49 protein-coding genes and 2 pseudogenes (1 of these 51 only partly in view) are annotated in these 56,964 nt (G+C 71.3%); 26 read left to right on the top strand and 25 right to left on the bottom strand.

All coding sequences use genetic code 11. The features are described 5' to 3' along the window. Positions 1 to 274: the 3' portion of an EamA family transporter gene (locus LZ495_RS00250; RefSeq protein ID WP_235049693.1), read on the top strand. It extends 695 nt beyond the left edge of the window; 274 of the gene's 969 nt are visible here — the last part of the coding sequence; the start codon falls outside the window, past its left edge; the stop codon is at positions 272 to 274. A 103-nt stretch (positions 275 to 377) separates the two neighbouring features. Here the strand turns inward: LZ495_RS00250 and LZ495_RS00245 are convergent, their stop codons facing one another. Further along, entirely contained in the window at positions 378 to 1,592 is a 1,215-nt protein-coding gene (locus LZ495_RS00245) for an amidohydrolase family protein (RefSeq protein ID WP_235049692.1), read from the bottom strand. A gap of 125 nt (positions 1,593 to 1,717) precedes the next feature. Between LZ495_RS00245 and LZ495_RS00240 the strand changes: the two genes are divergently transcribed. From LZ495_RS00240 to LZ495_RS00230, 3 genes are all read left to right on the top strand, one after another. Then, positions 1,718 to 2,623, top strand: coding sequence for a LysR family transcriptional regulator (locus LZ495_RS00240; RefSeq protein ID WP_235049691.1), 906 nt, complete (start codon positions 1,718 to 1,720; stop codon positions 2,621 to 2,623). A 225-nt stretch (positions 2,624 to 2,848) separates the two neighbouring features. After that, positions 2,849 to 3,001 (top strand): hypothetical protein, encoded by a 153-nt coding sequence (locus tag LZ495_RS00235; RefSeq protein WP_235049690.1) that lies wholly within the window; start codon positions 2,849 to 2,851, stop codon positions 2,999 to 3,001. Positions 3,002 to 3,153: 152 nt separating this feature from the next. Next, on the top strand, positions 3,154 to 3,918 hold the full coding sequence (locus LZ495_RS00230) for a hypothetical protein (RefSeq protein WP_235049689.1): 765 nt from the start codon (positions 3,154 to 3,156) through the stop codon (positions 3,916 to 3,918). Here LZ495_RS00230 and LZ495_RS00225 read toward each other — a convergent pair. Together LZ495_RS00225 and LZ495_RS00220 are read right to left on the bottom strand one after the other, a co-directional pair. Then, positions 3,891 to 5,111 (bottom strand): low temperature requirement protein A, encoded by a 1,221-nt coding sequence (locus LZ495_RS00225; protein ID WP_235049688.1) that lies wholly within the window; start codon positions 5,109 to 5,111, stop codon positions 3,891 to 3,893. The two genes, LZ495_RS00230 and LZ495_RS00225, sit on opposite strands and share 28 nt — an antisense overlap. A 249-nt stretch (positions 5,112 to 5,360) precedes the next feature. Further along, positions 5,361 to 6,641 carry a hypothetical protein gene (locus LZ495_RS00220; RefSeq protein ID WP_235049687.1) on the bottom strand — a complete coding sequence of 427 codons (1,281 nt, stop codon included), beginning with the start codon at positions 6,639 to 6,641 and terminating at the stop codon, positions 5,361 to 5,363. Positions 6,642 to 6,780: 139 nt separating this feature from the next. Between LZ495_RS00220 and LZ495_RS00215 the strand changes: the two genes are divergently transcribed. After that, the gene (locus tag LZ495_RS00215; RefSeq protein WP_235049686.1) at positions 6,781 to 8,838 is read left to right on the top strand and encodes an NACHT domain-containing protein; all 2,058 of its coding nucleotides are present in this window, start codon (positions 6,781 to 6,783) and stop codon (positions 8,836 to 8,838) included. A gap of 71 nt (positions 8,839 to 8,909) precedes the next feature. Here LZ495_RS00215 and LZ495_RS00210 read toward each other — a convergent pair whose 3' ends face one another. From LZ495_RS00210 to LZ495_RS00195, 4 genes are all read right to left on the bottom strand, one after another. Further along, positions 8,910 to 9,248 carry a P-II family nitrogen regulator gene (locus LZ495_RS00210; protein WP_235049685.1) on the bottom strand — a complete coding sequence of 113 codons (339 nt, stop codon included), beginning with the start codon at positions 9,246 to 9,248 and terminating at the stop codon, positions 8,910 to 8,912. A gap of 11 nt (positions 9,249 to 9,259) precedes the next feature. Continuing rightward, positions 9,260 to 10,630, bottom strand: coding sequence for an ammonium transporter (locus LZ495_RS00205; RefSeq protein ID WP_235049684.1), 1,371 nt, complete (start codon positions 10,628 to 10,630; stop codon positions 9,260 to 9,262). A 261-nt stretch (positions 10,631 to 10,891) separates the two neighbouring features. Then, entirely contained in the window at positions 10,892 to 11,227 is a 336-nt protein-coding gene (locus LZ495_RS00200) for a hypothetical protein (RefSeq protein WP_235049683.1), read from the bottom strand. Positions 11,228 to 11,328: 101 nt separating this feature from the next. Then, complete coding sequence (locus LZ495_RS00195) at positions 11,329 to 11,706, bottom strand: peptidoglycan-binding domain-containing protein (RefSeq protein ID WP_235049682.1); 378 nt, start codon at positions 11,704 to 11,706, stop codon at positions 11,329 to 11,331. A gap of 288 nt (positions 11,707 to 11,994) precedes the next feature. On the opposite strand from LZ495_RS00195, the gene LZ495_RS00190 reads away from it, so the two are divergent. Beyond that, on the top strand, positions 11,995 to 13,593 hold the full coding sequence (locus tag LZ495_RS00190) for a hypothetical protein (RefSeq protein ID WP_235049681.1): 1,599 nt from the start codon (positions 11,995 to 11,997) through the stop codon (positions 13,591 to 13,593). 105 nt (positions 13,594 to 13,698) lie between these two features. On the opposite strand, the gene LZ495_RS00185 is transcribed toward LZ495_RS00190, so the two are convergent. The 3 genes from LZ495_RS00185 to LZ495_RS00175 form a co-directional block, all read right to left on the bottom strand. Next, the gene (locus tag LZ495_RS00185; RefSeq protein WP_235049680.1) at positions 13,699 to 14,445 is read right to left on the bottom strand and encodes a sigma 54 modulation/S30EA ribosomal C-terminal domain-containing protein; all 747 of its coding nucleotides are present in this window, start codon (positions 14,443 to 14,445) and stop codon (positions 13,699 to 13,701) included. A gap of 207 nt (positions 14,446 to 14,652) precedes the next feature. Then, complete coding sequence (locus tag LZ495_RS00180) at positions 14,653 to 15,372, bottom strand: hypothetical protein (protein ID WP_235049679.1); 720 nt, start codon at positions 15,370 to 15,372, stop codon at positions 14,653 to 14,655. A 46-nt stretch (positions 15,373 to 15,418) separates the two neighbouring features. Further along, positions 15,419 to 16,324: an IclR family transcriptional regulator gene (locus LZ495_RS00175; RefSeq protein WP_235049678.1), complete on the bottom strand. Its 906-nt coding sequence runs from the start codon at positions 16,322 to 16,324 to the stop codon at positions 15,419 to 15,421. A gap of 181 nt (positions 16,325 to 16,505) precedes the next feature. On the opposite strand from LZ495_RS00175, the gene LZ495_RS00170 reads away from it, so the two are divergent. After that, positions 16,506 to 17,633, top strand: coding sequence for an LLM class flavin-dependent oxidoreductase (locus LZ495_RS00170; RefSeq protein ID WP_235049677.1), 1,128 nt, complete (start codon positions 16,506 to 16,508; stop codon positions 17,631 to 17,633). 132 nt (positions 17,634 to 17,765) lie between these two features. Next, entirely contained in the window at positions 17,766 to 18,203 is a 438-nt protein-coding gene (locus tag LZ495_RS00165) for an SRPBCC family protein (RefSeq protein WP_235049676.1), read from the top strand. A gap of 82 nt (positions 18,204 to 18,285) precedes the next feature. On the opposite strand, the pseudogene LZ495_RS00160 reads toward LZ495_RS00165, so the two are convergent. Then, a pseudogene (locus tag LZ495_RS00160) lies at positions 18,286 to 18,954 on the bottom strand (M50 family metallopeptidase); the annotation flags it as partial. Between the two features lie 89 nt (positions 18,955 to 19,043). On the opposite strand from LZ495_RS00160, the gene LZ495_RS00155 reads away from it, so the two are divergent. From LZ495_RS00155 to LZ495_RS00135, 5 genes are all read left to right on the top strand, one after another. Further along, on the top strand, positions 19,044 to 19,985 hold the full coding sequence (locus tag LZ495_RS00155) for a DUF7064 domain-containing protein (protein WP_235049675.1): 942 nt from the start codon (positions 19,044 to 19,046) through the stop codon (positions 19,983 to 19,985). Positions 19,986 to 20,190: 205 nt separating this feature from the next. Further along, positions 20,191 to 21,186 (top strand): heme/hemin ABC transporter substrate-binding protein, encoded by a 996-nt coding sequence (locus tag LZ495_RS00150; RefSeq protein ID WP_235049674.1) that lies wholly within the window; start codon positions 20,191 to 20,193, stop codon positions 21,184 to 21,186. 271 nt (positions 21,187 to 21,457) lie between these two features. Beyond that, positions 21,458 to 22,627 carry a FecCD family ABC transporter permease gene (locus LZ495_RS00145; RefSeq protein WP_372498516.1) on the top strand — a complete coding sequence of 390 codons (1,170 nt, stop codon included), beginning with the start codon at positions 21,458 to 21,460 and terminating at the stop codon, positions 22,625 to 22,627. Next, the gene (locus LZ495_RS00140; RefSeq protein ID WP_235049673.1) at positions 22,624 to 23,484 is read left to right on the top strand and encodes a heme ABC transporter ATP-binding protein; all 861 of its coding nucleotides are present in this window, start codon (positions 22,624 to 22,626) and stop codon (positions 23,482 to 23,484) included. The genes LZ495_RS00145 and LZ495_RS00140 overlap by 4 nt, the downstream gene beginning before the upstream one ends. A 148-nt stretch (positions 23,485 to 23,632) precedes the next feature. Beyond that, entirely contained in the window at positions 23,633 to 24,751 is a 1,119-nt protein-coding gene (locus LZ495_RS00135; protein ID WP_235049672.1) for a PP2C family protein-serine/threonine phosphatase, read from the top strand. Between the two features lie 46 nt (positions 24,752 to 24,797). Here LZ495_RS00135 and LZ495_RS00130 read toward each other — a convergent pair whose 3' ends face one another. Then, a complete protein-coding gene (locus tag LZ495_RS00130) occupies positions 24,798 to 25,724 on the bottom strand; it encodes an alpha/beta hydrolase (RefSeq protein ID WP_235049671.1) in 927 nt (308 codons plus the stop codon). A gap of 257 nt (positions 25,725 to 25,981) precedes the next feature. Here LZ495_RS00130 and LZ495_RS00125 point away from each other — a divergent pair, with 257 nt between their 5' ends. After that, positions 25,982 to 28,309, top strand: a complete 2,328-nt coding sequence (locus tag LZ495_RS00125) for a xanthine dehydrogenase family protein molybdopterin-binding subunit (protein ID WP_235049670.1) — start codon at positions 25,982 to 25,984, stop codon at positions 28,307 to 28,309. Between the two features lie 204 nt (positions 28,310 to 28,513). After that, positions 28,514 to 30,028, top strand: a complete 1,515-nt coding sequence (locus LZ495_RS00120; protein ID WP_235050439.1) for an APC family permease — start codon at positions 28,514 to 28,516, stop codon at positions 30,026 to 30,028. 76 nt (positions 30,029 to 30,104) lie between these two features. Here LZ495_RS00120 and LZ495_RS00115 read toward each other — a convergent pair whose 3' ends face one another. After that, positions 30,105 to 30,710 carry an LURP-one-related family protein gene (locus LZ495_RS00115; RefSeq protein WP_235049669.1) on the bottom strand — a complete coding sequence of 202 codons (606 nt, stop codon included), beginning with the start codon at positions 30,708 to 30,710 and terminating at the stop codon, positions 30,105 to 30,107. Between the two features lie 63 nt (positions 30,711 to 30,773). Between LZ495_RS00115 and LZ495_RS00110 the strand changes: the two genes are divergently transcribed. The 7 genes from LZ495_RS00110 to LZ495_RS00085 all read left to right on the top strand — a co-directional run bounded on the left by LZ495_RS00110 (position 30,774) and on the right by LZ495_RS00085 (position 37,206). Next, positions 30,774 to 31,409: a helix-turn-helix domain-containing protein gene (locus tag LZ495_RS00110; RefSeq protein ID WP_235049668.1), complete on the top strand. Its 636-nt coding sequence runs from the start codon at positions 30,774 to 30,776 to the stop codon at positions 31,407 to 31,409. Positions 31,410 to 31,468: 59 nt separating this feature from the next. After that, complete coding sequence (locus LZ495_RS43680) at positions 31,469 to 31,597, top strand: hypothetical protein (protein WP_268822167.1); 129 nt, start codon at positions 31,469 to 31,471, stop codon at positions 31,595 to 31,597. A 125-nt stretch (positions 31,598 to 31,722) separates the two neighbouring features. Next, positions 31,723 to 32,430, top strand: coding sequence for a nucleotidyltransferase domain-containing protein (locus tag LZ495_RS00105; protein ID WP_235049667.1), 708 nt, complete (start codon positions 31,723 to 31,725; stop codon positions 32,428 to 32,430). Positions 32,431 to 32,504: 74 nt separating this feature from the next. After that, positions 32,505 to 33,383 (top strand): AAA family ATPase, encoded by an 879-nt coding sequence (locus LZ495_RS00100; protein ID WP_372498498.1) that lies wholly within the window; start codon positions 32,505 to 32,507, stop codon positions 33,381 to 33,383. 4 nt (positions 33,384 to 33,387) lie between these two features. After that, on the top strand, positions 33,388 to 34,773 hold the full coding sequence (locus LZ495_RS00095; protein ID WP_235049666.1) for a vWA domain-containing protein: 1,386 nt from the start codon (positions 33,388 to 33,390) through the stop codon (positions 34,771 to 34,773). A gap of 173 nt (positions 34,774 to 34,946) precedes the next feature. Further along, positions 34,947 to 35,549 carry a TetR/AcrR family transcriptional regulator gene (locus LZ495_RS00090; RefSeq protein ID WP_235049665.1) on the top strand — a complete coding sequence of 201 codons (603 nt, stop codon included), beginning with the start codon at positions 34,947 to 34,949 and terminating at the stop codon, positions 35,547 to 35,549. A gap of 142 nt (positions 35,550 to 35,691) precedes the next feature. Continuing rightward, on the top strand, positions 35,692 to 37,206 hold the full coding sequence (locus tag LZ495_RS00085; protein WP_235049664.1) for an MFS transporter: 1,515 nt from the start codon (positions 35,692 to 35,694) through the stop codon (positions 37,204 to 37,206). A gap of 80 nt (positions 37,207 to 37,286) precedes the next feature. Here LZ495_RS00085 and LZ495_RS00080 read toward each other — a convergent pair whose 3' ends face one another. From LZ495_RS00080 to hrpA, 3 genes are all read right to left on the bottom strand, one after another. Next, positions 37,287 to 37,817 carry a low molecular weight protein-tyrosine-phosphatase gene (locus LZ495_RS00080; protein WP_268822166.1) on the bottom strand — a complete coding sequence of 177 codons (531 nt, stop codon included), beginning with the start codon at positions 37,815 to 37,817 and terminating at the stop codon, positions 37,287 to 37,289. Positions 37,818 to 37,859: 42 nt separating this feature from the next. Then, positions 37,860 to 39,746 (bottom strand): alpha/beta hydrolase domain-containing protein, encoded by a 1,887-nt coding sequence (locus LZ495_RS00075; RefSeq protein WP_235049662.1) that lies wholly within the window; start codon positions 39,744 to 39,746, stop codon positions 37,860 to 37,862. Positions 39,747 to 39,832: 86 nt separating this feature from the next. Next, positions 39,833 to 43,747, bottom strand: coding sequence for an ATP-dependent RNA helicase HrpA (hrpA, locus tag LZ495_RS00070; protein WP_235049661.1), 3,915 nt, complete (start codon positions 43,745 to 43,747; stop codon positions 39,833 to 39,835). Positions 43,748 to 43,979: 232 nt separating this feature from the next. On the opposite strand from hrpA, the gene LZ495_RS00065 reads away from it, so the two are divergent. Then, a complete protein-coding gene (locus tag LZ495_RS00065) occupies positions 43,980 to 44,318 on the top strand; it encodes a helix-turn-helix domain-containing protein (RefSeq protein WP_235049660.1) in 339 nt (112 codons plus the stop codon). A 7-nt stretch (positions 44,319 to 44,325) separates the two neighbouring features. Here LZ495_RS00065 and LZ495_RS00060 read toward each other — a convergent pair whose 3' ends face one another. The 4 genes from LZ495_RS00060 to LZ495_RS00045 form a co-directional block, all read right to left on the bottom strand. Continuing rightward, on the bottom strand, positions 44,326 to 44,496 hold the full coding sequence (locus LZ495_RS00060; protein WP_235049659.1) for a FitA-like ribbon-helix-helix domain-containing protein: 171 nt from the start codon (positions 44,494 to 44,496) through the stop codon (positions 44,326 to 44,328). Positions 44,497 to 44,594: 98 nt separating this feature from the next. Continuing rightward, positions 44,595 to 45,608 (bottom strand): TolB-like translocation protein, encoded by a 1,014-nt coding sequence (locus LZ495_RS00055; protein ID WP_235049658.1) that lies wholly within the window; start codon positions 45,606 to 45,608, stop codon positions 44,595 to 44,597. Continuing rightward, positions 45,605 to 47,059 carry an MFS transporter gene (locus LZ495_RS00050; RefSeq protein ID WP_372498497.1) on the bottom strand — a complete coding sequence of 485 codons (1,455 nt, stop codon included), beginning with the start codon at positions 47,057 to 47,059 and terminating at the stop codon, positions 45,605 to 45,607. The genes LZ495_RS00055 and LZ495_RS00050 overlap by 4 nt, the downstream gene beginning before the upstream one ends. A gap of 197 nt (positions 47,060 to 47,256) precedes the next feature. Beyond that, positions 47,257 to 49,200, bottom strand: a complete 1,944-nt coding sequence (locus LZ495_RS00045) for a putative Ig domain-containing protein (protein ID WP_235049657.1) — start codon at positions 49,198 to 49,200, stop codon at positions 47,257 to 47,259. Between the two features lie 403 nt (positions 49,201 to 49,603). On the opposite strand from LZ495_RS00045, the gene LZ495_RS00040 reads away from it, so the two are divergent. Together LZ495_RS00040 and LZ495_RS00035 are read left to right on the top strand one after the other, a co-directional pair. Then, on the top strand, positions 49,604 to 51,562 hold the full coding sequence (locus LZ495_RS00040; protein ID WP_235049656.1) for a putative Ig domain-containing protein: 1,959 nt from the start codon (positions 49,604 to 49,606) through the stop codon (positions 51,560 to 51,562). A 78-nt stretch (positions 51,563 to 51,640) separates the two neighbouring features. Then, on the top strand, positions 51,641 to 52,525 hold the full coding sequence (locus LZ495_RS00035; protein ID WP_235049655.1) for a LysR family transcriptional regulator: 885 nt from the start codon (positions 51,641 to 51,643) through the stop codon (positions 52,523 to 52,525). Between the two features lie 96 nt (positions 52,526 to 52,621). Here LZ495_RS00035 and LZ495_RS00030 read toward each other — a convergent pair whose 3' ends face one another. From LZ495_RS00030 to LZ495_RS00015, 4 genes are all read right to left on the bottom strand, one after another. Then, a complete protein-coding gene (locus LZ495_RS00030; protein WP_235049654.1) occupies positions 52,622 to 53,416 on the bottom strand; it encodes a DUF1775 domain-containing protein in 795 nt (264 codons plus the stop codon). Between the two features lie 55 nt (positions 53,417 to 53,471). Continuing rightward, complete coding sequence (locus tag LZ495_RS00025; RefSeq protein WP_235049653.1) at positions 53,472 to 54,092, bottom strand: hypothetical protein; 621 nt, start codon at positions 54,090 to 54,092, stop codon at positions 53,472 to 53,474. Between the two features lie 114 nt (positions 54,093 to 54,206). After that, positions 54,207 to 54,413, bottom strand: a complete 207-nt coding sequence (locus tag LZ495_RS00020; protein WP_235049652.1) for a DUF397 domain-containing protein — start codon at positions 54,411 to 54,413, stop codon at positions 54,207 to 54,209. Continuing rightward, positions 54,370 to 55,221 carry a helix-turn-helix domain-containing protein gene (locus LZ495_RS00015; protein ID WP_235049651.1) on the bottom strand — a complete coding sequence of 284 codons (852 nt, stop codon included), beginning with the start codon at positions 55,219 to 55,221 and terminating at the stop codon, positions 54,370 to 54,372. Before LZ495_RS00015 ends, LZ495_RS00020 begins: the two co-directional genes overlap by 44 nt. 516 nt (positions 55,222 to 55,737) lie before the next feature. On the opposite strand from LZ495_RS00015, the gene LZ495_RS00010 reads away from it, so the two are divergent. Beyond that, entirely contained in the window at positions 55,738 to 56,838 is a 1,101-nt protein-coding gene (locus tag LZ495_RS00010) for a methyltransferase domain-containing protein (protein ID WP_235049650.1), read from the top strand. 6 nt (positions 56,839 to 56,844) lie between these two features. On the opposite strand, the pseudogene LZ495_RS00005 reads toward LZ495_RS00010, so the two are convergent. Further along, positions 56,845 to 56,964: pseudogene (locus LZ495_RS00005) on the bottom strand (IS5/IS1182 family transposase); the annotation flags it as partial.

Here is a 56,964-nt window from a genome sequence, read left to right as displayed (position 1 = left end):
CAGCCGCTTCCCGGCGAACGTGGTGGCGCCCTACTCGCTCCTCGTGCCGGTCGTCGGCATCGCGGCGGCCGCGCTGGTCCTCGGCGAACGGCCCACCGCGTGGGACTGGGCAGGCGGCGGCGTGGTCATGCTCGGCCTCGCCCTGATGAGCGGCGTCCTGGCGCCCCGCCGCGGAAACGCCCGCGGCCGGGCTCCCGAAGGAAGCCCGGCCACGGGACCGGAGCACGAGTCGGCGGCGGTGGGCGCCGCGGCCGCGACGCCTACGACGGTGTGAAGCCGACGGCGATGCCGGCTGCTGTGTGACGCCGGCTGCTTCGTGAAGGCGAGCGCCTCATGAAGCAGCCGGCATCGTGAGGCCGATTACTTCGTGATGCCGACTACTTCGTGATGCCGAAGCGCTCCAGGCCGAACGCCTTGATCGCGTTGCCGCGGAAGAGCTTGTAGCACTCCTCCTGGGTCAGCCCCGCCTGCGTGGCGATCTCGAAGGCGACCTTGTGGGTGTTCGGGAACGTCGAGTCCGCGTGCGGGTAGTCGACCTCGAAGCAGATCTGGTCGATGCCGATCACGTCGCGGTTCCGCAGGCCGATCTCGTCGTCGAAGATGCAGCCGTAGATGCGGTCCTTGATGTACGACGACGGCTTGTTCTTCAGCGACGAGCCGAAGTCGTTGTCGTCACGCTCGGCCCACAGCTTGTCGGCACGCTCCAGCACGTACGGCATCCAGCCGACCTGGCCCTCGGCGTACGCGATCTTCATCTTCGGGAAGCGGTCCAGCACGCCCGAGAAGATGTAGTCGATCATCGAGCCCATGGCGTTCTGGAACGTCAGCGTCGAGGACACGATGAACGGCGCGTCCGGCGACGTCGAGGGCATCTTCGAGGACGACCCGATGTGCATGCACACGATCGTGTCGGTCTCCTCGCAGGCCCGGAAGAACGGGTCCCAGAAGCGGTTCTTGTCGTGCACCGACGGCAGGCCCAGCGGCACCGGGTTCTCCGAGAACGCCACCGCGAACGAGCCCTTCGACGCGCAGCGGCGCACCTCCTTGGCGGCCAGCTCCGGGTCCCACAGCGGGATCAGCGTCATCGGGAGCAGCTTGCCCTTGCCGTCGCCGGCACACCACTCGTCGATGATCCAGTCGTTGTACGCCTGGACGCAGAGCAGCGCGAGCTCCTTGTCCTGGCGCTCGTAGAACGCCTGGCCGCAGAAGCGCGGCAGGATGTTCGGGAAGCAGATGGACGCGTCGGTGTGGTTCGCCGCCATGTCCTTCAGGCGCTCGGACTGGATCCACGCACCCGGGCGGATGTCGTCGAAGGTGACCGGCGTCACGTCGAGCGTGTCGAAGCCCACCGCGGCCGACAGCTTCGGGAACGGGTAGACCAGGTCGTCGTACAGCCACCAGTCGCACCACTCGCCGTCCTCGGCGCCCTTCTCGTACGAGAAGACGCCGCCGACGAAGTTGAACTTCGCCTTCTCGCGCACCACACGCGGCCCGCGGTCCTTGAACTTGGCCGGAAGCCGGTCCTGCCACAGGTTCGGGGGCTCGACGACGTGGTCGTCCACCGAGATGATGCGGGGAATCTCGAGCGTCATGGCTTCGGCTCCTGGGTCCGTCCGGTACTGCATGCTTTCGACGCCTCAAGCAAAGCCGCTCCGGACGGCCCGGCCAAGCCCCCAGTCCCGGCTAACGTTATGCCGCAGGGGCATATCCTGGACGCATGGAACTGCGCGATCTCAGGAGCTTCATCGCGGTCGCCGAGGAACGCCACTTCGGCCGCGCCGCGGCGCGCCTGTACCTGTCCCAGCCCATGGTCTCCAAGGCGGTACGCCGCCTTGAGCAGCAATTGGGCGCCCGGCTGGTCGACCGCAGCTCCCTCCCGGTCACCCTCACCCCGGCCGGCGAGGCCTTCCGGCGGCAGGTCGACGAAGCCCTCCGGCTGCTCGACGACGCCTGCGCCGACGTCCGCCGCCGCGCCACCCGCGAGGCCGGGCAGGTGCGTGTGGGGTATACCTCAGGGCTCGGCCCCTCGCTGGTCTCCACCGCCATCTCCGCGCTGCACGTGCGGCACCCCGAACTGCGCGTGCAGTGGACCAGCGAGCCCACCGCCCGCCAGGTCGCCGACGTCCGCGAAGGCGTCCTGGACGCCGGCATCGGCTGGCTCCCCGACCTCGGCACCGGCTTCGAATCCGCCCGCGTCGGCACGTTCGCCTTCGTCGCCCTGCTCCCCGCCGACCACGAACTGGCCGCCCGCGACACGATCGACGTCGCCGACCTCGTCCGCGGCGAACCCATCGTCGTCTGGCCGCGCGGCCCCCACCCCCGGCTCTACGCCCGCGTCACCGAAGCCCTCCGGCGCGCCGGCGCCGACGACATCGTCGAGGCCTACGGCAGCGTCGACGACGTCATCGCCCGCGTCGTCGACCGCCAAGGCCTCGGCATCTCGCCGCGCAGCTGGGCTCGGCAGCGCCCCGTCCGCGGCATCGTCCAAGTACCCCTGTCCGGGACACCCGACGTGCCCGTCACCGCCTTCTGGCGCGCCGACACCAGCCACGCGGGCGTCGACCTGCTCGTCCAGTGCCTTCGCGAGGTCGCCCAGGACAGCGACCTCGCCGAACAACTCTGAGCAGCTCGGACTGGCTCTGAGCATCTCGGACTGGCTCTGAACAGCTCTGAACAGCTCTGAACAGCTCGGGACTGCTCGGAGACGGCCGGCCGCAGGCCGGAGGCAGACTGGAAGCAGGTGCCGCGGCAGAGGCCGCGGAAGCGGCGGTGGCAGAGGCCGGCGCTACGCTGCCGACTCCCCGGGTGCCGGGGAAGGGACGGCGAGAGCCGAAGCGAGGAGAGCGCAATGGCGTACCGGGATCCGAGAGATCCGTACCAGGAGAGAGATTCGTGGCGCGACGGCTGGATCCGGCCCACCCGGTTCCAAGCAGTCTTCTACACGGTGATGGCCCTCGGCATCTTGCTCTCCGGCATCCTCTTCTTCGTCCGCAACGGCTGACCGGGAACCGAAACCGGCCGGCCGGATGTCCGGAACTGCCGGACAGCAGTCGCCGTCAGGCAGGGGGAGCAGGGGTGTCGGGAGGGTTCGGCGGGCCGTGGGAGCCGCCGCGGCAGAGCACGCGGCCGGGGCCGATACGGCGGTGGCGGACGGTGCTACGGCCTGACCGCGGCGGATGGGGAGTCCTGGCCGTCGTCCTCGCCGCCGCTTTCGTGGCCGCATTCCTCTACTGGGACGACGACGCCCGCCGCCCGCCGCGCAGCGGGCTCCCCGACCGGAAGTCGCTGCCGGACGCGATGAAGACCCCCCTACCGCTGCCGGCCTCCGCACTCCTCACCGTCGAGGACCTTCCGGCGCAGCCCGGCGCACCGGAAGGCTGGCGCGAGGATCCGGAGTACCGCGGCACCGGCTGCGTGCAACTCCCCTTCACCGCCTCGGACCGGCTGCTCATCCGCGAACGCAGTTTCGCGAACGGCACCGGCGGCCTGCGGCACGTCGTGATACGGCACCCCCTGTTCGAAGGGGTCAAGGACACCGGCGAGCAACTCGTCGACGCCATCCGCGCCTGCGCGGAAGCCTCCCGCGGCGTCCAGGTCCTCGAACCCGCCGCAGCGGCCACCCTCCTGTGGTCCATCGACGAACCCGGCGGGCCGCGGGCCAAACCCACCACCCGCATGCAGGTGGGGCTCCGCTTCGAGGCCGGCACGCTGATCCTGGTCGTCGTGGACCGCGACGGCCCGCAACTCGCCCCGGACCCGGCACTGATGGACACCCTCCTCGACCGGGCCGCGCACCGGGCCGGATTCCCGACGCGCCCGGCCTACCCCACCGGCCCGGACGAGACCGAGGACGGCGGCGACGAGGAAGACGACGGCGGAGACGGCGGCGGTCAGCCGGTGCCGGTCGCCGCCCGGTAGCGCCGGTGTGCGGCCACCGTCTCGACGGTGACCAGCAGCGCGGCCACCCCGCCCGCGAACGCGGTGGCACCGGCCGGCGGCAGGAACACCCCGGCCAGCACGAGCGCCGCCGCCGCGGCCAGCCACTTGCGCAGCCGGTCCGGCCCGCACGGGTCGCCCGGACGCAGCGCGATCAGCGCGACCGCCGTCAGGAACAACGCCAGCGGCACGGTCACCGCGAGCGCCGCCGTCCGCTCCGGGATCGGATGGTCCCCATGCCCGGCCACCGCCGCAGCCGCGGTCGCCAGGCCGCCGCCCACCGCGGCCAGCGCCGCGAACACCACATAGTGGCCGTAGCCCCAGGAGAACGCCCGTACCTGGGTCTCCGGACCGTCCCCGCCCAACGTGTCGAAGTACAGCCACCAGCACGAGAAGGCGACCACCAGGCCACCCGCGGCCACCGTCACGATCGACCCCGTCACACCGCCGTCGGTGGCGTCCTTGACCGCCACCGTCGCGGCCAGCACCGACTCGCCGAGAATGATCAGCGCGAACAGCCCGTACCGCTCGGCGATGTGCTCGGCATGCCACAACTCGCCCGCGCCGGCCCGCTCGGCCCAGATCGGCACCGCGATCTCGCACAGGATCAGCGGCAGGAACAGCGCCTTGAACAGCGTGATGTTGTCCGGGATCACCAGGATCAGCCACGCCACCTGCACCGCACCCACACCGGCTGCGTACCGCCGCGCACGCGTCCTTATCGTCGGCTGGTGCCGCGCCACCCGCAGCCACTGCGCGATCAGCGCCACCCGCATGACCACGTACCCGGCCACCACGACCCGGTACGAATCCCCGTCGAACGCCGCATCCACCCCGGACGCCAGGATCAGCACCCCGGCCATCTGCAGCAGCGTCAGCAGCCGGTACGGGACGTCGTCGCTGTCGTGCGCGGTCGCGAACCACGTGAAGTTCATCCACGCCCACCACACCGCGAACATGACCATCAGGAAGCCCTGGATGCCGTCCGCCAGGTGGCCGGTCGCGTACGCGTGCTCCAGCCGCGCGGTCAACTGCGCCACGGCCACCACGAAGCACAGGTCGAAGAAGAGTTCGAGCGGCGTCGCCGCCCGGTGCGCCTCGTTCGGATCGCGCAGCGCCGCACCGCGGCTCCACGGTTTGCCGGTCATCACGACCAGCCCTTCTTCCCTCGCCATCGCCAGGCCCCTTGCTGCTTGCCGCCGGCCGCCAGTGGCCGGCCGTCATCCGCTGCGCGCACCACCATCCCCCATCCGACCGCCCGCCCACGCCCAATGCCCGGCCCGACGCGCGAAGTGGACAGCCGTACGGCCGATCGGAGGACTGCCAGACGAACCTGGCGGACCAGTCTCTGGCCGTGAGGGAGGCCGGCGCCGGAAATCGTTCCGAGGTGCCGAGGCCAAGCCGTGCTCCGGGAGGGTCCACAGCTAGCCGGGCGACCGACCGGTCCACGGCTTTCTTGAACGCGCGAGCTCGCCGGGGCCGCCGTCTCGGGAGGCAGCCATGACGAGGAGCTCGCGGGCCTTCGCGCGGACGTAGGGGACGGGGTCCTTCGATGCCGCTCCCAGGACTTCCCGGGCCTCGGCATACGGCAGCCACTCGGCGCTGTCCGGGAACTCCTCGGGGTCGTCGTACCCCCGGGTCCGCTGCGCTTCCTCGTATTGGGCACGCAGTTCCTGCGCCTCGCGGGCGGCGCGGTCGCGCGGCAGGAGGTCGAAGATCGCGAGGTGGTGGACGAAGACCCCGCCGCCGTCCTCGGCCTGCATCGCGTCGTAGAACCCGGCGCGGCGCTCCCGGGGGAGCGCGGCGAACAGCTCGCGGACCGGATTGCTCCGGAAGGGCTGGAAGGCCAGCAGGTCGCCGTCGCCGAGCCGGTCCGCGAAGTCCAGCAGCGCCGGGCACAGCCGGCGATACGCCGGACCGCGGCGGTCCTGCGGGCCGACCAGCAGCGGCACGGCCCGGGACGGGTCCGCGGACAGCACCGCGCGCAGGGCCCGCGGGTCGGGAAGGCCGCCGTGCGCCCAGAACCCGAACCGCTCGACCAGCACGCCGACACGCACCGGTTCGAGCGGTGCCAGGGCGTTCAGGACGATGCGGCCGCGGGCGTTCCACCACCGCCATCCGCGTACCCGGTCGGAGCCGAGCTCGGCGCACTCCTGCTCGGCGTGCTCGAGGGCGGCAAGGGGGTGGTGCTTGGCGAGCGTGCCCCAGGCGGTCACGGCATGGGCGAGCCTCGGCAGCCAGGTGCGGACGGTCCCGGCGCCGCAGGCCGGGAGCAGCCGGGCCGCGTCGCGGTCCCCGTGGACGGCGTGCACGTCGGGAAGCAGACGGTCGGCCAGCACGGTCCGGCGGGCGTGCAGCAGCGTGCGGTGGAACGCGGCGCGCAAGTCCTCGGGAGCGTCGTCCAGAACGCGGGCAGCCGCGGCGTCGGTGACGTCGGGCAGTGTGCGGATGCCGCGGAGGGCGGCCCGGCGGAAGGCCATGTCCGGGTCGTGCAGGGCGCGTTCGACGTAGCCGACGGTACGGGCGGCGAGCGCCATGTGGAGCGCGGTGCGGCGGGCGTACGGGCCGAGGCCGTCCAACTCGGCGAGGAGCCGGTCCAACTCGTCTGCCTCGGCGAGGCTGCAGGCGTGGAGGGCCGTCTCCCGCATGCGCTGCGAATACGGCAGGTGGTCGACGGCGCGCAGCAGTTCGGTCGCAGAAGTCATCACACCGATCCTGTCCCGCGCAGTACAGGCGGGGCGAACTTTTTGATTCCGCGGAGCGGCGCGCCGTCCGGACACGATGATGGCCGTCATGAACGGGGGCGGGGGACGCAGAACTGCGACATGGCTTGCGGTCGGTGCCATGCTCGTACTGGCTGCAGGCGCGGCGCTGTTGCTGCCCGACAGCACGAAGGGGGACGTCGACCCGGCCGGCATCCTGGTTGGCAGCGCAGGCCTGGTGGCCGCGATCGGCGCGCTGTGGTTCGCCTGGGTGACGCTCCGGCACGCGGACGCCGACCCGGAGGCGACCGCGGTACGCCTGGCCGGCCAGGTCTTGGCCGCGGAGACCCGAGCCCGCGCGCACCTGCTGGGCGGGGATGCCGCGGTGATCGACGTCCGCTTCGTCTTTCATGCCGAGACTGGGCACAACGCCGAAGGCGCGCTGCCGGACGGCACGTTGGGCGCGGTGGCCGCCTACTACCGCGCGCTGCGACCCGGCCGACTGGTCATCACCGGGGCGCCGGGGGCCGGCAAGACGGTGGCGGCGATCGAACTGATGCTGGCCCTGCTCGACCGGCGAGTGGCAGGCGAGCCGGTCCCCGTGCGCATGTCTTTGGCCTCGTGGTCCGAGATCACCGCGGGAGAGACCGGCGCCAAGGACCCGGAGCTGTTCACGGCTTGGCTGACCCGGACACTGATCGACACCTACCGGCTCCGTCCGGCCGCGGCGGCAGCCCTCGTCAGCGCCGGTCTGGTGCTGCCCGTCCTCGACGGCCTCGACGAGATGGACGCGGCGGACAACGGGAGTTCGGCGTACCACTCGCGTGCCCGCCGCGCGCTCGAAGTACTCAACGCTTACCAACTCGGGGCCGGCCGCGCACCATTGGTCCTGACCTGCCGCAGCGCCCCCTACCGGCACCTCCAAGCCGTGGACGTCTGGGCCCGCGACGCCGCCCGCGTCGAGATCACCGATGTCACACCCGCACAGGCGCGCGACTTCATCCGCCGCAGCGCTGCGAATCCGCAGCGGTGGCAAGCGGTGCTGGACCACCTGGACACCGCCCCCTCCGGCCCGCTGGCACGTGGGCTGGCCACCCCGTGGCGGCTCACCATCGCCGTGGCCGCGCACGAGCAGCGGGACCGCCGTACCGGCGCGTATGCCAACTCGCCGCGCGACCTGCTGGCACCCGGCCTGGACACCGACGGCAAGGTCCGCAGCCACCTCATCCGACTCCTGGTCGCCACGACTGCCGCCGACCGATCACCCCCGGGTGGCGCGGACGCGAGAAGGGTCCGCACCTGGCTCGGTACGCTCGCCGTCTACCTGAACACCAATACGGCCACCCCTCGCGTGATAGCCGGACGGACTCTCTCGGGGACCGACCTCGTACCGCACGAACTCTGGCCGATACCGGGGCGCGTGCGGGCCCGCGTCGTGCACGGGATCGTCTGCCTGGCGGCCGGAGCTGCGGCGCTGACCGGCGCTGTCGGGCTGATCAAGCTGGCGGGCGACGCCACGATCAACCCGTTGTCGATGCTGTGGTCCGCGGTTGTGTTGCCCGGCGTGCTCGTTGGCCCTTCGCTGGCCTGGCCGACGCCGGAGCGCATTGATCCGGACCGACTCCGCACCGCACACGGACGCCGCACGCTGGTCCGCGGGCTCGGCATGGGGGCGGTCATCGGAGCGACGGTCATGGGGTATTTCGGGGTTGCAGAGAGTCCCGGGGTGGGTTTCCTCTTCGCAGTTCCCCTGGGAGTGGCCACCGGGCTGACCTTCGGATTCGCGAGCGAACGTATGTTCACGCCCGCAGACGAGGCTTTGGAGGTCGCCGAGCCGGGCGGGGTCATCAGGGGAGACACCGTCTTCGGACTGTTCTTCTCCGCCGCTTTCGGAGCCGCGTTTGTGGCAGCCACGGTGGGACTAGGGTGGCTCAAGGGGGCCGGTTCCTTCGCGATCCACGTCGGCGCCGCGGTCGGTCTCATGGGTGCGGGTGTCATCGGATGCGTGCTTGCCCGTGTCTCCCTGCGCTACCTGGCCTTGCTCATCTGCACGCGGCGCACCACCCCGCTGCCCTGGCGCCTCGGCCGGTTCCTCGCCTGGGGCGAGCACGTCGGGCTGCTCCGCATCGCCGGCAACGCGTACCAGTTCCGGCACCGGGAACTCCAGGACTGGCTGGCCGATCCCGCCAACCGGCTCTGAACGGCGGACGGGGGGGGGGCCCCCCCCCCCCCCCCGGGGGGGGGGGCGCGGCGCCGTCGACAGGTATCAGCTCAGAGTGCGTCGGGGCCGCGTTCGCCGGTGCGGACCCGGATGATGGTCTCGACCGGGACGCTCCACACCTTGCCGTCGCCGATCTTGCCGGTGTGCGCGGCCTTGGTGATGATCGACATCACGTCCGCGGCATCGTCGTCGTCGACCACGACCTCCAGGCGGATCTTCGGCACCAGGTCCACGCGGTACTCGGCGCCCCGGTACACCTCGGTGTGCCCGTGCTGCCGGCCGAAGCCGCTGGCCTCGGTGACGGTCAGGCCCTGCACGCCGAACGTCTGCAGTGCGGTCTTCACATCGTCCAGGCGGTGCGGCTTGATGACCGCGGTGATCAGTCGCATGGCGTGCCTCGTCAGTCTTCGTCGGCGTCGATACGGTCGGCGGGTTCGGCGCGCGCCGGGCTCGGCCCGGGGTGCGCCTTGGCCGCCGAGGACAGGTGCGAAGCCGCGCCGACCGATCCGAGATCGTAGGCGGTCTCCGCGTGCACGGCCAGATCCAGGCCCCGCATCTCGTCGTCCGCCGAAGCCCGGAACCCGATCGTACGGTCGATCACCTTGGCGATCACATAGGTCGCCGCGAACGAGAACGCCGCCGTGACCAGGACCGCGGCGATCTGCTTGCCGAGCAGGCCCAGGCCGCCGCCGTGCAGCAGGCCGCGCTCGCCCGCCGGAGTCACCGCGTCCCACGCGAAGACGCCGATCAGGACCGTGCCGACCACGCCGCCGACGAAGTGCACGCCCACCACGTCGAGCGAGTCGTCGTAGCCGAACTTGTGCTTCCAGCCCACCGCGTACGAGCACAGCACACCCGCGGCGAGGCCGATCGCCATCGCGCCCGGCATGTCCACCAGGCCGCACGACGGCGTGATCGCCACCAGGCCGGCCACCGCGCCGGACGCCGCACCGAAGGTCGTGGCGTGCCCGTCGCGCTTCCGCTCCACCATGATCCAGCCGAGCAGCGCGGTGCAGGCCGCGGCCTGGGTGTTGACCAGCGACTGCGCGGCCAGGCCGTTCGCGCCCAGCGCCGAACCGGCGTTGAAGCCGAACCAGCCGAACCACAGCAGACCGGCGCCGAGCATCACCAGCGGCAGGTTGTGCGGGCGCATCGGGTCGCGCTTGAAGCCCAGACGCGGACCGAGCACCAGCGCGACGGCCAGACCCGCGGCACCCGAGTTGATCTCCACGACCAGGCCGCCGGCGAAGTCGAGCGCGCCGAGCTCCTCCCGGATCCACCCGTTCGGGCCCCACACCCAGTGCGCGATCGGCACGTACACGAGAGCCACCCACACGGCGCAGAACACCAGCCAGCCGCGGAACTTCGTACGGTCCGCGATGGCGCCGCTGATCAGCGCCACGGTGATGATCGCGAAGGTCAGCTGGAACGCCATGAAGACCAGCGACGGCACGGTGCCGGTCAGCGAGTCCGGCTTCATGCCGTGCAGGAACACCTGCCCGAAGTCGCCGATCAGACCGCCGCCCAGGTCGTCGCCGAACGCCAGCGACCACCCGAACGCGAACCAGACGAGCGAGACCACGGCGATCGCCGAGAAGCTCATCATGATCATGTTGAGTACGCTCTTGGCGCGCACCATGCCGCCGTAGAAGAGCGCGAGACCCGGCGTCATGAGCAGGACCATCGCGGTGGCGACCAGCAGCCATGCGGTGTCCCCGGCGCTCAACTCCGCGGGTGCGGCCAGTTGCGTCGGCAGTGCGGCGGCGTTCATCGGCCCCTCTTCCCGTAGTGGTTCCGGTCGCGAGTACCCCCGCGGCTGCGGAGACTCACGCCAGGGTGGAGAGGGCCCGTTTCGGCCCGTGCACGCGAAAGTTACGCCCGCGTTACGTGGCCCGATGCTGTGTTACTTCGACGTTGCCGTGCAGTATCCGGCACCTCACACCGTGCGTTTTCCCTCATGGGAAGGAAACGTGAGAGCCCTGACGGGACACATTCCGGAAACGTGGTCTCCCCGGTGCCGCGGCGCCCCCGGTCAGGACTTGCCACCGTCGAGCAGGGCGCCGACGGCCTTGGCGACGACCCAGATCACTGTGGCCGGGAAGACGGCCACGACGAAGAAGAACCTGGCGGCGCCGGTCGGGTCGCCTTCCGCGCCGGGGATCACGAGGAACGCCAGCAAGGACAGCAGGCACGACACGATCCAGCCGCCCACGTAGAACACGAACAGGTAGCCCATCGGCTTGACCACGAAGCGCCTGTTGAACCGCCAGGTGAACAGGTGCCCCAGGCCGCTCGGCGGGCGGTCGGTGTAGCCCGCGTGCGCCTCCAGGTACTCGGCGTCGACGGTCCAGTCGCGTTCGCGCAGCATGCCGGCCTCCAAATTTGAACATGTTCAAAACCTGATGATGCGGAGGCTAGCGCAGGGTTGCTGCGCGGCAAAGCAGAAAGTCCCCGGCGCGCGGAGCGGCCCTACCAAAGGGACGGGACCTCGTACCAGCAGCCGATCGTCTTCCACGCCCCCGGCCCGGAGCCGAGGTCGATGACCGCGCCCATGACGCTGCCGACGACCGGGTCGACGATGCCGTCCTGGGGCAGGCCGAGCAGGCGCTCGAAGCGCTTTGTGTCGGCGGTGGTCCGCGGGCCGTAGACCGCGTCCGGATAGAAGTCGCTGAAGCCGGTCGAGTAGTAGAACGCCTGGACGCACTGCGCACCGAAGCCGGTCGCCCCCGGCCCGATGTCCGGCAGACCGGGTGCGGCCTGAGCCGGCGACGGGACGGCGGCGACCGCGAGCGCGGCGACCGCGGCCGCGGTGACGAGCGGACGGCGGATCCGGGGGAACGACGACATGAGCCGTACTCCTCTCCGGGAGCCGAAAGGCCCCACGCCGGGCAGCGTGCGCCGGGTCGGCCGAGAGCGGAAGCAGCTATGCCGGATCGGTCGGTGTCGCGTCGGATGGGCACTGATGCGGGCGTCGATTGCGCGTGGATACCTGGCTTCGCACGGTGCTGCGCCGCGCGGTGCAGAGCGCCCGACTCTTCGTCTTCCGGGGGTAGTTGGCGGGCCCCTAGGGTGGCGATGCGGTGCGGGGTGGGGATTGCGTGCCGGTTGGTGGTGGGCGGATGGGGTGGAGGCGCTGTGGACGAGAAGCAGCTTCAGTGGCTCAAGCGGATCCTGGATCTGCTGCAGGATCTGTCGGGGGACATGGGGGAGGCCGTCCCCTTCGACTCGGTGCAGGCGCAGGGGTTCAGGCAGCGGATCGAGGCGGTCCAGCGGGAAATCGCGGCGCTGGTGGCGGACATGGACGGCAACAAGGCGCTGCGCATGGAGTGTGCGGTGCTCCGGGCCGTCTACCAGATGCTCTTCGGCGGGGTGCAGCAGGTGCTGGCCGCGGTGCCGGCCGGTGGCAAGCCCGGGACGGCCGTGCTGACCGCGCAGGCCGTCAAGGCGATGGTGGCGGTGTGCGACCTGGAAGCGGTCTCGCTGGTGGATGTCGGCAAGCCGCCGGTGGTGGTCGCCGAGGACGACGAACGGCTGCTCACCGCGGACAAGGCGCTGTTCATGATGCCGTGCACGGTGAAGGACGGCCGGGTCTTCGTCGAGGGCGAACAGACCTCTTCGGTAAGGGTGTACGGACTCAGCCGGTCGATGCTGCTGCTGCGTGCGGACGGCATCAAGGCGGTGATGTTCGACAACGCCGACGGGGCGTCGGTGGCCGAGTTGGTGTGGATGTGCAGTGTGGCCCGGAAGATCTTCCGAGGGCACGGGCGGCGCTTCGGACTGGTGATCAATGTGCCGGTGTCCGTGCCGGAGGCCGGCAGCACGATGTTCCTGCACCTGACGTTCCACAAGACCGGCATGCTGCGGATGCGCTTCGAGAGCTACGCGATCGCCCCGAAGTACACCAGCACGCTGACCGTTCCCGAGACCAAGCGGCGGATGAAGGAGCACTTCAAGCTCGGCGACTTCGAGGAGGACGGCGCGGCCTGGTCGCTTGTCGAGCTCGTGCAGCTCCACAACGCGCTGGCCAAGCTGCCCACGGCGGACCGGATCGTGCTCGAAGGCTGCCGGTTCATCCGCAAAAAGATGTCCGACGACCCCGAAGAGGCGGCGGAGCGCGGCGCGTACCGGGTGTTCCAGAACTCCATCACGCTCCTGGACGCGGTCTTCCCCGGTGACGACTACGGGTTTGTCGGCGTGGGCGGCAACATCTGCCCGTACAGCCACTGGGTGGTGCTGCACGAGATCGGCCACGCGGTCGAGTTGCGGCATTGGCACGCGCAGTACAAGAAGTGGGACACGAGCGCGATCGAGAAGGAACTCAAAACGCTGGGCGCGCGGGAGAAGGAGCTGAACGTGTTGCTGGCCCCGGACCGGGCCATGTCGCTCGCCGAGCACAAGAAGCTGACCGACGAGAAAGCGGCGAACCATTCGCGGCAGCTCGTGCTGAGCGAGCAACTCCGGACGTGCCAGATCGAGCAGATCAAGATGAACCAGGCCACCATCGACAACAAGTCGGTGTCCGTGTGCCTGCGCAGCTTCGTGGACTTTGCGGGGAAGCTCGGCATCCAGCCGTTCACGCTGTACGCGCAGAACAAGTGGGCGAGCAACCAGGGCGAGTTCTTCGCCGAGGCGTACACGCTGTTCCTCAACGACCCGGACATCCTGCGGTGGATCTCGCCCGACCTGTTCCAGTGGTTCGCGGACGGGCGCTACCGGGTGTGGGAGCAGCAGTAGGAGCAGTGGACGGGACAGGACGGACGAGGGCCCCGCGGCGGTTCTGCGCCGCGGGGCCCTCGTGCCGCAAGGGGTGTCCGAAGGGGCGTACGGAGTGGGCAGAGGTCAGGCGAACGCGTCGCCGGCCGGGCGGATCAGGCCGAACCCGCCGGTGAACCGGCGGTAGAGGATCCGGCCGCGGCCGGTCTCCGGGTCGGCGTAGAAGAGGTACGGGAGTTCCGCGGCCGCCGCGCGGGCCAGCGCCTGCGCGTCGGTGAGCAGCTCGGCGGCCTTCTCACTGAGCGTCATGGCCACGTTGCGGGAGTGCGGCGGCGGGCCCGCGTCGGTCCGGGCCAGTTGGTAGCCGGTCGGGCCGGCCCGGAAGACCGCGGCGTCGGTTTCGGTGTCCGGATCGGTGAACAGGTGGATGTCGTAGTCCATCGCGTCCATGGTGCGCGCCGCGGTGTCCGGCGAGCACCACACCAGCTCGGGCGACTTGACCCGGTCGATGCGCGGGGCGTCGCCGCTCCGCGGGCCGGGCACCGGGGAGGCGGCGCTGCGCTGCTGGAGCCGCGGGCACCATTCGCCGGTGACCTCGGCGATGCGGGTGCGCAGGGCCTCGGCCAGGCGCTCGCTCGCCGCACCGGGTCCGGTGGCGACCCGCTGGACGCGGATGCGCCGGCCGTCCACCTCGGCGGCGGCCTGCGCCAGGACGGCCGAACGCGGGTCGAGTGCAGTCAGCCTGACCCGTACCGCTTCCACCAGCACGCCGGTGTTCTCCGCGGCAGCTTCCAGGGTGGGGGTGATACGCGCGCGGGCGGCGGCGATGCCCGAGGCAAGGCCGGCGACCTTCACCGTGATGTTGCGACCCACTGTCGAGTTCCTTCGGCAATGTCCGGCGGGCCGGATGCCCGCAGCCTGACCAGTTTTGGGCCGGACCGGGCTTTTGGGTAGTGGGCTTAGGCCCCTATTTGCGGGCGGGGTTTTTGTGGACGCCGACGACGGTAGCCGCTCCGCGCCAGGTCAGCGGACGATGACCGGCTCTCGGCCGCGGTACGGGAGCCCGCGGCGGCCCAGGGTTCACCCGGTCAGCGGACCGTCCGGGTCCTCCGCGGGGGTGCCGACGCTGTAGACGCGTTCGTCCAGGAGCTCTTTTGCCCGCTCCAGCGGTGTCCACAGGTCGAGCCAGGTGCGGTCCTTGCGCTGCTCGGGCCGGTGCAGGTCGACCGCGACCCACGAGAACACGCCCCACAGGATCTCGCGGCGGCGCTCCGGAGCGCGCACGGACAGCGCGAAGGGCACGGCCATCGCCGCGCGGACCACCAGGACGGACCGCCTCGTCGGGTCGGCCTCGCCGCCGTCGGCCTGCGGGATGCCGCCGGTCAGGAACGCCGGGGTACCGGTGACCTTCAGCCAGTCGACGACCGCGCCCGGCGCCTGGGAGGTCAGGCACTCCACGATGCCGTCGAGGACCGCGCGCTCGGGGTCGCCGGGCAGCCAGCCGAGCCAGTGGTCGGGCTCGGTGAGCTTGGTGAAGTCGTCCTGCGGCGGGCCGTGCCGGGGGTTCACCGCGAACTCGCCGGTGAGGGTGCCGTCCTCGGCGACGATCCAGGCGCCCGCGATCGCCTCGGGCGGTACGTAGCCGTCCGGGTCGTCGACGTACGTGCTGTCGATCTGGGCCACCGAGCCGCCGGGGTGCTGCGCGGCGACGGCGGCGAGCTCGGGAGGCGGTGTGCGGCGTATCCGCACCGGTTCGGACGTACTGCCGGTGCTCTCGGTGCTGTCCGTGCTGTCGGTCATCTCGTCCTCGGGTAGGGGTCCGTCGCTTGCCGGCGGGCTCGCCGGCTCAGGGGAACGCCGCGTCGGGGGTGCGGCCGCCGGTCTGCTTGGTGATCAGGCGCGCGGTCGCGGCGAGGCGGTCGCCGTGCGCGGTGGCCTGGCGGCCGGTGATCTGGCTCAGGCCGTTGAGGGTGAGCGCGAGCGCGACCTGCCCCTGGGCGTCGTAGACCGGGGCGACCACGGTGGTGATGTCGTACGTGGCCTCCGGGTCGACCTCGACCAGCTCGTAGTCCTCCTCGCCCAGCGCCGCGGCGAGTTCGGCGAGCCGGTCGCGGAGCCGCGGGGCCTCGCGCGGGCGGTCCGCCAGGCGCTCCAGGGTGGCGCCGATCTCGGTCCGGGTGGGGCTCTCGACGGTGACCGAGTAGCCGCGCTCGCGGACCGCGGCCAGGGTCAGCGGCAGGTGCACGCGGGCGGTGGCCTGCATGCGGCCGTCGAGGCGGCCGAGCCAGGCGTCGATCTCGTGCGGCGGCGACCACGCGAAGAACACCTGGCCCAGCGGCGGCACCAGCGGCATGCGCTGCCCGACCCGCACGTCCGCCGAGGACAGCTGCGGGCGGCCCTCCACGGCCAGGATCACCAGGTCGTCGCCGACCGCCACGCTGATGATCGCCTCGGTGCTGAACTCCTCGGCGAGCAGCCGCATCTCGACCCGGGCGAGGTCGACGGCCCGGTTGCTGCGCAGCGCCGCATCGCCCAGGGCGACCAGCGACGGGCCCAGTTCGTACGTCTTGCGGCGCGGGTGGCGGACCAGGTAGCCGGCGTCCTCCAGGGACTGCAGCACCGAGAGCGCGGACGCCAGGTTGATGCCGAGCGAGGCGGACAGCTCGGAGAGCGTGAAGGTCCCACCGGGGTGCGCGGCGAAGAAATTGAGGATGTCGATCGCGCGCGTGGCGGCGAGCGCGGGCCGGACCATGTGCGGTGCCCCCTTCGGCTGTCGTGTGCCGGACGCATGCCGGCGTGCGCCGACGTGTACCGAGGTGTGCTGACGGGGAGTCAGGCGGCCGGCGCAGGGCCTTGTGACCGGGACTTCATCGCGCCACACTCATTATCGGATTTCGAATCAGTTTTCAGAATATCAAAAAGTGGAGCGGCAGATGAAGCTCGACGTGCTCTATGAGGTCGACGTCCCGCGCCCGTGGCACGGCCCGCACCCGCAGGGCCAGCGCCGCGAGGAACAGCGCGCGTACCGCGAGGCCGTCGAGCAGATCCGGCTGGCCGACAAGATGGGCTTCAACACCATCTGGGCCGTGGAGCACCACTTCCGCGAGGGCCGCTCGCACATGCCCGCGTCCGAGGTCTTCCTCGGCCACCTCGCCGGGATCACCGAGCAGATACGCATGGGCTTCGGCGTCACGCTCACCCCGTTCGGCTTCACGCCGCCGCAGCGCATCGCGGAGAAGGTCGCCACCGTCGACATCCTGTCCGGCGGCCGCGTCGAGTGGGGGACCGGCCGCTCCACGCCGATGGAGCAGACCGCGTTCGGCGTGGACATCGCCAAGTCGCGCGACGACTGGCGCGAGGCCATCGAGATCGTCTGCGGCATGTGGCGCGAGGAGTACTTCGAGTACTCCTCGGAGCGCTTCACGTTCCCGCGCCGCATGGTCACCCCCAAGCCGTTCCAGGACCCGCACCCGCCGGTCTGGATGGCCGCGACGTCGCAGGGCTCGGCCGAGGTCGCCGGGTCCAACGGGCTCGGCATGCTGTCGTTCTCGATCATGCAGCCGCTGGAGGTCATGGCCGCCCAGGTCGCCGCGTACCGCGCGGCCGCCGCGACCGCGGACCCGCTGACCGACGTGACCACGAACAAGGTCGCCGCGTACACCCTCGTGCACACCACCGGCAGCAAGCAGGTGTCGCAGAAAGTCTGGGACTCGGTCGCCTGGTGGTACAAGAACCTCGCGATGTTCACCCTCGAATGGGAGCTGCCGCACCTGAGCAAGGAGGAGCAGGACAAGACCTTCCCGCTGCTCAAGCCGCTCTTCGAGGGCGAGGTGCCGGTCGAGACCTTCGACGCCGCCGACATGATCGTGATCGGCGACGTGGACACCTGCATCGCCAAGATGAAGCGCTACGCGGACCTCGGCGTCGACGAACTCATCTGCTACGTCCAGTGGGGCTACCTGGACCACCAGGACATCCTCAAGACCATCGAGATCCTGGGCAAAGAGGTCATCCCGGAACTCGAGAAGTACGTCCCGAAGGCCGCGCAGCCTGCCGGTTGACGCACGTGCCGCCTCGGAAGCCCTGCCTGGGCGGCTCGGATTCGGAACCGGACCGGCCGAGGTGGTTCGATGGTCACCATCGATTGCCGAGTCAGCCGAGCAAGTCGGGTCAGCCGAGTTCAGGGAGTGGTCATGGGGCAGGTCAACGCCGATGCGTCGCGCGATGTCGCGGGGGAGCCGGAGGCGGTCTTCGCAGCGCTGTCCGACTACGCCACGACCCGTTCGAAGCTGTTGACCGAGCACTTCTCCGGTTACCGGGTCGTCGAGGGCGGCCAGGGCGCCGGCACCGTCGTGCAGTGGACGCTGCAGGCCACCAAGAAGCGTTCCCGCGAGTGCCTCTACGACGTGACCCAGCCCGCCGCGCTGACCCTGGTCGAGACCGACCGGAACTCCAGCATGGTCACCACCTGGACGGTCGCCCCGGCCGGCGCCGGACGCAGCCGCGTCAACGTCAACACCCGCTGGCAGGGCGCGGGCGGCATCGGCGGCTTCTTCGAGAAGACCTTCGCGCCGTCCGGGCTGCGCAAGATCTACGACGGCGTGCTCGCCCGGCTCGACGACGTCGTCTGAGCCGGTCCCGCCGGCCGGGAAGCCGGCCGGGAAACCGGCAGGGAAAGCAGTGACGGCCGGCCGCGGTGCCGAACGCGATCGCGTTCACCAGCCCGAAGAGCCCGACCCACGCGGCCCCCGGGATCTTGGTGAGGGTGGCCAGCTGGTCGGCGTCCGACCACTGGGCCTGCCCGCGGCGGCGCAGCTGCTGCAACTCGAAGACCGGGCGGATGCCCGCCGCCAGCAGGAACCACACCAGCAGGTACGCGAATCCGGCCTGCACCTCGGCCTTCGCCAGCCACGAGACCGCGAAGACGACGCCGCCGACCACCACGAGCGCGAAGGCGCCGTACAGGTTGCGGATCATGATCAGCATCAGCGCCAGCCACACCAGCGTGACCCACAGCGTCATCGTGATGTGCCCGCTCGCCAGCAGCGCCGCGCCGCCCGCGCCCAGCAGCGAGGGCGTCACGTACCCAGCGAACGCGGTGACCACCATGCCGAACCCGGTCGGCTTGCCGACCGACACGGTCACCCCGGACGTGTCCGAGTGCAGCCGGATGCCGGTCAGCCGGCGCCCGGTCAGCAGCGCGGCGAGCGCGTGGCCGCCCTCGTGCGCGATGGTGACCACGGTCCGCAGCGGCCGCCAGACCGGGCGGTAGAGCACCGCGAGGACCGCCGCGAGGCCGGTCGCGAGGATCAGCCAGCGCGGCGGATCGGGCTGGGTGCCCACCACGCGGTCCCAGAGTTCCTGCAGCGACACCGTCTCCACGCCTGCTCCGCCCGCGTTGTTCCGTCCGGCGCTGCGTGTGCACAGCGCTTTTGGTTGACCTTGACAAGTACTCGTAGTACTCAGAGCGCATGACGACGCACCCTGACGACGAGTTCCATCCGCCGACCACCGATGACCCGTACTGGACCGAGACGTGCTGGTTCACCTTCACGGTTCCCGAGCGCAAATTGTCGGGCCAGCTCTATCCGTTCTTCCGCATGAACCAGAAGGTTGCCGCGGGCGGGGCGTACTTCTGGGACGATTCCGGCCGGTTCATGCACGACGCGCTGTACGCCAAGAACTTCTGGCACCTGCCGATCCCGGACCAGCCGCTCAGCGACATCCAGCTGCCCAACGGCATCAGCTACCGCTGCACCGAGCCGCAGAAGGTCTACGAGGTCAAGTACGCCGACCCCGACGGCGGCGACGAGATCGCCGTCGACGTCACTTTCACCGGCGTGCTCCCGCCGCACTACCTGGGCGACAAGCACCTCGACCAGCCGTGCAAGGTCGAGGGCACGATCGTGCTGCGCGGCGAGGTGATCCCGGTCGACGCGTACGGCTTCCGGGATCGCTCGTGGGGCGTGCGCTCGCAGTTCGGCCAGGGGCTCATGACCTCGCCGGCCAAGCGCGGCGGCTACAGCTACGCGACCGCCTCGGAGCGCGACGCGTTCCATGCGATCACGATGGACTTCGGCACCGGCTGCGTGGCGATCCACGGGTACGTGCTGCGCGATGGCGTGTGGGCCAAGCTCGCCAAGGGCCGCCGCGAGGTCGTGGAGCGGGACGACGTGACGGGATGGGCGACACGTGTCGTCATCGAGGGCGTCGACGAGCTCGGCCGCGAGCTGCACGCCGACGGGCGCATGGAGAACCGCCTCGGCTTCTTCCTCAACCCGAACCTGTTCACGGTCAACTGCCTCGCCGAGTGGACGTTCGACGGGGTGACCGCGTACGGCGAGGACCACGAGAACTTCAGCGCGGCCGAAATGCGCAGGTTCAGTAGGGAGTTCCGCGGCGACAAGGCATGACGCGCGGGCGCGGCCGCCCCCGCGCCTGTTCGCCAGGGCCTCGGAAGGGCGTCGGCAGGGAGTTGGTGACGAAGGGATGACGATTCGTCAGTTGTGAAGTTCTGCACCCCGGGAGGACTTGAAGTTAGGGAAGCCTTACTTCTATCGTCGGGCTGCGGCAAGGAAAGGCTTGCCTAAGTTCCGGTCTCGAAGGGGTCGACCTCTCATGCGCATGCGCAACTCCCTGCGTCTGGCGGCAGCCGTGCTGTCCGTCACCGCCTTCGCGACCGCATGCGGCAGCGACTCCGACAAGAAGTCCGACGCCAAGGCCGACAACGCGGCCGCCACCGGCGCGTCGACGCCGGGCGCCGCAGCCCCCGCGAAGCCGGAACTGCCCGTCACCGTCGACTCGGTCGGCGGCGGCAAGGTCACCGTCAAGGACGTCAGCCGGATCATCCCGCTCAACGGGGACGTCGCCGAGATCGTCTTCGCTCTCGGCCTCGCCGACAACGTCGCGGCCGTGGACAGCTCGGGCGGCATCCTCCCCGAGGCCAAGGGCAAGCCGCAGATCGGCTACCAGCGCTCCCTCAACGCCGAGGGCATCGTCGCGCTGCGCCCGAGCGTCATCGTGGCCACCCCGGACGCCGGGCCCAAGACGGTCATCGACCAGCTCCAGGCCACCGGCACCCCCGTCGTGATCATCCCGAAGGGCGACAAGCTCGCGGACGCCGCGGTCCGGATCGAGGCGGTCGCCAAGGCGCTCGGCGTCCCGGCCAAGGGCAAGGAGATCGCCGACAAGACGAACACCGAGATCGCCGCCGCCAAGCTCAAGGCCGAGAAGTCCACCGGCAAGCCGCGCGTCGCGTTCCTCTACATGCGCGGCAGCGAGATCCCGCCGCAGCTCGGCGGCCGCGGCTCGCGCGGCGACATCATGATCGAGGCCGCCAACGCGGTCGACGCGGGCGTCGAGGCCGGCGTCAACGGCTTCAAGCCGCTCACCCCGGAGGCCGCGGTCACCGCGAAGCCGGACTTCATCCTGGCCTTCACCAAGGGCGTCGAGTCGGTCGGCGGCCCCGAGGGCGTCTTCAAGCTCCCCGGCCTGGCCCAGACCCCGGCCGGCGCGAACAAGAAGCTGGTCATCATGGACGACTCCGAGCTGGGCAACCTGGGCCCGCGCACCGGCCAGGCGCTCGACAAGCTCGTCACCGCACTGCACGGCTGACGGACGGGACGAGACGGGTCGGGACGACGCGGCGAGGGCGGGGGAGGGCAGGCAGATGGGCAGCCTCCAGCAGACCGGACGCAATGGGCAGGACGAGCGGGGCGACACCGAGCCGCGCACGCCGACGGCGAACGCGTCGGGAACGGGGAGCCCGGCGGGGGCCGCAGCCGACCCCGCCCGCGCCGCGGACCCCGTGGATGGTGACACCGCTGCTCCTGGTGCAGCGCCGGGGAGCGGCCTGCTGCCCGGCACCGGCGGGGCGACGGCCGGCATGCGGCCAGGGGCCGGATCGGCCGTCCCATCCGCTCGCGCCGCGGACCCCGCGGGGGGCGGGGGCCACGCAGCGGGGGCAGTCGTGGGGAAGGGGACGGAGTCCGGCGGTGTCGAGGGCGGCGCGGCTGCGGCGCCTGCCGTGCGGCGGCATGGGCGGTGGCTTGTGCCCGTTCTCGCGCTCGGGCTGCTCGCGGTGTGCATCCTCGCGGCCGGCATCGGCGCGGTGCGGATCCCGCCCTCCGAGGTCGTCGCCTCGCTGCTGCACAAGGCCGGGCTCGACGTCGGGTACGTCTCCGAGCAGAACCACGCCGTCCTCTGGGCGATCCGCTTCCCGCGCGTGGTGCTCGGCATCCTGGTCGGCGTGTGCCTCGGCTGCGCCGGGGCGGCGATGCAGGGCGTGTTCGGCAACCCGCTCGCCGAGCCCGCGGTCATCGGCGTCTCGTCCGGTGCGGCCATCGGCGCGGTCGCCGCGATCGTGCTGGGCATCACCTCCTTCGGCTCCTGGACGGTCACCGCATTCGCCTTCCTGGGCGGCCTGGTGACGACCCTGACCGTCTACCTGCTGTCCCGGTCCAACGGGCGCACCGAAGTGGTCACCCTGATCCTCACCGGCGTCGCGGTCAACGCGCTGGCCGGTGCCGGGATCGGCATGCTCACCTTCATCGCCGACGACGCCGAGCTGCGCAGCATCACGTTCTGGAACCTGGGCAGCCTCGGCGGCGCGAACTGGGACGTCATCTGGGCGCTGCTGCCGTTCGCGCTGATCGCCCTGTTCGTCCTCCCCTTCTACGCCCGCTCGCTCGACCTGCTCGCGCTCGGCGAGCGCGGCGCCCGGCACCTGGGCGTCGACACCGAGCGGGTGCGGCTCGGCATCGTCGTCCTCACCGCGCTGCTGGTCGGCGCGGCCGTCGCCGCGGCCGGCGTGGTCGGCTTCATCGGCCTCGTGGTGCCGCACCTGATCCGCCTGATCGCCGGGCCCAGGCACGCACTCCTGCTGCCCGCCGGCGCGCTGCTCGGTGCGATCGTCACGGTCGCCGCCGACCTCGCCTCGCGGACCGTGGCGCTGCCCGCCGAGGTGCCCCTCGGGGTGCTCACCGCGCTGCTCGGCGCCCCGTTCTTCCTGTGGCTGCTGCGTCGTACCCGTTCCAAGCAAGGGGGTTGGGCATGAGTCTGCTCGTCGAGGTCCGCAACCGGTTCGGTGCGCTGACCCGGAGGTCCTGTCCGGCGGTGGAGATCCTGCCGGGCACCGCGGCGGTCGCGGCCCGCGGCGTGACCTACGCGCTGGAGAACGGCACCCGGCTGGTCGACGGCGTCTCGCTCGAGGTGCACCCGGGCGAACTGGTCGCGATGCTCGGCCCCAACGGCGCCGGCAAGTCCACCCTCCTCGGCCTGCTCACCGGCGACCTCGTCGCGACCGGCGGCGAGGTCCTCGTCGGCGGGCACCCGATCGCCGACCTCGGCGCCCGCGAACTGGCCCGGCACCGCGCGGTCATGCCGCAGAGCACCGCACTGGCGTTCCCGTTCACGGTGGACGAGGTGGTCCGCATGGGCCGCGCCCCGTACCTGGGCATGCCGTGCGACGAGACCGACGACGAGATCGTGGCCCGCTGCCTCGCCGAGACCGACACCGCCCACCTGGCCCGGCGCGCTTTCCCGTCGCTGTCCGGCGGCGAGCAGGCCCGCGCCACGCTCGCCCGGGTGCTCGCACAGCAGGCCCCGATGCTGTTCCTCGACGAGCCGACCGCCGCGCTGGACCTCAAGCACACCGAGGACGTCCTCAAGCTGGCCCGCGACCGGGCCCGCCGCGGCGACGCGGTGCTCGTGGTGCTGCACGACCTCAACCTGGCCGCCGCGTACGCCGACCGCATCGCGCTGCTGGCCGGCGGCCGCATGGTCGCCTGCGGCGCACCGGAGGAGGTCTGCACCGCGCCGACGCTGTCCGAGCTGTACGGCCACCCGGTCGACGTCATGAAGCGGCCCGGCAGCGGGGAACTGCTCGTGCTGCCGCGCCGCGACGCCGCCTGATCGGACGCCTGCCCGGGGCGACGCGGCTGCTCGTCCCGATCGCTCGTCCGCATCACTCGTCCCCATCGCGTGTCCGCGGCGTCCGGAGTACCCCGGACGGCCGCGACGATAGAGCGATGTACATATTTGTCCCTATATCGTGAAGTGCGTGAGCACCGAGCCGAAGCGCGACCGGAGGGTGGCCGGCCGCCTCGACCGGCCGCCCGGCCCGATCACCGCGGCCTGGGTGCGGTGGGCGCCGTTCGCGGTGATCGCCATCGACTTCGTCGCGGAGATCACCCTGCCGCGCCGGTTCGCCTCCGGCTTCCTGCTCATCGCGGTGCCGGTGCTCGCCGCCATCACGCACCGCGCGCGCACCGTGGCCCTCCTCCTGGTGGTGTCGCTCGGGCTCGAACTGCTCTTCGCCTCCCGCTTCGACCACCTCGACGAGATCCACCACGTCGGGCTCTACATCTCCACCTTGATCCTCGGCCTGGTCAGCATCGAACTGGCCCGCCAGCGCCAACGCGACGCCCACCATCTCGTCGAGGCCAAGTCGGTCGCCGAGGCCCTGCAGCTCCTGCTGCTCAAGCCGATCCCGACCGCCCTCGGGCCGGTGCGCGCGGCCGGCTACTACGAGGCCGCGGACCGGCGCGCGCTCATCGGCGGGGACCTGTACGACCTGGTCGAGACGCCGTTCGGGGTCCGCGTCGTGATCGGCGACGTACGCGGCAAGGGGCTCACCGCCATCCAGCACGTCGGCACGGTGCTCAGCAGCTTCCGGGACGCCGCATTCGACATCCCGGACCTGCCCGACCTCGCCGCGCACATGGAACGCCGCCTGGTGCGCGACTCCGGCGCGAACGGCGATGCCGAACTCTTCGTCACAGCGCTGTTCCTGGAGTTCCCGCCGGACCGGCCCGAGGTCCGCATCGCGGACCGCGGGCACCCCGCGCCCGTCCTGGTGACCTACGGCCGGGCCGCCCGGCTCGCCACCCGGCCCGGCGTGCCGCTCGGCCTCGGTCCGCTGGCCGCCGCCCCCGTCGAGGTGACCACGCACCCGCTCGGCCCGGGCGAGGTGCTGATGCTGCACACCGACGGGGTCAGCGAGGCGCGCGACAAGGACGGCGCCTTCTATGCCGCCGAGGACCGCCTGTCGCTGCGCTTCGGCGGACGCAGCGCCGTCGACCCGGCCGCGGTCGCCGCCTTCGTGCGCGACGACCTGGCCGCGTTCACCGGCGACCCGGGCGACGACGTCGCGGTCATCGCGCTGGCCCGCGCCGACTGACTGCCGCGGACCAGTGCGAACCGGTGCCGCCCGGGCACGCCCGCGCTCAGGCCGTGCCGAAGGCCGCCCGCAGCGCCGCGTACGAGCCCTCGGTCGCCTTCGCGGCCGGCGGCACGAAGTCCGCGAAGCTCACGAAGCCGTGCGACATGTCCTCGTAGTCCTCCAGCACGGCCGGCACGCCCGCCTCGGCCAGCCGCGCGGCGTACGCCACGCCCTGGTCGTGCAGCGGGTCCACGCCGGCCACCACGATCAGCGCGGGCGCCAGCCCGGACAGGTCCTCGGCGAGCCCGACCGACGCGTACGGCACCAGGTCGGCCTCGTCGATCTTCGAGAAGAAATGCTCGGTGAACCAGTCCATCGCGGTCTGCGGCAGCAGCGGGTCCTCGCTGTCCGCCTGGTGCGACTCGGCGCTCAGGTCGGTGGCCGGGTACCAGAGCAGCTGGAACTCCGGCTGCGGCACGCCGCGGTCGCGGGCCATCAGGCACACCGCCGCGGACAGCGAGCCGCCCGCGCTGTCCCCGGCCACCGCCACGCGCGCCGGGTCGCCGCCCAGCTCGGCGGCGTGCGCGCGCACCCAGGCGTACGCCGCGTACGCGTCCTCGTGCGCGGCCGGGAACGGGTGCTCCGGCGCAAGCCGGTAGTCCACCGACACCACCAGGCAGCCGACCTGCTCGGCCATCTTGCGGGCCACCGGGTCGTGGCTGTCGATCCCGCCGATGCAGAACCCGCCGCCGTGGAAGAACACCACGACGGGCAGGCCCGGTTCGGTGCTCGGCGCGTATATCCGCACGGGCAGCGCGGGAGCCCCCTCGGGGCCGGGAATGGTGCGGTCCTCGACGCGCTCCAGCGGCGTGGTCACCGGCCGGTGCTGCATCTGCGCGCTCATCTGGGCGCGGACCGCCACGGGGTCCCCGGTGAACGGGACCAGCGGGACCGCGGCAAGGAGTGCGGCCAGTTCGGCGTTCAGCGGCATCGGCGGGACTCCCTCGGATCGGCGATGTGGCACCCCGTGCCAGTCTCGGAGCGCACTGTACGGCCCATGGCCGGGGAGGTGAAGGGCCGCTGCCCCGGGCCGGTTCGGGAGCCCCGGCCGCCCGCGCACCGCCACCCGGGTGACGCCCGGCTTCGCTGCGGCGCCTCAGGGGAGTTCACTGGGGAGGCAAGCGGGAAACGGGAACCGCGGCGACCGCGCGGCGGCGACCGCGGCACCGGACCGACGAGGGGGCAGGCATGGACAACCCGGGCACTTCCGAGCAGACCTCGGGCCGCGAGACCGCGGTCGCCACCCGGCCGCCCGCGGACAGCGGCATCGGCGGCAGTCCGCTGCGCCCCGACGGGATCCTCAAGGCCAAGGGCGCCTTCGCGTACGCCTCCGACCTGTGGGCCGACGACATGTTGTGGGGTGCCACACTCCGCAGCCCGCACCCGCGCGCCCGCATCGTCTCCGTGGACCTCGGCGAGGCGCTCGCCACGCCCGGCGTCGAAGCGGTCCTCACCCACGAGGACATCCCGGGCCGCAACCTGTACGGCCTGGAGACCGCGGACACCCCCGTGCTGGCCGCCGGCGAGGTCCGTTACCACGGCGAACCGGTCGCGATCGTGGCCGCCGACCACCCCGAGACCGCCCGCCGCGCCGCCGCCCGCATCAAGGTCGCCTACGAAGTCCTGGACCCGGTGGTCACCGAGGAGCAGGCCCTGGCCGCAGGCGCCCCCGTGGTGAACCCGCACTGGCCCGACAACATCGTCTCGCGCCAGCCGGTGCGGCGCGGCGACCCCGACCGGGCGACCGCCGACGTGGTGGTCCGCGGCCGGTACACCGTCGGCATGCAGGACCAGGCGCCGCTCGGCCCCGAGGCCGCGCTCGCCGTCCCGGCCGAGGACGGCGGCGTCGACCTGTTCGTCGCCACCCAGTTCCTGCACGTGGACCGGCAGCAGCTCGCCCCCGTGCTCGGCCTGCCCGAGGAGAAGGTCCGGCTGACGCTCGGCGGCGTGGGCGGCGCGTTCGGGGCCCGCGAGGACCTCACGCTGCAGGCCCACGCATGCCTGCTGGCGCTGCACACCGGCAAGCCGGTCAAGATGGTCTACTCGCGCGAGGAGTCCTTCCTCGGCCACGTGCACCGGCACCCCGCGGTCATGGACTACGAGCACGGCGCGGACCGCGACGGCAGGCTGGTCTACGTGAAGGCCCGCGTGGTCCTGGACGGCGGCGCGTACGCGTCCACCACCGCCGCCGTGGTCGGCAACGCGGCCGGCCTCGGGATCGGCCCGTACCACGTCCCGCACATCGCGACCGAGGCGATCGGGCTGGTCACCAACAACCCGCCCTGCGGCGCGATGCGCGGCTTCGGCGCGGTCCAGGCGTGCTTCGCATACGAGAGCCAGATGGACCGGCTGGCCGCCGAACTCGGCCTGCACCCGGTCGAGTTCCGGCAGCGCAACGCCCTCGCGGAAGGCGGTGTCACGGCCATCGGGCAGGTGCTCGACTCGCCCGCGCCGGTGGCCGAGCTGCTCGGCATGGTCCGCGCGATGCCGCTGCCCGGGGAGGCCAGTGGCACCGGCGGCCGCCCCGACCCGCGCGAACTGCCGGGCGGCTACTCGTGGTCCACGCGCGGCGAAGGCGTGCGGCGCGGCATCGGCTACTCGGTCGGCGTCAAGAACGTCGCCTTCTCGCAGGGCCACGACGACTACTCGACGGCGCGCGTACGCCTCGAAGCGGTGGCCGGGGAGCCGGTCGCGACCGTGCACACCGCGGCCGCCGAGGTGGGCCAGGGCGGCGTCGCCGTGTGGACCCAGATCGCCCGCACCGAGCTCGGTGTCGAACGTGTGGTCCTGGAGACCCCGGACACGCAGGTGGGCTCGGCGGGCTCGACGTCCGCGTCCCGGCAGACGTACGTCACCGGCGGCGCGGTGCGCGACGCGTGCCGGCTGGTGCGCGAGGAGGTCCTCCGGCTGGCCGGGCGGCCGGGGAACTGCCTGCTGCGCGGCGGCAAGGTGACCGCCGCCGACGGCCTGGCGCTCGACGACCTGGCCGATGTCCTGGACGGGCACACGGTGGAGCACACCGCCGAGTACCGCCACCGGGCGACCTCGGCGCTCGACCCGGAGACCGGGCAGGGCGATGCGTTCGTGCAGTACACCTTCTGCGCGCACCGCGCGGTGGTGGACGTCGACGTCGAGCTGGGCCTGGTCAAGGTGGTCGAACTGGCCGCCGCCCAGGACGTGGGCCGCGCGATGAACCCGCAGGCGGTGGCCGGCCAGATCCAGGGCGGCGGGATGCAGGGCATGGGCCTGGCGCTCACCGAGGAGATCGTGGTGCGCGGCGGCGTGGTGGTGAACGGCTCGTTCACCGACTACCTGATCCCGACCATCGCGGACGCCCCCGCGATGCCGGTGCAGATCCTGGAACTGGCGGACCCGCACGCGCCGTACGGCCTGCGCGGGGTGGGCGAGGCGCCCACGGTGTCGGCCGCGCCCGCGGTCGTCGCGGCGATCCGGGACGCCACCGGGAAGGCGCTGGCCCGGATCCCGATCCGGCCCGAGGACCTGCTGGGGGACTGACGGTTTCCGCAGCGCAGTTCCGGCTAAACGGGCCAATCGTGCGGAACATGACCAAGGCAAAACGGGGCCATGGTACCTGTACCGTTTTGTCCTTCGAACCCCAGGCGTGGCGGTCGTTCGTCCCAGGATCCTGACCTAGTCTGGTCGCTTGTGAGTATCGAGAACACGCGCCGCCCAGGCGATGGGCACCAGTCCCCGGGGGAGCTGCGCTACGAGCCCGAACCGGACATCAAGGACAAGGGACTCAGCCGCAACGCGATCGGCCTCTTCGGCAGCGTCATCGTGGCGATCTCCACGGTCGCCCCGGTCTACACCCTCACCGGCGCGCTGGGCCCCACAGTCCGCGAGGTCGGCGTGCACCTGCCCGCGATCTTCCTCATCGGGTTCATCCCGATGCTGCTGGTCGCGTTCGCCTACCGCGAGCTGAACAAGGTCGTGCCGGACGCCGGCACCTCGTTCACCTGGACCGTCAAGGCGTTCGGCCCGCGGGTCGGCTGGATGGCCGGCTGGGGCCTGGTGATGGCGACCATCATCGTGCTGTCCAATCTGGCCGGCATCGGGACGTCGTTCTTCTACCTGACGCTCGGCGAGCTGTTCAACAGCGACTGGATCGCCTCGTGGGACGAGAACAAGGCGATCCACATCCCCACCTGCATGCTGTTCATCGCCGTCGCCACCGCGATCAGCTACCGCGGCATGACGGTGACCAAGCGCGTGCAGTACTTCCTGGTCTTCCTGCAGCTGGCCGTGCTCGCGCTGTTCATCGTGATGGCCATCTACAAGGCCCAGGACGGCCAGTTCGACACCTCGCTGTCGTTCTCGTTCGAGTGGCTCAACCCGTTCGGCATCGAGAACTTCGCCGCGCTGACCGCCGGCCTGTCGCTCTCGATCTTCATGTACTGGGGCTGGGACGCCGCCCTGACCATGAACGAGGAGACCGCGGGCGGCCCCAAGGTGCCCGGCCGCGCGGCCATGACCACGCTGCTCGTCATCGTCTGCGCGTACCTCATGACCGGCATCGCCTGCCTCATGGTCGGCGGCGTCGGCGACACCGGACTCGGCCTCAACACCGACGACGCGAACATCTTCGCCAAGCTCGCCGACCCCGTGCTCGGGTCCGGCCTCGGCATCCTGCTCTTCATCGCGGTGCTGGCCAGTTCGGTCGCCAGCCTGCAGACCACCTTCATCCCGGTGGCCCGCACCGCACTGGCGATGGCCACCTACGAGGCGTTCCCGCCGGCCTTCGCCCGCGTGCACCCCAAGTACAAGACCCCCGGCTTCGCGACCATCGTCGCGGGCGTCGTCACCGGCGTCTTCTACACCGTGATGACGCTGGTCAGCACCTCGGTCCTCGAGGACACCATCGCCGCGCTCGGCCTGATGATCTGCTTCTACTACGCGCTCACCGCGTTCTCGTCGGTCTGGTACTTCCGCCACGACCTCACGCGCAGCGCCCGCGACATGCTGATCAAGGGCATCATGCCGCTGGTCGGCGGCCTCATGCTCGGCGCGATCTTCGTCAAGACGCTGGTCGACGCGTGGAGCCCGGACTACGGCAGCGGCAGCTCGGTGCTGGGCGTGGGCAGCGTCTTCGTCATCGGCGTCGGCGTCCTGCTGCTCGGCGTGGTCTTCATGGAGGCCACCCGGCTGCGCAGCCCGCGCTTCTTCCGCGGCGAGGTGCTCAAGGTCGACACGCCGGTGCTCGTCCCCGAGGACTGAGCCGGCCCGCAGCGGTACGCGAAAGGCCCCCGGTGCTCGCCGGGGGCCTTTCCCGTACCTGCCTGCTCCGGGCCGGTCAGCGGTTCTGGATCGCGTCCATCGCGACCGCGACGCACAGCCCGAGGCGGCGGTCGACGGTCGGCTCGGTAAACGAGACGATGTACTGGTCGCGCAGCTTCATCTGGCGCTCGATGGAGACCACCGGGGCCTGCGAGCTGTCGCCCGCGAAGTCGAAGTGGTACGTCGGGGCCGGCAGGAAGGCGCCCACGTACGGGATGAGACCCCAGAGCCGGCGGATGATCGCGCCGGCCATGCTGCGCTCCTTGCCCGTCGCGGGCTCGAGGCCGGGGCGCTGCAGCGTCCAGGTCGAGCGGAGCAGCGAGGGCCAGAACTTCTTGGTGAAGGTGCCCAGCTCGGTCCCGTCCGCCGCGGTCACCACGTGCGCGGCCCGCACGTCCAGGATCTGCTTCGCCTTGAAGCGGGCCAGCTCGTACTGCTTGCTCTCGTCGGTGTAGAGGATGACCTCTTCCTTGAGCTTGCCGCGCTTCTGCTGGGCGTAGGCGACGACCTGGCCGTGCGAACCGTCCGGGTTCACCAGATGCACGACGTACTGGTTCACGATCAGCCGGAAGTTCTGCCGGATGATCAGCTGCGACTGCGCCTGCAGCAGGGCTATGTCCATGCGCTTTTGCCTCCTGGGCAAGAAAATTGCCACGTCGCCGAACGGCTGGTTAGCGTGGCAGTTATGCCCGAAGGAACCCTCGGAGCGCAACCCCAATCGGACCGGTCCGCCGCGCCCAGCGCGGCTCCCGGCCTCGGCGAGCGCCTCAAGCAGGCCCGGCTCGGCCACGGCCTGACCCTCGAGGAGGCGGCCGGGGTGACCGGCCTGTCCGTCGCCTATCTGTCCCGGCTGGAGAACGAGCACCGGCAGCCCTCGCTGCCCGCGCTGCTGACCCTGGCCCGGGTGTACGCCACGACAGTATCGACTCTCCTCGGCGAGCGGGGCGCGGGGGAGGAGACCATCATCCGCGCCAAGCGCGCGGAGCCCTTCCACGCGCACGGCTGGACGTACTGGAGAGCCGGCAGCCCGCGGCGCGGCATGCAGGCGCTGCGCGTCCGCGTCCCCCCTGCGCCGGCCACCGGCCCGGCCCGGGTGCACCCCGGCGAGGAATGGCTCTACGTCACCGCGGGACAGCTGCGGCTGACCCTGGACGGCACCGTGCACCTGCTCGGGCCCGGCGACGTCGCGCACTTCGACTCCGGGCTGCCGCACGTCATGGAGTCCGCCGACGACCACGTGCCGGTCGAGTTCCTGATGGTCCACGCGGCGCCCGCGATGGTCGCGTTCAGCGCCTGCCTGCCGGCCCCTCCGGGGCACTGAACACTCCTTTGCTCTTTGCCTTTGCCTTTGCCCCCGCCCCAGTCATGTCAGGAGGAGCCATGGCCCACCCCGAGACCGAGTCCGAGAAGAGCCGCGAGAACGGCATGTGGATCCGGCTGTCCATCTACGTCCTGGGCTTCGCGGTGATCTTCGGCGCGCTCATGATCGTGGCCGCGTCCAAGCGCTGACCCCGACCGCGGACCCGGACCCGGATCGGGGACCCGGGGATATCCCGTGGTCGGCGGCCCGCTGCGTACCCGATACTCGGGCGATCCCGCACCGGACCGCGGGCCCGCAGAAAGAGGTGCGCGACGTGGCGACGACGCTGCTCATGGGCGTGGTGGGCTCCACCGCCTACGGCCTGGCCACCGAGGGCTCCGACCAGGACATGCTCGGCATCTACCTCGCCGACCCGGCCGAGGTCTGCGGCCTGCGCGGGCCCGACGTCCTCAACGGCTCCACGGTGCGCACCGATCCCGATGTGACGCTGCACGAGCTGTACAAGTTCGCCACTCTCGCCCTCAAGGGCAACCCGACCGTCAGCGAACTGCTCTGGCTCGACGCGTACACCGTCGCGACCGAGGCGGGCCGGGCCCTGGTCGAGGCGCGCGAGGCGTTCCTCTCCACCCCGTGCGTCCGGTCCGCGTACGGCGGCTACGCGATGCAGCAGGCCCGCAAGCTGGCCGCGCGGCACGACGGCAGCGCGGGTGACGCCGTATCGCTGCCGCGCCGCACCGCCAAGCACGGCCGGCACTGCCTGCGGCTGCTCCGGCAGGCCCGGACGCTGCTGGCCACCGGGCACCTGGTGATCGACATGACCGCGCAGCGCGAGGAATTGTTCGCGGTCGGCGAGCTGGCCGCGGCCGACCCGCAGGCCTTCGCCGAGCTTTTCGAGAAGGAGATGGCCGCACTCGACGCGGTCGACTCCGTGCTGCCCGAGGCGCCGGACCGGGCACGCGTCGAAGGGCTGCTCGTCGAACTGCGGCTGGCCGACCTCCGCGCGGCGCGCACGCCCGGGTAGCATTTGATTCAGTCAATTGACTACTCGGGCGCGCGCAGCCGCCGGGCCCCTGCAGAGCCGAGGGAGCTGCCGCCGTGACGTCCTTGTTCAGCTCGCCGGAGGATGTCCGGACCCGGCTCGCGGCCGGCGACTACCTCTCCGACGGCCACATCGCCACCACCGTCTTCCTCGCCGACGCCCTCGGCAAGCCGCTGCTGGTCGAGGGCCCGGCCGGGGTCGGCAAGACCGAGCTGGCCAAGGCGGTGGCCGCCGCGACCGGCGCCGAACTGGTCCGGCTGCAGTGCTACGAAGGCCTCGACGAGGGCCGCGCGCTGTACGAGTGGAACTACCGCAAGCAGCTCCTGCGCATCCAGGCCGCGCCCGAGGGCCAGGAGTGGTCGGACACCCACGACGACATCTTCGGCGAGGAGTTCCTGCTCTCCCGGCCGCTGCTCACCGCGATCCGCCGCACCGAGCCGACCGTGCTGCTCATCGACGAGACCGACAAGACCGACGTCGAGGTCGAGGGCCTGCTCCTGGAGGTGCTCTCCGACTTCCAGGTCACCATCCCGGAGCTGGGCACCGTCACCGCGGCCCGGCGGCCGTTCGTGGTGCTCACCTCCAACGCGACCCGCGAGCTGTCCGAGGCGCTCAAGCGCCGCTGCCTGTACCTCTACCTCGACTACCCGACCCCCGAGCGGGAGCGCGAGATCGTGCTCGCCCAGGTCCCGGAGATCACCGAGGCGCTCGCCGAGCAACTGGTCCGCACCGTCGCGACGCTGCGCGCCCTGGACCTGAAGAAGTCGCCGTCCATCGCCGAGACGCTGGACTGGGCCCGCACGCTGCTCGCCCTGGAGGCCGACGCGCTCGACGAGGACGCCATCGCGCGCACCCTCGGCGTGGTCCTCAAGCACGTCTCCGACCAGACCCGTGCGGCCAAGGAACTGGGGCTCCCCACCGCCGAGTCGGTGTGACGCGATGGCCCTCCTCGACCGGCACGTCGGCTTCCTGGACGCGCTGCGCGGCGCCGGACTCGCCGTCTCGCTCGCCGAAGGGCTGGACGCGGCCCGCGCGCTGACCGTGCTCGACCTGGTCGACCGCGAGGCCATGCGGGCGGCGTACGCGGCCACGCTGGTCAAGCGGCCCACCCACCGGGCCACCTTCGACACGCTCTTCGACCTGTGGTTCCCGGCCGCGGTCGGGGACGGCGCCGGCGGGCCGCCCGCCGAGCGCCCCGACCCGCCGCGGCCCAACCTGCGCGAACCGGACCCGGTCGCCGACGGGATGCGCGCCAGGCTGTTCGACCTGCTCCTCGACGGCGACGAGGCGGGCCTGCGGCAGCTCGTGCGCGACGCGGTGGCGACGTACGGCCGGTCCCCGGCGAGTGCGCCGCGGCAGACCTGGTCGGCGTACGCGGTCGGGGCCGCCCTCGACCCGCGCACCCTGATGGCCGGGCTGCTGCGCGCGGTCCTGGCCGGGCAGGACCGCGGGGGACTGGCCGAGCGCACCGCGCGCCGCACCCTCGAGGACCGCATCGCGGCACTCCAGGACATGATCACCGCCGAGGTCCGGCGCCGGCTCGCCGAGGACACCTCGGCCGAGCGGGTCGCCAAGGTCGCGGTCCGCCCGCCGCTCGAACAGCTCGACATCCTCCGCGCCACCCGCAAGGACCTGGCCGAACTGCGCCGCGCCGTGCACCCGTTGGCGCGCCGGCTGGCCACCCGGCTGGCGGTCAAGCACAAGGCCGGGCGGCGCGGTCGGCTGGACTTCAGGCGCACCGTGCGCGCCTCGCTGTCCACCGGCGGCGTCCCGGTGCGGACGTTCCACCGCCCGCGCCGCCCGCACAAGCCCGAGCTCGTGGTGCTGTGCGACGTGAGCGACTCGGTGTCGTCGTTCGCGCACTTCACCCTGCTGCTGGCCTATGCGCTGCGCGAACAGTTCAGCAAGGTCCGGGTGTTCGCCTTCGTCGACAACCTCGACGAGGTCACCGCGCACTTCGCGCCCGGCGTGGACGTCGGCGACGCGATGCGCGACCTGACCTCCAAGGCCGACGTGGTGTGGGTGACCGGCCGCACCAACTACGGCCGTGCCTTCGAGCTCTTCGCGGACCGGTACCCCGAGGTCATCGGGCCCAAGACGGCCCTGCTGATCCTCGGCGACGCCCGCTCCAACTACGGGCCGCTCGCGCTGCCCGCGCTGGCCAAGATGGCGGACGCCGCCCGCCGCGCGCACTGGCTGAACCCGGAGCCGCACCGCGACTGGGACACCGGCGACTCCGCGGCGTCCACGTACGACCGCGTCGTACCGATGGTCGAATGCCGCAACCTGGCCCAACTGGCCGCCTTCATCGAGGACTTGGCCTGACCCGCAGCCGACCGGAAGGTCGGCCCGGGGGTCGCGGAATATCCGGCGGGTACGAAACGGTTCCGTTTCGATAGTGCTATTGTCTGGTGAGCGGGTACGAAACCGTTTCGTTCCCACGTTCGACCGGTCCGTAGAATCCCCCGAACCCATCGAGTCCACCGAAGGAGCCCCGGGTGTCCCCCGACGAGGTCAGGGCCGCGGATGCCGAACGGCGCAGCAGGCTGACCCCCGAGCGCCAAGGCGAACTCTTCGGTGCGGTGGTCGAACTGCTCCGCGAGGTCGGCTACGAAGCGCTCACCATGGACGCCGTCGCGGCCCGGGCCCGGATCAGCAAGGCCACCCTCTACCGGCAGTGGCAGGGCAAGCCCCGCCTGGTCATCCACGCCATGAGCACGCTGCGTCCGATGTACCCGGACGTGGACACCGGCAGCCTGGCCGGCGACCTGTACGCGGTCGCCGCGCACATGGCCGAAGTGGCCACCGAGGACGCCCCGCTGATGGCCTCGATGAGCCACTCCGTGATCGCCAACCCGGAGCTGGGGGAGATGCTCCGGGAAGTGGTCATCCGCCCCGAACGCGCGTCCTTCGAAGCGCTCGTGCAGCGCGCCGTGGACCGCGGCGAACTCGGCAGCCTCCCGGCCGCCGTCGAATTCTGCGTCCCGATCCTCGTGCAGGCCGTCCTCAACCGCCCGCTGTGCGACGGCATCGATGCCGACGAGGCACACCTCCTCGGCATCGTCGACCACGTGATCCTGCCCGCTCTGCGCCACAGCTGAGCCGTCCGCGGGAGCCCGAAACCCCGGGCCCCCGCCACCATCCGGACCGGCCGCCCACCACGGCGGCGGCCCGGCATGAACGACCTCGCCGACCCGGCACGTCCGCGTCGGAAGCCACGAAACCCGTACCGGGGGTACCGCCATGTCCCAAACCGTCCTCGACAAGCCCACACCCGCGTCATCCGAGGCCTCCTCGAAGCGCTGGTGGGTGCTCGTCATCGTCTCGATAGCCCAGCTGATGGTCGTGCTCGACGCGACCATCGTCACCGTCGCCCTGCCCGACGCCCAGGCCGACCTCGACATGTCGGACGCCAACAAGCAGTGGGTGGTGACCGCCTACGCCCTGACGTTCGGCGCCCTCCTCCTGCTCGGCGGCCGCATCGCCGACTTCTGGGGCCGCAAGAAGGCCTTCATGGCCGGCATGGTCGGCTTCGCGCTGGCCTCCGCCCTCGGCGGCGTGGCCCAGAACGAGGCCATGCTCTTCGGGGCCCGCGCCCTCCAGGGCGTCTTCGCCGCGCTGCTCGCCCCCGCAGCACTCGCGGTCCTCACCGTCACCTTCACCGACGCCAAGGAGCGCGCCAAGGCGTTCGCGGTCTACGGCGGCATCTCGGCCGGCGGCGCGGCCATCGGCCTGCTGCTCGGCGGCGTGCTCACCGAGTACGTCGACTGGCGCTGGTGCCTCCTGGTGAACGTCCCGATCGCCGTCGTCGCGATCGTCGCCGCGCTGCCCGTCCTCCAGGAGAGCCGCGCCGAAGGCGACACCCGCTACGACATCCCGGGCGCGGTCACCGTCACGCTCGGCCTCGCCGCCCTCGTCTACGGCTTCACCCGCGCCGCCGAGGAGAGCTGGACCGACACCCTCACCCTGGTGATGCTGGCGGCCGGCGCCATCCTGCTGGTGGCCTTCACGCTGATCGAGCAGCGCACCGCGCACGCCCTGCTGCCGCTGCGCATCGTCGCGGACCGCAACCGCGGCGGCGCCCTGCTGGCCATGCTGCTGGTCGGCGCGGCCTTCATCGGCTCCACGATGTTCATGATCTTCTACATGCGCGGCGTGCTGGGCTATGGCGCGGTCAAGGCCGGTGCGGGCGCCCTCGGCATCACCGTGGGCGTGTTCATCACGGCCGGCGCGTCCGCCGCGCTGCTCCCGAAGATCGGCCCGCGCATCCCGCTCATCCTCGGCTCGCTGCTGGCCGCGGGCGGCACCTTCTGGCTCACCTTCGTGACCGTGGAAAAGCAGTACCTCACCCACGTGTTCCCGGGCATGGTCATGATCGGCCTGGGCCTCGGCCTGGTCTTCACCGCGGTGGCCAGCACCGCGCTCATCGGCGTCGCCGAGCACGACGCGGGCGCCGCGAGCGCCTCGATCAACGCCGTCCAGCAGGTCGGCGGCGCGCTCGGCACCGCACTGCTCAACAGCATCGCGATCGCCGCGAGCAAGGACGCCATGGCCGACAAGACCGCCGAGCTCGGTGATCGGATGGGCAACCCCGAGGTCGCCATGCAGGCCGGTATCCAGGCCCAACTCGACGGCTACACCCAGGCGTTCGGCTGGGCCGCGGCGATCATGGTGGTCGGCGCGATCGTCGCCGCCCTCCTGGTCAACGCCGGCAAGGACTCGCTGCCCTCCGAAGGCGGCGCCGTGCACATGGGCTGACCCGCCCACCGCCCACCGCACCAAAAAGCGCGGCCCGCCCCGGAACACCTCCGGGGCGGGCCGCGCCGTTGCGTACCGGGTCAGCGGGCGGCGAGGCCGCGGCGTACTTCGTCGAGGAGGTCTGCGGAGGCCGCCTCGATCAGGGACAGGACGTGCTCGAAGGCCTCGATGCCGTCGTAGTACGGGTCCGGCACGTCCAGGTCGCCGTCCGCGTCGGGATCGAACTCGCGGAGCAGCCGGACCTTTTCGCGGGATGCGTCGTCGGGCGCGCGGCGCCGCAGCTCGCGCCAGTGGTCCTGGTCCAGGGCGATCACCAGGTCGTACGCGGGGAACCAGCGGGCGTCGAAGGGACGTGCCGCGTGGCCGCTGCCGTAGCCGAACTTGGCCAGCGTCGCATCGGTGCGCTCGTCGGCGGGCTTGCCGCGGTGCCAGCCCTCGGTACCCGAACTGTCGACCACGACCTCGCCGTCCAGTCCTGCGTCGGCCACCTGGCGGCGGAACACCCACTCGGCCATCGGCGACCGGCAGATGTTGCCCGTACAGACAAAGGTGATCCGGTACGGCTCGCCCACTGATCCTCCGAATGCCGCGGTTCCCGACTCCTGGCCCATGATCCCAAGAGGGCCTCCGGACCTGTGGCGCGGGTGTGCGGGCTACACCAGGGACAAGGTGAGCGTCGCGGTGTACCGGCCGGCCAGCGTGTACGCGGGTACCTCCAGGGAGACCCGGGCGTCGGCCGCGAAGAAGCCGCCGGAGACGGTCTTCGGGGGATTCTCCGGCTGGCGGCACAGCAGGGCGCCGGCCGCGACCGGCCCGGGGCTGCCGGCCACGGCGATGCTCGGCGAGTCCGGGAAGGTCACCGTGCAGGACGGGGTCCAGGTGAACTTCGCGGCCGGGATGACGCCGCCGGTGTCGGAGACGAAGTCGGTGGTGCGCCCGGTGAGGGACCAGCCCAGGGTGCCGCCGCGGAGGTCCGCGACGGCGACGGTGTTGATGCGGCCGGTCGCCTGCTGCGTACGGCCGTTGATGGTGACCGGGGCCAGTTCGACACCGGACGCCTGCTGGGACATGGACAGGCTGCCGGGCTGGACCTCCGCCTGCACGTCGAAGGTGCTCTGGCTGCCGCCGGCCGAGGTGCCGGGCGGGACCGGTGCCGCGTCGGCTTCGGCGTGCAGGGCGGCGAGGTCGTCGGCGAGGAAGGCGCCGGCGTCCGCGGTGCGCTGCGCGGCCGCGTCGAAGGCCGCGACGTACGAGGCGTGGTCGGCGTACATCGCGTCGAGCTTCGCGGCCGGGAACGGGACGGTGGTGCCGGTCAGGAAGCAGAACTCACCCGCGCCGGTGTTGCCGTCGCCGGTCAACGTCGCGATGGGGACGTCGAGTTGCGGGATGCGGATACCGCCCAGGGCGTTGCCGTGCTGGTCGCGCACGACACCGCCGGCCGCATCCGTGGTGATGCGCGGCATGGACGGCGGCGCGGCCGCCCCCGCGACCCAGCCGGACAGGCTGCGCAGCGCGGCGCGCATCAAGTACGTCTGCGGCCCGGAGTTGACCCGCTTGTCGCAGCCCAGCGCGGCCGCGCCGGTGAACTCGTCGGCGTGCGAGGTACCGGGCATCTCCCACAGCCGGTAGGCGGCGGAGTCCGGCTGCCGGGCCGGGAAGTGGTACGGGACGTCGGTCTCGGACTCGGTGACCAGGACGGGGGCGGCCTGGTCGGTGCGCAGCCGGGTGACCGGCAGCAGCGGGTCGAACATGCCGGCGCCCAGCGGCGCGGTGTTCGGGAAGCGGCTGTGGATCAGGAATCCGTCGTAGGCCCGGGTGAGCGGCTGCACCGCGTTGTAGTACGTCGTCATCCGGAGCGCCGACTGCGACTCGCCGTCCGCGATCAGCCGGCGCGGGCCGAGGCCGGCCAGCAGGTCGGCCGGGCCGGTGGTGCGCAGCGCCGCCGCGACCTGGGTGTAGATGTCGTACGAATAGGCGTCGCCGGGGTGCACGAGCGAGTCGTAGCGTGCGGGGTTGAAGACCTTGAGCCCGCCGAAGCCGATCGGGCTGCGCGGCCCGTCGATGCCCAGGGCCTGGGCGGAGACCCCGACCCAGGCGTAGCCGCGGCGCAGCATCTCGGCGCGCGCGTACAGGTAGTCGGGGGCGGTCTCGAAGCCCGCGCTGACGTTCAGCCACTCGACCACGACCGTGCCGTTGAACTTCGCGGCGTCGTTCGGGGTGCGCACCAGCACGCGCGTCTTGTAGGCGGCGGTGGTGTCCGGCTCGACGGCCCACACACCGGACGCGTCCCACGTGCCCGCCTTGCGGTACGCGGTCGCGGTGCCGGACAGGAAGTACTCGCGTTCGCCGTAGCCCGCGGCGGCGGCCTCGCCGGAGTCGGTGATGCCGGTCCACGGCGAGCCGGGCCCGGTCACCGGCCCCTGCACCGCGGGCGTCGGCCAGGGCACCGGGTCGGCCTGCGCCGCCGGAGCGGCGGTGAGGGCGGCCACGGCCGCGAGGATGGTGCCGAGGGCGGCGAAGGTGCGGCGAGTGTGTCCCACGATCGCGGACCGTAGAGCGAACCCCGCGCACTTTCAAGAGTGTGCACGGGGTTCACTTTCTGCGGTGTGCGGCCGGGTCGAGCGGCTCAGGACTCCAGGGCCTTGAGGATCCGCTTGTCCGACACCGGATACGGCGTGCCCAGCGACTGGGCGAAGTAGCTGACCCGCAACTCCTCGATCATCCAGCGCACTTGCCGGACCTCGTCGGGCAGCGGACGGCCCTTCGGCTGCGCCGCGAGCCGCCGTTCGTACGCCTCCTGCAGGTCCGCGACCTTGAGCAGGCGGTGCCGGTCGCCGTGCGGATCGTTCGGCAGCTTCGCCAACCGGCGTTCCACACCGCGCAGATAGCGCAGCAGGTCCGGCAGCCGCCGCCATCCGGTGTCCGCGATGAAGCCCCGGTACACCAGCCCGGCGAGCTGCGCGCGGATGTCGGTCAGCGCCGGGACCAGCGCCAGGCTGGTGGTGCCCTTCAGCCGTACCTCGAGCGCGTGGTGCACGGTCAGCACGCGCTCCACCTTGACCACCGTGTCCTCGGTGGTGGCCGGCAGGTCGGCCCGCACCTTGGCGAGCAGCTTCGCGAAGCCGTCGGCGTCCCAGGCCGGGCCGCCGGCATCCGTCATGATCTTGTCGACCGCAGCCGCGACGCAGTCCTCGAACATGTCCGCGATATTGGTGTGCGGGTTGTGGCTCAGCGCCAGCTTCGCGCGGTTCGGCAGGCGCCCCGCGATGGCCTTGACCGGCGAGTTGACGCCCAGCATCAGCAGTCGCCGGGTGCCCTTCCACATCGCCGCCTGCTGCTCGGCTTCCGTCTCGAACACTCGTACCGCGACGCTGTCGCCCTCGTCGACCAGCGCCGGATAGCCCTTGACCGGGTGCCCGTCGCGCGTCGACTCGAACGTGCGGCGCAGCGTGCCGAGGCCGCCCCACTCCTTGATCCCCGCGCGCTCCACGGTGTCCGCCGCGCGCGACAGCTTGGCCTGCGACTTCGGCTTGAGCCGGATCTTCAGCTCGGCCAGGTCCTTGCCCTCGGCCAGCGCCTTGCCGCGGTCGTCCTCGACCCGGAAGGTGATCCGCAGATGTTCCGGTATCCGCGACAGGTCCCAGCTCTCCGGCGGCACCGGGACCGCCTTCAAGCGCTGCAACTCGCGGGCCAGCGCCTGCGCGAGCGGCTCGGTGCGCGGCTTCAGGTTGGCCAGTGCGGCGCGCGCCACGTCCGGGGCCGGGATGAAGTTGCGGCGCAGCGTCTTGGGCAGCGACCGGATCAGCTCGGTGGCCAACTCCTCGCGCAGGCCCGCGATCTGCCAGTCGAAACCGTCCTGCACCACCTGGCCGAGCACCGCCAGCGGGATGTGCACGGTCACGCCGTCCGCCGCATTGCCGGGCTCGAACTGGTACGTCAGCGGCAGCCGCAGCTCGCCCTGCGTCCAGAAGTCCGGGTAGTCGGCCTCGTCGATGCCGCCCGCCCGCTCGTTGATGAGCATGGACTTCTCGAAGCTGAGCAGATCCGGCTGCTTCTGCCGGGTCTTCTTCCACCACGTGTCGAAATGCCGGCCGGACACCACGTCCGGACCGAGCCGCTGGTCGTAGAAGTCGAACAGCGTCTCGTCGTCCACCAGGATGTCCCGGCGCCGCGCCCGGTGTTCGAGCTCCTCGACCTCCTCGAGGAGTGCCCGGTTCTCCTTCAGGAACGCATGATGGGTACGCCAGTCGCCCTCCACCAGCGCATGCCGGATGAACAGCTCGCGGGCCACTTCGGGGTCGATCTTCCCGTAGTTGACCTTGCGCTGCGCCACGATCGGCACGCCGTACAGCGTCACCTTCTCGAACGCCATCACCGCGCCCGCCCGCTGCTCCCAGTGCGGCTCGCTGTAGTTGCGCTTCACCAGGTGCCCGGCCAGCGGCTCGATCCACTCCGGCTCGATCCGCGCGTTCACCCGCGCCCACAGCCGGGTGGTCTCCACCAGCTCGGCGGACATCACCCAGCGCGGCGACTTCTTGAACAGCGACGACCCCGGGAAGACCGCGAACCGCGTGCCGCGCGCACCGCCGTACTCGCGCTTGGCCGCGTCGTACAGCCCGATATGGCTCAGCAGGCCGATCAGGATCGAGGTGTGGATACGCTGCGGGTCACCCGGCTGGTCGCCGATCGAGATCCCCATCTGCCTTACCGTCTGCCGGAGTTGGCTGTAGACGTCCTGCCATTCGCGGATCCGCAGGTAGTTCAGGAACTCCTGCTTGCACATCCGCCGGAACCCCGACGACGAGCGCTCCTTCTGCTGCTCCTGCAGGTAGTCCCACAGCTTCAGGTACGTCAGGAAGTCCGAGCCGGCCTCCTTGTCGACGAACCGCGCGTGCTGCTGCTGGGCCTGCTCCTTCTTCTCCGCCGGCCGCTCGCGCGGGTCCTGGATGGACAGCGCGGCGGCGATCACCATGACCTCGCGCACGCAGTTGTTGCGGTCCGCCTCCAGCACCATGCGCGCCATCCGCGGGTCGACGGGCAGCTGCGCGAGCTGCCGGCCGATCGGCGTGAGGCGCTTCTTGACGTCCGTCTGGGCCGGGTCGATCGCCCCCAGCTCCTGCAGCAGGTCGACGCCGTCCTTGACGTTGCGCCGGTCCGGCGGGTCGATGAACGGGAACGCCGCGATGTCGCCCAGCCCGATCGCGGTCATCTGCAGGATGACCGACGCCAGGTTGGTGCGCAGGATCTCCGGATCGGTGAACTCCGGGCGCGCGAGGAAGTCCTCCTCGGCGTACAGCCGGATGCAGATACCGTCCGAGGTACGCCCGCAGCGGCCCTTGCGCTGGTTCGCGGACGCCTGCGACACCGCCTCGATCGGCAGCCGCTGCACCTTCGTGCGGTGGCTGTACCGGGAGATGCGCGCGGTGCCCGGGTCCACCACGTACTTGATGCCCGGCACCGTCAGCGACGTCTCCGCGACGTTGGTGGCGAGCACCACGCGGCGCCCGGAATGCGCCTGGAAGACCCGGTGCTGCTCCGCCGACGACAGCCGCGCGTACAGCGGCAGGATCTCGGTGTTCCTGAGATCCGCCTTGCCGAGCGCCTCCGCGGTGTCCCGGATCTCGCGCTCGCCGGACAGGAACACCAGGATGTCGCCGGGCCCTTCGGCCTGGAGCTCCTGGCAGGCGTCGATGATGCCCTGCACTTGGTCGCGGTCGTCCCCGCCGTCCTCGTGCGCGTCGTCCGCGACCAGCGGCCGGTAGCGCACCTCGACCGGATAGGTCCGGCCCGACACCTCGATGATCGGCGCATCCCCGAAGTGCCGGGAGAACCGCTCGGGGTCGATGGTCGCCGAGGTGATGACGACCTTGAGATCGGGCCGCCGCGGCAGCAGCTGCTTCACGTACCCGAGGATGAAGTCGATGTTGAGGCTGCGCTCGTGCGCCTCGTCGATGATGAGCGTGTCGTACTGCAGCAGGTCCCGGTCGGTCTGCAGCTCGGCCAGCAGGATGCCGTCCGTCATGAGCTTGACCAGCGACGCGTCCGACACCTGGTCGTTGAACCGCACCTTGTAGCCGACGGTCTCGCCCAGCGAGGTCTTGAGCTCCTCGGCGATCCGGTCCGCGACGGTCCGCGCGGCGAGCCGCCGCGGCTGCGTATGCCCGACCAGGCCGCGCACCCCGCGGCCCAGCTCCAGGCAGATCTTCGGCAGCTGGGTGGTCTTGCCCGAGCCGGTCTCACCGGCCACGATCACGACCTGGTGGTCCCGGATCGCGGCGAGGATCTCGTCCTTCTTCTGCGCGACGGGCAACTGCTCGGGGTACGTGATCTCCGGACACGAGGCCCGGCGCAGCTCCGCCTTCACCTCGGCGGTCTCGACCAGCCCCGCCAACTCGGCGGCAAGCGCCTGCCGTGCTTCGGGGTCGCGGACCCGGCGTGCCCCGTCGATCCGCCGCGCCAGCCGACGCTCGTCACGCAGGGTCACACCGGAAAGACGGGCCCGCAGATCGGCGAGCGGGGAGGAGGCAGGCGGCGTATCCATAACGTGCCCAAGGATAGGCATTGAGGGGCAGCGGATGACCAGCGGATATTGCCGCCGCGCCCGCCGGCCCGCGCGATGCTGCCACGCAGCGTCGCCGCCGGATCGACAATATGACTAGTCCGGAACGCCGCGCGTCGTCCGGGACCCGCCTCGACACTGTCCCCGTGTCGGAGCGATACGTGATCGAAGTCGAACCCGAGGTGCGCGCATGGCTCGAGTCGTGCCTGAAAATATGGACGCCCGTACTGCGGTGGAGCGGCGGCATGCCGCCTGGCGTATCGACCCGCTCGAGGCGCTCGACCCGGAATCCCGGCGGCAGCGTGCGGACGCCGCCGCGGCGATGGCTTTCGCCAAGGTCGTGTACGACGCCCGCACGGCCGCCGGTCTGGACGAGGCCGGTCTGGCCGCGCTGGCGGGGCTGACCGAGGACGACATCGTGTGCATCGAGGAGAGCGGCACAGTGCCGACGCCCGAGCTGGCCGACCGCCTGGCCCGGGCGCTCGACTGCGACGTCACGCTGACGTGGTCAGGGCACGGCGTGACCGCGGGATTCACCCCGCACGCGGCCTGACCCGCCCTCAGCGCGGAGGCAGGGTGGCCTCACGCTCCAGCAGGTCGCGCACGTACGCGGGGAGCGACTGGCCCCGTGCATGAGCGCGCTCTCTGAGCGTGGCGACTGTCTCGTCGGACAGATTGCGGATGACGAGCAGCGTTGCCGGGGCCATCCGGACGGCGAGCAGTCGGTGCATGGTGGCCGCCTCTCTCAGGGGGTCGAAGCCTCCACGATGGGCCGAAAGGCATGCTCGGCGGGCCGAGACAGCCGAGGATCACCCCTTGGATGGACGAGTCAAGGCCGCAGGACTGTTGGGGAGAGGGCGTGGCGGACTACCAGGGTCGGTTTTCCGGTGCCGTCCGCGGGGACTGACCAGACGTCGGCGCGGAGGTCGCCCGGCAGGTTGTAGAGGAGTGTCCGGTCGTCCAGCCACTCGGCCTGGTCGTCCAGGGGGCGGGTCTCGGTGGTCAGGGTTTCGGTGCCGGTGGCCAGGTCGAGGGTGAAGAGCTTCCAGGGGCGGTCGGGGTCGGCACCCTCGACGCGCTTCTTGTAGGCGAGCTTGGTGCCGTCGGGGGAAAGCGACGGGCACTCGACGTTGTCGCGGATCGTGCGCAGCGTGCGCGCGGCCAGGTCGCCCTCGGCCAGGTAGCGGTGGCCGTCGGTGGCGACGGTGGCGTAGAAGCGGTTGTCGTCCGCGGCGAAGGTGACACCCCAGATGTTGATGTCCGCAGCCTTGTACGGCTTGCCGTCGCGGATGACGGCGAAGTCCTCGAGGTTGTCGTGCAGAGTGCCGCTGCGGCGGTCGAGGATCGCGGTGCGCGTGGAGAAGTCCAGGCCCGCATACGACTCGCCGCCCACGAACGACGTCCACGCCGCCAGGTTGCCGCTCGGCGAGACCCGCGTGCGGGACGGGGTGCCGGCCATTTCGCGGCTGTCCACGGGCATCAGGCGGCGGTCGAGGATCACCGCGTTGTAGGTGTGCAGCGCGGCGTTGGCGAGCTTGAGGCACACCGCGGTGCCCTTGGCCGCGTGGAAGACGAGGCAGGACGTCGGCGAGATGCGGCGGGGGTCCTTGCCGTCGTCCGCACCCGTGTCGGCCAGGTCGAGCGCTGCCATGTGGTCGCGCCCGGTGCCGGCCTGCGTGGTGCGGAAGAGGATGCGCCCGGGTTCGTCGAGCGTGACCTCGGTCAGTTCCTGGTCGGGCCCCGCCTCCGACCGCCCGGCCGCGTGCCAGGTGTAGGCGACCGCGATACCGATCAGCAGCGCGGTCACCACGGCGAGCACGGTGGTGCGGGCGGTACGGGTCATCGGGCGTCCTCCGAAGGGGGTTGCGGGGAGTGCGGGCGGTGCTCCGAGTGCTTTGGGTGCTCCGAGCGCTCCGAGTGCGGCGGAGCCGCGGCGCGGCAGCGGTACGCGACCGCGGCGGCGGCCCCGCCGGCCGTCGCGAGTGCCGCGGCCGCGGCGATCAGTGCGGTGTGCGGCCCCCACGCGGTCCACGCCGCACCGAAGCCGATCGCGCCGACCGCACGGCCCGCGGCCTGGCCGGTCTGCACGAGCGCGAGCGACCCGCCGCGCAGCCGGGCCGGGGCCAGCGGCGCGGCGACCGCCATCAGGACCCCGTCGGTGGCTGCGTAGAAGACGCCGAGCAGGAGCAGCGGCGCGCAGATCAGCACCGCGCGGGGGAGCGGCGCCAGCAGCACGGCGTAGCAGCCGAGCAGGACCACGTGGCCGCACAGGAAGACCCGGAGACGGCCGATGCGGTCGGCCGCGAGGCCGACGGGCACCGCGAGCAGCAGGAAGCCCAGCGCCGTGCCGAACGGCAGCAGCGGGAACAGGTGCGGGCGCAGGTCGACTTCGCGCTGGAGGAGCAGGTACACCATGCCGTCGCCGATGGTCACCGCGCCGAGGACCAGGGCGTATCCGCACAGCCGGGCGAAGGCCGGGACGCGCAGCACCGCGAGCGCCTCGCGCAGCCGTGGCCGCGGGGCCGACACCGGTAGTGCACACGGGACTTCGCGTACGTACAGGCACAGCAGGAGCACGCCGAACGCGGCGAGGCAGAAGCTCACCACGAAGACCGCGTCGTACGCCTGCGCGGTGAACCACAGCACGGCCAGCGCCACCGGCGGACCCAGCAGTGCGCCCGCGGTGTCGAACGCGCGGTGCACGCCGAAGGCGCGGCCCTGGCCGCCGGGCGGGCTGGAGAGCGAGATGAGGGCGTCGCGCGGCGCGGTCCGCACGCCCTTGCCCATCCGGTCGGCGGCGATCACCGCCCCGATGACCGGCACCGAACCGGCCGCGGGCAGCGCCAACTTGCAGGCCGCGGACAGGCCGTAGCCGAACCCGGCGACCGGCTTGTGGCGCCGCGTGCGGTCCGCGACATGCCCGCCGGCGATGCGCAGGAACGCGGTGGCGCCGTTGTAGAGGCCGTCGAGCATGCCGAACGCGAGCGGCGACAGCCCGAGGCCGAGCACGAGGTAGACGGGCAGGATCGCGGTCACCATCTCGGACGAGACGTCGGTGACCATCGAGACCATGCCGAGGGCGAGGACGTTGGGCGCGACGATCCGCGCCAGGCGCCCGCGCGGGCGGTCCTGGGCGCGGGGCGCGTCCGGGGCGGACCGGTCGGACGGGACGGCCCGGGCATCCGGGGCGACCGGGCCCTCTGCGCCGTCCGGGCCGTCCGGTTCGGACGCGGGCGCCGGCCCGCCGCGGACTCCCGTGGACACGTCGCCGCTGCGGCTGGAGGACAGGTACAAGGCGTACTCCTGGGCCATCCGGACGAAAAAGGGAGACGAGGAAAGCAAGACGAGAAAGGGAGACGAGCAGAAGGGCCGGACCGGTACGCGGGGCAGTCGTGCCCCCGCGTACCGGCCGGCGAGACACCGGGTGTCAGCTCGGCGGATCCGGCAGCGTCACGCGACGCTGCTGCTGTTCACCGCCGTGCGGCGTGGCGTCAGAACCACGCCACCGTCCACCCGAAGCTCGTGCTCCCGGATGCTCCCGTGCTGTCCTTCGCGGTCGCGTTCACCGTGAACGTCCCCACGGCCCAGGCACTTCCGGAGATCTCGCAGGTCCACGGGTTCAGCCACAGACCGGACGGCAGCCCCGTCGCGGAGCAGGTGTACGGCGCGGTTCCGCCGCTCGCCACCAGCTGGAGCTTGACCTTCTGGTTGAACTTCGAGCTCTGCGCCCCCGGGTTGGCCAGCTGCACACCGGTCGGCTGCGGCGGCGTGACGGTCCACGCGAACGTCGCACTGGCGCTGCCCGCCGCGTTCGTCGCCGTCACCGTGACGTTCGACGAGCCGGCCGTGGTCGGCGTCCCGGTGATCAGGCACCCGGAGTTGATGGCCAGACCGGCCGGCAGACCCGAAGCCGTGCACGTCGGAGCCGGCGTACCGGTCCGCTGCACCTGGAGGTTCACCGCGGTGCCCACCTGGGTGCTCTGCGCCCCCGGACTGGTCACCGTCGGCGCGGTGTTGCCGGGCCCGTCGGTGACCGACCACAGGAACGTCTCGCTGTCGCTGCCCTGGCTGTTGGTCGCGGTGACGGTCGCGCTGGAGTCACCGAGGACCGTCGGCGTACCGGTCACCCGGCAGGCCGCACTGATGCTCAGCCCGGTCGGCAGCCCGCTCGCCGTACAGGTCGGGGTCGGCGACCCGGACACCTGCAGCTGCAGGTCGACCGGCTGGTTCCTGGTGCTGCTCTGGCCGCCCGGGTTCACGATGGACGGCACGGTGTTGCCGCCGCCCGTCACCGTCCAAGTGAAGGACACCGCCGCCGAGTTGGTATTGCTCGCATCCTTGGCGGTGACGCTGACGTTCGAGCTGCCCGCGGTCGTCGGCGTGCCCTGCACGGTGCAGCCGCCGCCCGGGTTGGACAGCCCGGCAGGCAGTCCGGTGAACGTGCACGTGTACGGCGCGGTCCCGCCGGAGACCTGGAGCGGCACGTTCACCGCCTGGCCGACCGAGGACGCCTGCGGTCCGGGGTTCGCGACCACCGGCGGCGTCGGGGTGGTGGTGTTCCACACCTCGGTGATGGCCGGCACGTTGGTCGACTGGCCGGAGGTGCGCAGGCCGTACATGTCCTGCAGGGTGCGGAGCATGTTGTAGTGGTTGTAGTTGGTGCCGTACGTCCCCTGCTTGACGTGGGCGCCGTAGAAGACCGTGGCGATCTGGTTCTGCGAGCGGAACGCGTCTTCGTCAAAGGTGACGATGAGCAGGCTGTTGTTCGACTTGGCCCACTCCGCGTACCCGCTGAGCTTGTTCTTGGTCCAGGTGTCGCCGGTGGTCCGGCAGCCGAAGTCGTGCATGTCGTTGCACAGGTTCGGCACCACGAACGACACGGTGGGCAGCTGGTTGTAGTCGGTCGGGAAGTCGGTCATCTTCTTCGCGGTGCTGGTGGGCACGTTGCTGAAGGCGAACCACGGGTTGTGCTTGCGGGCGTACTTGGCGGTGGTGCAGGTCGCCGGGTTGCCGTCCCAGTCCTCGTTGTAGCTGCCGAACGTCTTGCCCTTGTCGATCAGCTGCTTGGCGAGGTTGTCCGCGCTGTACGGAGAGCCGGGCTCCGGGCAGGCGTCCGACGTCGCGCCCTGGGTGGCGCCGGAGAACATCGCGAAGTAGTTGCCCTGACTGGGGTGGACTTCACCGTGGAAGTTGGTGAACGACGCGCCCCCTGCGATCAACGTGTTGATGTAGGGGACCTCGCGCGTGTTCCCGGCGATGTCCTCGTAGTTGGTGTTCTCGTGGACCACGATGACCACGTGGTCGTAGTTCGGCAGGGTGGCGGCGCCGGCCGAACCGGCGGTGAGCGCCACGATGCCGGCCGTCGCCACCGCGGCGGTGCCGGCCGCGATGGCCGTCGCCTTCGCGAAGATCGAGCGGCGTGCGCGTCTGAGCACGGGGTTGCCTCCTTGGACAATCACAGGCACTGCGAACGGGCAATTGAGGCGTTGCTCGCGCGCCGGACGGAGGCTGCGCCGGGGCATGGCGGAGGGAGGGCCAGGCCACTGCGCGCATGGTCCGGCGGGGGCCGCGAAGGGTCAACGACCGGAATCCGCACGTCCGCCGAGGCCTGGCCGCGACACCGGTTCTGACCTGCGGTTTCCCGTCCTAGGCCGGGAATTCCGTGCCCAGCCGACATGCACCGATGCCGAATCGGTCCGGTTCCGGGCCGCACCACGGCCCGCGGCGGGCACGCACCGGAAGCGGATCCTGACGGTCCGGAACCGATGAACTGCCGTCATGGGTCGATGAGGGACCGGTATTGGACCCGGGCAAGCACCGGCCCCTCTTCTTGGACCCATGAACCGACAACCCAGCCAGCCGAGACGCGGCGGCCGCAGCGCCGGCCGGATGTCCGCAGTCCTGGTCGTCGCGGGGCTCGCCGCCGCGACCCTCGGGGCGACGCCGGCGCAGGCCGCCGACCCGCCGACCACCGTGTGCACCATAGGAGATGCGCGTATCGGCGAGTCCAGCGGACTCGCGCTCAGCGTCAAACACCCGGGGGTCATGTACACCCACAACGACAGCGGCAACACCACCGAGCTCTTCGCCCTCGACATGGCGACGTGCGCGGTACGCGCCGTCTTCAACGTCACCGGCACCAGCAACTCCGACTGGGAGGCGATGAGCGTCGGAAAGGACGAACAAGGCCGCCCGGCCGTGTTCATCGGCGACATCGGCGACAACCTGTCGGCGCGCAGCGACCTGAAGATCCACCGCTTCGCCGAGCCGGATTCGCTCACCAATCAGAACGTCACCCCGACGACGTACGCGGTCGCGTACGCGGACGGCAAGCACGACGCCGAGACGATGATGATCGACCCGCGCGACAACCGGGTCTACATCGCCACCAAGATCCTGTTCGGCACCGGCACGAGCGGCGTCTACCAGGGGCCGGCCACGCTCAGCACGTCCGGCACCAACACCTTCACCAAGGTGGGGAATTCGGTGCTGACCGGCACCGACGGCAGCTTCGCTCCCAACGGCCGCTCCTTCACCGTCCGGGACTACAACAGCGCGTACGTCTACAGCAGCCCGGGCGTGCAGATCGCCACGTTCGCGCTGCCCAGCGTCTCGCAGGGCGAATCGCTGACATACACCCCGGACGGCAAGGCGCTGCTGGTCGGCACCGAGGGCGGCAACAGCCCGGTGTGGAAGGTGCCGCTGCCACCCGAGGCCATCCCGGGCGGCGACGCCCCGATGCTCACGGACCCCGGCGCGCAGACCTCGGATGTCGGGACCGCCGACAATCTGGCGCTTCAGGTCTCCGGCGGGACCGGGCCGTACACATGCACGTTCACCGGACTGCCCGCCGGGCTGTCCAACCCGGGCGGCGGCTGCACCGTGCAGGGCACGCCGACCACCGCCGGGACCTCGAACGCGACCGCGACCGCCAAGGATGCGACCAACACCAACTCCAATACCGTCGCCTTCAGTTGGACGGTCTCCCCGGTCGGCGGCGGCGACCGGCCTCCGGTGCTCACCGCACCGGGCAACCAGACCACCGCACCGGGCACGGCGGTCTCACTGCAACTCCAGGTGACCGGCAGCCCCGCACCCACGTGCACCGCGACCGGGCTCCCGGCCGGGCTGGCGATCAGCCCGTCCTGCCTGGTCACCGGAACGCCGACTACGGCCGGGACGAGCAACGTCGTGGTCACCGCCGCGAACAGGGCGGGCACCGACGCCCGGGCGTTCGTCTGGACGATCGGCACCACCGGCCCGGGACCCGTCGCACCTACGGTGACCAGTCCGGGGGCGCAGAGCACTCAGGTGGGTACTGCGGTGAATCTCCAGGTGCAGCGCACCGGTTCGCCTGTGCCAACGTGCGCGGCCTCGGGGCTGCCGGCTGGTCTGGCGATCAACTCCGGGTGTCTGATCAGTGGGACGCCGACCGCGGCCGGGTCGTCGAACGTCACGGTGACGGCGACGAACACGGCCGGCAGCGCGAGCGCGTCCTTCGCGTGGACCGTCACACCGCCGCAGCCCACCGGCGTCGTGGTCACGAACCCCGGGCAGCAGACCTCGAAGTTCAACCAGAAGGCGAACCTCCAGATCCAGGCCACCCCGTCGGTGCCCGGCTCGGCACTCACGTACAGCGCCACCGGACTGCCGTTCGGCGTCGGCATCAACAGCAGCACCGGGGCGATCACCGGATCGGTCTGGGGCGTCGGGACGTTCCAGGTGACCGTGAAGGCCACGGACGCCACCGGGCAGTCCGGCACCGCCGCATTCACGTGGACGGTGACCTGGTTCTGAGTTGTGAGGGGTCACATCCGGACGCGGCAACCGTTCAGATGTGATGACCGTTCACAAATGCAGGAGTACGGTGCGAACGTGACTCTCCAACAACTGCGTTATCTCATCGCCGTTGTCGAGTACGGGAGCATGACCGCGGCAGCACAGGCCCTCTTCGTCGTCCAGCCTGCGCTGTCGCGGTCGCTCCAGGCCCTGGAACGGGAGCTGCGCGCCGAGCTGTTCGTACGGTCGGGGCGCGGCATGGTGCTGACGCCCGAGGGCGTCCGCGTCGTGCACCTGGCGCGCCGCGTACTGGCCGGAATCCGCGCCATCGAGCAGACCGTGCAGCCGGAACCGGCCGGCTCCGACGAGCGCCTGCTGCTCCTCACCACCCAGACGCTGGCCATCGAGTTCATCAGTTCGCTGCTGCCCGGCTTCAACCTCCGGCACCCGGAGATCCGCGTCGTCGTCGAGCGCCACAACGAACGCGAAGTCCTCTTCACCGCGCTGCGCGAGGGCCGTGCCGATCTGATCCTCGCCGACCTGCCGGTCCCCTCCGACATGCGCGTGCACGCGGTCTGGCACCACGAAGTCGTCCTCGTCTCACCGCCCGACGTGAACCTGCCCGACCCCGTCACCCTGGACGCGCTGCACGGCCTCCCGATGATCCTCCCGCCGGTCGGCACGTCCCGCCGCAAGGACATCGAACTGCTCTTCGACACACGCGGCATCCGCCCCGTGGTCGCGATGGAAACTGACGAACGCGGCGCATGGATGGCCTGTGTGGCCGGCGGATTGGGCTCGGTGCTGTGGTACGCCGCCATGGCGCACCGCTTCCAATCGGCGGTATCCGTAAGGTCTTTCGCGCCCCCGGTCGGCAGAACCATCGGCTTCGCCTGGCTCCGCAAACCGATGACACCAGCGGTCAGGGCCCTGTGCGCCTACGCCCGAGCCCGCGGCGTCGAGGAGACGGAGTACGGCTGAGGCTCGCGGGGCCTCGTGCGGAATCGCTCTGCGGTGCACGCGTTCCAGGGCGGAGCCGGGCCGACCGCGGAGGCCGGCCCGGCGTACGCGCAGAGGTCAGGTTCGCGGGTCGGCGCCCGCGTTGCGGCGGCGCCACCACCAGAAGCCGCCGCCGAGGACCAGCAATACGGCGATCGCGCCCAGCGTCGCGGGCAGCGCCAGGGACGAGTCGTCGTCCTTGTCCGTGCTCTGCGCCGCGCCCGGGGTGACCGTGGTCGTCGGCACCGGGGCGGGAGCGGACGAGGCGGCAGCGGACGGTGCCGGGGCCGCCGACGTTGCGGGTGCGGCGCTGCTCGGCGCTGCGGTCGGGGTCGCCGGGATCGGGGTGGCGCCCGGCGCGGCCTTGCCGAGGGTCAGCGTCGGCGCGGGCTTTGCGGCAGCGTCCGCGTGGTCGTCGGCGCCCTCGGTGCCCTTCGGCGGGTCGATCCAGCGGTCGATGCGGCCGTCCGAGTAGGTCTGCAGGGTCTTGAAGACCAGCAGCGAGGCGTCCGGCAGTTGCCGCACCTTGATCGCGTACTCCGCGTCGGTGCCGACGGCGAGCGCCGTGCCTCCGACGGTGAAGCCGTCCGCTGCGGGGGTGTAGGTCCAGTCCTTGGGCGCCTTGGCGAGCGAGACGTCGGCCGGCGTGATGCCGGGCGGCAGGACGACGCGCAGCGAGGTGATCCCGGCGGTCTTGGACTCGGCCTCGGCGCCGAACGTCAGCGTGACGTCGGTGGCCAGCGCACGGGCGTCGGACGCGTGCACCTCGTTGTGCGCGAAGGCGGGGGCAGCGGTGCCGAGGGCGACGGCCCCGGCGACCACCGCGGCGACGGCAAACCGCCGCGCCGCGGGCAGCACAGAAGAACGCTTCATGAGCAAGGCTCCAGAAGAAGATGAGTGTGGTGTGGAGGGCGGCGCTGCCCAGGCCTTACGGCAGCGCGATCATTCGGCTCGCACACCACACAGGAGGACCTCGCCGCACCACGTCGTACCGCGTCCGCAGGCGACTCCCCGGCGCCGGGACGCTCCCACCCGCGGCCACCACCGCGGGGCCGCTCCCCGGCACGGGCCGGACCAGCAGCCGCAGCAACGCCAGCACACCAGCCCGCAGCCGGTCCTCGACCCGAGCCAGCAACCGGAAGACGGCGGCCTCGCCCACCCGCAACCACACCGCGGCCACCAGCGCCACGGCAAGGTGAGCCGCAGCCATCGCAACCCCGCCATGCGCCGCGACACCGCCCGCAACATGGCCGGTGTGGTCGGCATGGCCCGAATGCCCCGCACTCGCGCCCTGCGCCGCCGCCCACCCGAACCATTCGTGCAGCAGCACCTGCCCGCCGACCACCGCCACGAGCATCCGCAGCAGCCCGCACTCGCGTCCCGCCCCCGACCAGCCCACCCCGAACCCGACCGCAGCCGCCACCGCGACGGCCCACCCCGGCACCGACGCCCCGGAAGCCACCACGTGCCCGCCCACGGACAGCACAACGCCCACCGCGGCAAACAGCCCGGCACGCAGCACCCGAAGCGGAGCAGAGGAGGGAGACATGACCGCCCCATACTCCCAGCCGGACGAATCAATGGAACCGACGCCCCGCGGCAACACAACACACAGCCCCGACCGGAACCATCCGGCCGGGGCTGCTCTGCGTTTCCCGGAACGTCAGTCGGTCGTTCGCAACGCCAACGTCAGCGACGACCAGGACGACGACGTCACGGCGAGCATGCCGCGCCCCGGATCCTTGCTGTCACGCACGGGGACGACGCCAGGGAAGCCGTCGGCAACCTCCACACACTGCCCGCCGTCGGCGTTGCTGTAGCTGCTCTTACGCCACTTCCGGGCGCTCAGGTCGAGGGTGGTGCGAGTCATGGGCGAACTCCTCTGCGGCGGCGCGGATCATGTCGGCTGACGCTTCCGGGGACACGGCGACTGCCCGAAGGACATCGTATGTCCGTTCGTACTCCGCTGCCGTTTCCGGATCTTCAATCAGATCACCCGACTTGATCCCTTCCAAGTAGGCCACCAAGGACCGGTCCGGCAACGTGAGCAGCGTCAACGAACCACCCATGGCCGGATGCGCGCCGACCTCGAACGGGATGACCTGCACGGTAACCGTGCGGTCGGCGACGGCTGCCAAGAGCGCACGGAGTTGGGTGGCCATGACCGCATGCCCACCGATCGGGCGACGGATCACGGCTTCATCGAGCACCGCCCAATAGCGCGGCCGGTCAGCCGCTTTCAGCCGCTCCTGTCGCTCCAGTCGGATGCGCACCCGGGTCTCGACTTCATCCGGCGTTGCATCCGGTGAGCCATTGGTGATCAGTGCGTGGGCGTATTCGGCGGTCTGCAAGAGACCTGGCACGACATGCGCCGCGTACTCCTCCAAGATTTCGGCCTTCGGCTCAAGTTCCATGAACCGCTGGTATCGGTCCGGGTGCATGTCCCGCTTCACCGCCGGATACCAGCGCGTGAAGGTGTCCGTGCCGAAGTACGCGTCCAACTGCTCGGACAGGCCCGGCGGTACGGCGGTCGCCCCGCTCTCGATCTCGGACACGAACGTCTTGCCCCGGTGCAGCTTCGTGGCGAGCGCGTCAAGTGAGAGCTTCGCCGCCAGTCGCAGCCTGCGAAGTTCCGCGCCGTACAAGCCTCGTGGCGACGTCGGGTCGATCTCGCGCATTCGGGCAGCCACCGTATCCCCCTTCCCATGTCCGCATCGGGCGGCGCGGACATGGCAACCGTTCCCACGGTACGCCGTCGGGTGTTCGCTGGGTGACGGATCGGTTACTCAGGAGGCGGGTCATGGTCGAACGTGTAAGCCGTATGACGATGCGCGTCTACGTGCCGGGCAGCGAACCGGGGCCGGCCGTGGACGTGGTCCGACACCGCGACCCGTTCTTGTCGGTGCCGCAGCCGGGCCCGCCGTCGCCGTGCGAGTGCCGCAGATGTTGAGGGCGAGAGGGTGAGCAGACCGCGTCCGACGACGCCTGAGGAGCACCGCCGCCGCGCCGATCAGCTTTCCCCTGCCTCGTCGAGGCAGGGCACACCATGGATGCACGCACAGAAGGAGGGCACGGCTCATGCCGGACCTGAAGCACAAGGACCAGAACCCGCGACCGGAGCCCAAGCCCGCGACGCCGCCGAACCCCGATCAGCGGCAGCCCCCGCCCGCGAACGACCCGAAGCACAAGAAGCCGTGACGGGCGTCAGCCGCCGGGATTTCATCCCCGATGTCATCTGGCCGTTCGATTCCGCCACGGAAACCTATGGTGCGGCGGTGGACCGGCAGGCAACTCCCGGGCGGTGGAGCGAATTTGTCTCCGCCGATATCCCGCTGGTCACGCAGTGGGACGACGGCGCGCACACGGGGCCGGAGCCGGGGCGTCTCGCGACGTCCTCGGCGTCGATGTCCGGGGCGGTCGCCGACATGCTCACCGCGCTGCAACCGGCCGTCGGTGGCGCCTATCTCGATATCGGGACCGGGACCGGCTATACACCGGCGCGGATCGCCGAGATTGCCGGGCCGTCCGGGTTCGTGACCACGGTCGAGGTGGACGCGGAACTTGCCACGGTCGCGCGCGGCAACCTGGAGCGCGCCGGGGTCCGCAACGTCGAAGTCATCACTGGCGACGGATTCGACGGATGGGCGCGCAGTGCGCCGTACAGCGGGGTGCATGTCACCTGCGGCATCCGCCGGATCTCGCATGCGTGGGTCGCGCAATGCCTGCCGGGGGCACGGATCGTCCTGCCCTGGGGAACGGACTACACGCAGCATGACCGCCTGCTGACCCTCACCGTCGGCGATGACGGGACGGCATCCGGCCCGTTCGGCGGTGGCCTGTCGTTCATGAAGATGCGGGCGCAACGGCTTACGTACCCCGAGCACGCGGCCTACGCCCCCAAGGGGTGGGACGACGACGGCCGGGAAGGGCACAGCGACCTGACATGGCAGGAAGCCGCACAGGTGATCGGTCAAGACGGCGGGTTCGCCGTAGGCCTGCGCGTACGGGACTGCTTCGTGAACCCTGCGCGCACGGAAGAAGGGGCGGTGTCGATCTGGCTCTACTCGACCAGTGACCGGTCCGTGGCGTACGCCGGATTCAGCGACGACCACGCCCCCGACATCATGCAGGCCGGACCACGCTCACTGTGGGACGAAGTCGCCGATGCCCGCGCATGGTGGGCAGCGCACGGCCGCCCCGAACCGGAACGCTTCGGGCTGACCGTGGGCGCCGAGGAGCAGCGCGCATGGCTCGACAGCCCGGACGGAGAGTCCTGGCCTCTCCGGCTTCGCTAAGTGGTCCTAACAAAGGCGTTGTACGTGCCTGAGCGTGATGAGGCAGGTGGCGAGGGCGAGGAAGGCTTCGTGGATGTCGTCGCGGCGTTCCCAGCGGATCCGTAGGCGGCGGAAGCCGTGGAGCCA

The organism is Yinghuangia soli (assembly GCF_021502675.1).
Lineage (GTDB): Bacteria > Actinomycetota > Actinomycetes > Streptomycetales > Streptomycetaceae > Yinghuangia > Yinghuangia soli.
The sequence above is the reverse complement of the archived record's forward strand: the minus strand, read 5'-3'. Positions and strand labels throughout refer to the sequence as shown.

Excerpts from the sequence above, each read along its gene's own strand:
- LZ495_RS00040 (WP_235049656.1), top strand. The coding sequence starts at position 49,604 with ATGAACCGACAACCCAGCCAGCCGAGACGCGGCGGCCGCAGCGCCGGC.
- LZ495_RS00080 (WP_268822166.1), bottom strand. The coding sequence starts at position 37,817 with ATGGGCCAGGAGTCGGGAACCGCGGCATTCGGAGGATCAGTGGGCGAG.
- LZ495_RS00155 (WP_235049675.1), top strand. The coding sequence starts at position 19,044 with ATGACGACGCACCCTGACGACGAGTTCCATCCGCCGACCACCGATGAC.
- LZ495_RS00020 (WP_235049652.1), bottom strand. The coding sequence starts at position 54,413 with ATGACTCGCACCACCCTCGACCTGAGCGCCCGGAAGTGGCGTAAGAGC.
- LZ495_RS00225 (WP_235049688.1), bottom strand. The coding sequence starts at position 5,111 with ATGGCGAGGGAAGAAGGGCTGGTCGTGATGACCGGCAAACCGTGGAGC.
- LZ495_RS00145 (WP_372498516.1), top strand. The coding sequence starts at position 21,458 with ATGCGGCCAGGGGCCGGATCGGCCGTCCCATCCGCTCGCGCCGCGGAC.
- LZ495_RS00025 (WP_235049653.1), bottom strand. The coding sequence starts at position 54,092 with ATGTCTCCCTCCTCTGCTCCGCTTCGGGTGCTGCGTGCCGGGCTGTTT.
- LZ495_RS00195 (WP_235049682.1), bottom strand. The coding sequence starts at position 11,706 with ATGTCGTCGTTCCCCCGGATCCGCCGTCCGCTCGTCACCGCGGCCGCG.
- LZ495_RS00180 (WP_235049679.1), bottom strand. The coding sequence starts at position 15,372 with ATGACCGACAGCACGGACAGCACCGAGAGCACCGGCAGTACGTCCGAA.
- LZ495_RS00130 (WP_235049671.1), bottom strand. The coding sequence starts at position 25,724 with ATGCCGCTGAACGCCGAACTGGCCGCACTCCTTGCCGCGGTCCCGCTG.
- LZ495_RS00125 (WP_235049670.1), top strand. The coding sequence starts at position 25,982 with ATGGACAACCCGGGCACTTCCGAGCAGACCTCGGGCCGCGAGACCGCG.
- LZ495_RS43680 (WP_268822167.1), top strand. The coding sequence starts at position 31,469 with ATGGCCCACCCCGAGACCGAGTCCGAGAAGAGCCGCGAGAACGGCATG.
- hrpA (WP_235049661.1), bottom strand. The coding sequence starts at position 43,747 with ATGGATACGCCGCCTGCCTCCTCCCCGCTCGCCGATCTGCGGGCCCGT.
- LZ495_RS00200 (WP_235049683.1), bottom strand. The coding sequence starts at position 11,227 with ATGCTGCGCGAACGCGACTGGACCGTCGACGCCGAGTACCTGGAGGCG.
- LZ495_RS00140 (WP_235049673.1), top strand. The coding sequence starts at position 22,624 with ATGAGTCTGCTCGTCGAGGTCCGCAACCGGTTCGGTGCGCTGACCCGG.
- LZ495_RS00030 (WP_235049654.1), bottom strand. The coding sequence starts at position 53,416 with ATGAAGCGTTCTTCTGTGCTGCCCGCGGCGCGGCGGTTTGCCGTCGCC.
- LZ495_RS00245 (WP_235049692.1), bottom strand. The coding sequence starts at position 1,592 with ATGACGCTCGAGATTCCCCGCATCATCTCGGTGGACGACCACGTCGTC.
- LZ495_RS00110 (WP_235049668.1), top strand. The coding sequence starts at position 30,774 with ATGCCCGAAGGAACCCTCGGAGCGCAACCCCAATCGGACCGGTCCGCC.
- LZ495_RS00170 (WP_235049677.1), top strand. The coding sequence starts at position 16,506 with ATGAAGCTCGACGTGCTCTATGAGGTCGACGTCCCGCGCCCGTGGCAC.
- LZ495_RS00095 (WP_235049666.1), top strand. The coding sequence starts at position 33,388 with ATGGCCCTCCTCGACCGGCACGTCGGCTTCCTGGACGCGCTGCGCGGC.
- LZ495_RS00065 (WP_235049660.1), top strand. The coding sequence starts at position 43,980 with ATGGACGCCCGTACTGCGGTGGAGCGGCGGCATGCCGCCTGGCGTATC.
- LZ495_RS00150 (WP_235049674.1), top strand. The coding sequence starts at position 20,191 with ATGCGCATGCGCAACTCCCTGCGTCTGGCGGCAGCCGTGCTGTCCGTC.
- LZ495_RS00060 (WP_235049659.1), bottom strand. The coding sequence starts at position 44,496 with ATGCACCGACTGCTCGCCGTCCGGATGGCCCCGGCAACGCTGCTCGTC.
- LZ495_RS00085 (WP_235049664.1), top strand. The coding sequence starts at position 35,692 with ATGTCCCAAACCGTCCTCGACAAGCCCACACCCGCGTCATCCGAGGCC.
- LZ495_RS00215 (WP_235049686.1), top strand. The coding sequence starts at position 6,781 with ATGCTCGTACTGGCTGCAGGCGCGGCGCTGTTGCTGCCCGACAGCACG.
- LZ495_RS00055 (WP_235049658.1), bottom strand. The coding sequence starts at position 45,608 with ATGACCCGTACCGCCCGCACCACCGTGCTCGCCGTGGTGACCGCGCTG.
- LZ495_RS00240 (WP_235049691.1), top strand. The coding sequence starts at position 1,718 with ATGGAACTGCGCGATCTCAGGAGCTTCATCGCGGTCGCCGAGGAACGC.
- LZ495_RS00220 (WP_235049687.1), bottom strand. The coding sequence starts at position 6,641 with ATGACTTCTGCGACCGAACTGCTGCGCGCCGTCGACCACCTGCCGTAT.
- LZ495_RS00235 (WP_235049690.1), top strand. The coding sequence starts at position 2,849 with ATGGCGTACCGGGATCCGAGAGATCCGTACCAGGAGAGAGATTCGTGG.
- LZ495_RS00115 (WP_235049669.1), bottom strand. The coding sequence starts at position 30,710 with ATGGACATAGCCCTGCTGCAGGCGCAGTCGCAGCTGATCATCCGGCAG.
- LZ495_RS00165 (WP_235049676.1), top strand. The coding sequence starts at position 17,766 with ATGGGGCAGGTCAACGCCGATGCGTCGCGCGATGTCGCGGGGGAGCCG.
- LZ495_RS00015 (WP_235049651.1), bottom strand. The coding sequence starts at position 55,221 with ATGCGCGAGATCGACCCGACGTCGCCACGAGGCTTGTACGGCGCGGAA.
- LZ495_RS00175 (WP_235049678.1), bottom strand. The coding sequence starts at position 16,324 with ATGGTCCGGCCCGCGCTCGCCGCCACGCGCGCGATCGACATCCTCAAT.
- LZ495_RS00205 (WP_235049684.1), bottom strand. The coding sequence starts at position 10,630 with ATGAACGCCGCCGCACTGCCGACGCAACTGGCCGCACCCGCGGAGTTG.
- LZ495_RS00210 (WP_235049685.1), bottom strand. The coding sequence starts at position 9,248 with ATGCGACTGATCACCGCGGTCATCAAGCCGCACCGCCTGGACGATGTG.